Source organism: Leeia speluncae (assembly GCF_020564625.1).
GTDB lineage: Bacteria > Pseudomonadota > Gammaproteobacteria > Burkholderiales > Leeiaceae > Leeia > Leeia speluncae.
The window spans coordinates 1-57,671 of record NZ_JAJBZT010000013.1 but is presented as its reverse complement, the minus strand read 5'-3'; the positions used below and the strand labels follow the sequence as shown (position 1 = coordinate 57,671).

Below are 57,671 nucleotides of genomic sequence, written 5' to 3'. Positions count from 1 at the left end.
CCAATCTAAAGATTGGTGACACCCGTTTAGTGAGTCAGGAAGTAGAAGGCGATTTAGGATTTTATACCGAACAAGGTTTTGTACACCTGGCTGACTTGGCCTTAGACATGGCTTTTGAACGTAGAAAAGAATTATGCTGCCCTCACCTATCTAAAATAGGTGGTGGTTTTGAGACCGCCAAAGGGCTAACAGCGAATACCGCGCTTTCCCCATTACCTGACACGCGCGGAGCTGATCTAGAAAATATGGAAGGCGCGGCATTTTTCCATGTTTGCTTAAAAGAAAATCAACCATTCATTGAAATCCGTACCATTTCTAACGAAGTAAAGCTTGGTCACGGCGATTGGGATATGGAAGGCGCTATTCGTCAACTAACTACACAACTACATGCTTTAATTGATCAATTACAAGCTAAAGTAGATTCTTAGGGATAGCCTATAATGAAGTATATCGGTTATGCTTCAAATAAAAATGACCAACCAGTCATCGACTTCAAAAGGTAACAGAGATGATTTATTTACTGAACACGATGCCAAACTATTGCCCAAACTGCGGCAAGCACCACAATCAGGTTTGGATGGATGAAAATCGTCGGGATTTTTATCGTAGTGTGTCGATGGGATGTACCTGCGGAGCTTTATTTCAATTCACTCCAACCGCGGATATTTTAGAATTGTCTCAGCTTCACGGAGACTTGCACCGGTATGTTGAAAAGCAGGAGAGCAAAGAGTAATTTGGCTAGAGACATCTAAATACGCTAAAAGAACGCTTTTAGAATAATTTCCCACTATCCCATATTAGTTTCATCCCGGTCAGAATCAAGAATATATACGAGAGTTGATAGAACAACTTTTCATTGATTCGATGATGCAGCCAAATACCCAAGTAGACCCCAAGTGGCGCAAACGGCGCGAGAACAAGCGCCGTACTTAGGTTACTCATATCCAATTGACCAAGCCAAGCGTAGGGAATCAGTTTGATATAATTGACGGAGGAAAAGAAAAAGGTCATCGTGGCAACGAGCATTGTCCTATTCATTTGTTTAGGGAACAAATAAATCATCAGCGGCGGGCCGCCTGCATGTGCCACAAAGCTAGTCAGGCCAGACAGCCCAGACCACCAACCAGCCCTAAGCCATTCTGGCATCCAACTTTTATCAGAAATTGCCATACCGGACATTCGGTGAATGGCAAATAAAATCGACATAATCCCAAGCAGCAACTCTAACCAATGCCCATCTAGATGACTAAACAGCATGGTTCCGACAGCAATGCCGACAATTGCGCCAGGCATTAATTGAAGCAGCAGTTTTTTATCAAATGACTTTCGATATGACCACCAGCCAAATAAATCGGCGGTGCATAAAATGGGTAGCATAATGGCGGCGGCCTGAGAAACCGGCATGACTAACGCCATTAATGGGATGCTGACCATGCTCAGCCCCCCTGCAAATCCCCCTTTTGAAATACCGGTGATTAACACCGCTGGAATCGCAATCCAATAAAATAGGGGATCTTGCGGGATCATCAATTTAGATGGCCTTGACCAAAATACGTGAGTCGCCGATTTCTACCAATTGGCCATCGCGGATCTTTGCTGTTTTGCGTAGCTCTACTTGGCCATCTACTTTTACACGACCTTCACCCACCCAAAGTTTTCCTTGGCCACCAGAGTCTGCTAATCCGCACAACTTCAATAAATTGCACAGTTCAACAAACTCACGATCTAAATCAAATTGAATTTCTTGCATAACACGTTCTTTCAAGCACGTAATAAAGCGACATTATAATGTCGGAACGAGGACTTCGGCTCGCTTTTCCATACTCTCTAAACCTAGCATAAGCATTTGCATAGTCTGACGCGCACTTTCTGCGGTAACCGGGTTAGGTTTACCTTCACAAATAGCATCCCTAATACCCGCGTAGTAAGCAGGATAGTTGCCATCAATCAATGGGCAAACGGTTTCTTGTGCGGTTTCACCATCAGGATAGGTAGTCAGTTTGCCTGTTGAACTTGCCCTCCCCCAATCACAGCGGTTACCCGGTGTTTGCCCAGCTTTTAAGTCATCTTCCTGCGGGTCTAGACCAAAGCACTGAAAACTACCTTTGGTTCCGTGCAGCTGAAAACGTGGAGGTTCCTGGCCTACTAATGCACTGGCATGCAACGAAACTCTTTTATCAGCGTAACGAAGAATGGCATGGCAGTAATCGGTTGCCTGTGCATTGTCTCTTGCTTGCATCGCATCTACATAAATACCGATTGGCATGCCAAACAATTGAATCGTTTGATCAACCAAGTGAGGCCCTAAGTCATACCACAGCCCTGCACCAGGGGCATTTTTTTCACGCCAGCGATCGCGCACCAATGGGCGAAATCGATCAAAATGAGATTCAAAATGAGTTAACCGACCAACTAATCCACGCTTTAACATTGCCGCCACGGTGAGAAAGTCACCATCCCAGCGGCGGTTATGGAAGACGGATAGTAACAAGCCCTTTTCTTTGGCCAATGCAATTAATTCATCGGCCTCTTCTAGCGTTACCGTAAATGGCTTATCTACCACCACATGTTTGCCTGCCAGCAATGCTTGTTTTACCAAAGGGTGGTGTGTCTCATTTGGCGTGGGAATCACAACCAAATCAATTTCAGTTAATGCCATTAATTCAGATGGCGTCGCCACCACATTCACATTGGGATAATCGGCCAACACTTTTGATGCATCACTCGAAGACACAGTCGTCAGCTGCAGACCTTCTGTGCTAACAATCAAGGGCGCATGAAATACTTTACTAGCAAAGCCATAGCCAACTAAACCAACACGCAAGGTTTTCACTTGTTGAGGCATTTTGATCACCTAAATAGGGAGAGACGTTTCGAACGGGAATAGCCTTTGAGAATGCTATCTTCGTGCATAGGGGGAACACATAGTGTACCCTCAATTAGGGCCAGTGTCAGACTCAGTAAAACCTCAGCAAAGGAAAAATCATATGCAAAACGAGTCGATGAGTTGGCTTATTTCAAACAAAGAAGACCCCAACTCCATACGCATGATTAGCCAAGGCGTGACAGAGTATGGTCGCCAGTTTTCAACCGATGGAAACGCGGAACCATTAAATATCAGCCTTTTTCTGGACTCCATACTCATTGCAGGAGCAATAGCTAGAACCGAATATCAACGGCTATTTGTTTCTTATTTATGGGTAGATACTGATTGGAGAGGTACGGGATTAGGCAAACAAATTCTTGAAAGATTGGAAGAAGAAGCAAAACTCCGTGGATGTAAAGATGCGCTCATCGAAACCCTACTTGACCCAATCGCAAATTTTTATGAGAAACAAGGCTATCGACCATGGGTAACCATTCCAAACTATGTTGGTAACTTTACTCGACACATTTTGTTAAAGCATTTGTAATCACTTCGAATTGTCATTTACTGGTCCAGATTAAATAACATTGTCATGTATTCTACCTAGTTGATACACTCGCACAGTTTATTAAAACCTGACCGTTCAACTTCATTAATATGATCTCCACCGCTTCACGACAGCTTCAGAAATTAGATCAATATCTGACGAGCCTGCCAGACAACCCCAACTTGACCGGAATGCGTCGATTTTGCTTCGAATTTTTATTCTTTGGAATAAAAGAAGCTAGGTCATGCCTGTTTGCTGGGCTATTTTTTGCAACGATATTTTTAATGCCAAGGTCAGGTATTTTCGGCATCCCCAGATACGATGCATTATTAATTGTCACCCTAGCCATTCAAGTTTGGATGCTCTATTTCAAATTAGAAACATGGGATGAAGTGAAAGCGATTTCGGTATTTCACCTCATCGGTTTCGCTTTAGAAGTGTTTAAAACCTCAAGCGGCATTAAAGCGTGGGGATACCCTGATTTTGCCTATACGAAGCTGTTTGGCGTCCCGCTGTTTTCTGGCTTCATGTACGCAGCGGTGGGCAGTTATGTCATCCAAGCTTGGCGAATTTTAGATGTCAAAATTAACCATCACCCACCCTATTGGATGGCATGGATCATTGCGATACTCATTTACGCGAATTTTTTTACACACCACTTTATCGGTGACTATAGAGGCTATATAGCCGCTTGTGCTATTGGCCTTTATGCGCGCGCCCAAGTCAAGTTTAAGCCCATGGATAGAGAACGTAGCATGCCACTCTTGCTTTCGTTTGTTTTAATTGGCTTTTTTATTTGGTTAGCAGAAAACATTAGTACGCTCTTTGGGGTTTGGAAGTACCCCAATCAGTTAGGTGCGTGGTCATCTGTCCATATTGGGAAGTGGAGCTCATGGACACTATTAGTCATCATGACTCTCACCATCGTCACCAACTTAAAACACATTAAAGCGAAAATATATATTCCCCACTAACACATCTCATGAGGCGCAAGCAGCCTACTTATGACTTTTTAGCCTTCATCATCTGTTGAAAGAATTTTACTAATTGGTAATCCCCTGCATAAGCCGTGTTTAATCGAATATAACCATCGCCACTATTTGTCATAGAAAAAAGGGTACCACTTGCCAACAATATGCCTGCTTGTTGTGCTTGCTTAGCCCAGGCATCACTACTTTCCCCTTCTGGCAACTTCACCCAAAGAAACATGCCATCCGCTTGACCAGAGACAACCGTCAACGGGGTTTGCTGAAGCGCGCCGAGCGCACGCACTCTTGCCCTATCCAAACGGCTTTTTAGTTGCTGTAAATGCTTTCTAAATCGACCACTTACCAAGCACTCAGCAACCAACGCTTCATTTAGCGCTGAACCGGTCAATACAGTTAACATTTTTTGCATTTGCAGATCAGGCAAAAATCTTAATGGCGGCACCACATAACCTACTCGCATACCAGGGTTTAACACCTTAGTAAAACTCCCTACATGAAACACTCGTTGGAACTCATCTAACTGAGCAAGCAACACAGAAGTATGATTGGCCAAATCACCATAGACATTATCTTCAATGACATAAAAATCAAACTGATTCGCCAAAGAAAGTAATTTGTGACTTTTAGATAGAGAGGTATTTCCGCCACTTGGATTATGTAAAAGCGTCTGGGTAAACATGGCGGCGGGTTGATGTTCAATGGCTAATTGTTGCAAGGCATCAAGATCTGGCCCATCGACCAATCGCGGCACAGGAATACAACGATGCCCAAGTTGTTCTAATTGGCGCCTCACCACAAAATAGCCAGGGTCATCTATCAAGATCTTAGCGTTAGGCGGAAGAATACAGCGCGCAATAATTTCAAAAGCGTGTGTAGCGCCATGCGTCACCAAAAATTGAGATGGTGGCACATTCACACCCCACTGAGAGAGGCGAATAGACAGTTGCTCTCTTAAAAAAACACTCCCTTGCACAGGGGCGGCTAAAGTCCCTTCCGCCCCGGGCTTTAATAATCGTTTCACGGCGGCTGGATTAATCACACCTTCAAACCAGTCCGCCGGTAAAAAACCAGAACTAGCAGGCAATATAGGTTCTTCTGTAGCAAGCACCTGATGGGCAAACCCTTCGGCGCTCATCAAAGAAGGCGCAGCGACTTCAATGCCGGGCTCTTTTAAAATGGCATGCTGACGCGCCACAAAGTTGCCCTTGCCCGCCTTAGATTCCACTAACCCCTTTGCCACTAAGCGCTCGTAGGCGGTTACCACCGTAAACTGGCTCACCTCATTACTTGAGGCAAGTTGCCGAACAGAAGGCAAGCGACTCCCTTCTGGTAATTTTCCAGCTTTGATTCTTTGCGCCAACTGATCAACGATCTGATCCGCTAAAGTTCGATCGGATGTTCTATCAATTAAAATCATCTATTCACCACCTACCAAACAGTTGATACAATATAGTGATGTACAAACATAGCCATTTCAAACTGTTATGTTTTACCCAACATAACAGTTTGAAAAAATTAATCAATACTGCACCGGTACAGCACAACTGGATTCCGGTATCTTAGACAGTATTAAAACCAGAAAGACATCGTCAATGAAGACACTCACACTTTCCATCGCTGCAAACCGGACCCGTAGCTCAGACGTAAGAGAGTTGCTCAAATACGCGCAATTACCTGGCATGATTTCATTAGCCGGTGGTTTGCCAGATCCTGCACTGTTTGATGTAGCCGGTATTGATGCCGCTACTGCTGAAGTATTTGCAAACGAAGCCCGTTCTGCACTTCAGTACGGTCAAACTGATGGTCAAGTGAGCCTTCGTGAAGCCGTCACTGGTTTAATGAAGCAACGAGGTGCAAATGTTGCACCAGAAAACGTATTAATTACGAGTGGATCACAACAAGCATTAGACCTTGTTGCCCGTTCCATTTTAAATGAAGGTGACTTCGTTGCCGTTGAGCGTCCTAGTTACTTAGCTGCGCTACAGATTTTTCATCTACTAGGCGCCGAAACCGTTTCAATCCCTGTTGATGGTGATGGTGCAGTTGTGGATGCACTTTTAAGCCTTCCAGCAGACAAACCAAAGCCAAAGTTACTTTATTTAGTAAGTAACTTTGCGAACCCATCAGGCGCAACGTTAACGCTAGCGCGCAGAGAAAAACTAGTTCGCTGGGCCGTTGAAAACGAAGTGTTCGTGCTGGAAGATGATCCATACGGTGCATTGCGTTACCGTGGTAGCCCAGAAGTGCCATTAGTGGCATTGGCCGAAAAAGTACCCGGCGCACTAGAATGGGTAGGTTACCTATCTTCTTTCTCTAAAATTATGGCTCCTGGCTTACGAATTGGCTGGGCAGTTCTACCCGCCGTTTTACATGATGCTTGCGTTCGCATTAAACAAGCGCTTGATTTGCATACATCGACATTTAACCAAGCCATTGCCGCCCGCTATCTTGCTTCTGGTCGTCTAGAATCGCATCTAGACACCGTTTGTAAAGTATACGGCGAACGTGCAGAAGCATTAGCGTCAGCCTTAACAGAAGCTTTTGGTGACAAATTACGCTTTAACCGTCCAGATGGTGGCATGTTCCTATGGGGCCGTTTTGAAGACGGTACGAATGCACGTGAGCTGCTATACATTGCTCGCGAAAAAGGCATGATCTTCGTGCCTGGCGATGTATTCTACCCAGATACACCGGATACATCGGCAATTCGCTTTAGCTTTGTTACCGTGGATAATGCTGGCTTGTTAGAAGGCGTGAAGCGTCTAAAAGCGGCATACGATGAAATGAAGCAAAGTTAAGCGCTAGCTATACTTCGTAATATCATCAATAGATGGCGAAATAAGCCTATTCACATCTAAAAATCAGAGGGTGAGGATTTTCTCACCTTCTGATACACTGCTTTTCTTTCGCAGATTTTGGTTTTTCCTCTACGCTTTATGAAAAATACCGCCACGCTTCTTATCAGCAGCCCTGACCGTAAAGGTTTAGTCGCCGCCATTGCTGACTTTCTGTACAAACACAACGCAAACATTCTTCATGCCGATCAACATCAAGATGCGACAGAAGGCATTTTCTTGATGCGTGTCGAGTGGGATTTAGCAGATTTCACATTAAGCTTGGCCGACTTTCCCGCCGCATTTGATAAGGCGATGGCTGACTTTGATATGAACTGGCAATTAGTGGACGGCAGAAAACGCACGAGAATGGCGATTTTTGTGTCGAAATTTGATCATTGCCTTGTTGACTTGCTTTATCGCCATAAACAAGGTGAACTGCAATGTGACATTCCATTGATCATTAGTAACCATGAAGACACCAGAGAGATTGCTGATTTCTACGGCATTCCTTATCATGTGGTTTCTGTTACCGCAGAAAATAAAGTAGAAGCAGAAGCCGAGCAATTCCGCTTATTGGCCGAATACAATATTAATCTGATTGTGTTGGCGCGATACATGCAGGTATTGTCGAGTGAATTCTGTAAACAGTATCCGCAACAAATTATCAATATTCACCATAGTTTCTTGCCAGCCTTTCATGGCGCAAGACCATACCACCGTGCATTTGAGCGCGGTGTTAAACTAATTGGTGCAACTGGTCATTATGTGACAGAGATTCTGGACGATGGACCGATCATCGAACAAAATGTGACCCGGATCTCACATAGAGATTCGATTGATGATTTGTTACAAAAAGGAAGAGACCTAGAACGTGTGGTGTTATCTAGCGCGGTGCGCTGGCATATTGATCATCGCGTTTTAGTATATAAAAATAAAACGGTGGTATTCGACTGAACGCAATACTTAATCGACTAGTCGATGATGCATGGATGGTCATCTCGGGGCGAATCAAAGCCCCGTTTAAAATTGCCTTCCGCACATGGGAACTGTCACTCATACTATTACTAGTTGGCTGCCTGACAGCCGAACCGGGTGACTATTTTAAAGCCGACCTCGCGACTCGCTTTGCTTTCTTTGGTTGTCATTATTTAGTGGCCACCGCTGTCTTTGCTTGGACAACCGCTAGATTATTTCAACTATCTGGCTACCCTATTCCGTTTATTCTTTGTTATTGCTTTTTAACGTTACTTGCCATTCCAGAAGTGCTGTTACCCGTATTTGATGCAATTAGTACGCCGCTTGCCTCTGGTGTCAGTTTATTCTGGTTCGCATTCTCTTTATATGCTTTTAGCCGAGCGATTCGCCGGCTGATTCCCATCCCCAAAAGAAGACTTGTGCTTATCATTGCATTTGGTTTTCTGTTTAGCATTATCATCAATGTGTTGGCACTTCAGATCGCGGCAAGCAATCACTGGGTTGATCCAACCAGTATCTTTCGCACCTAAACACATTCCAATAGCATACCACTAGCGTTCACTGATACAATCTTGCCATCAACTATCAACTGAGATTGGCAATGAAAAAAATCGTCCTTGCAGCATGCTTAGTCCCCGCTTTTAGTTGGGGGGCAGATTTAACGACGACCGAAGCGTTTAACGCTGCATGTAAAGACACCCCGCCTCAACTGAGCAAGATCAAAGATAATACGGGTCGCCAACTATTTACCATTTGCCAAGATTTAAAAACCGTTCAACAAGTCGGCAAATGGGCAAAATCAACAGAATCTAAATACCAGCAAGCATCTGACAAAGACTACAAAACCATTGAAAAAGAAGTACACAATGAGATTGTCTATGTGCGTGATCAACTTAAACAAGCTCGGATGGCGCTTGAAAAAATCAATTTGAAGCCAAATGAAGGATTACGTGTTAAGCCATCGACTTGGCAAACAGATATTGATGGCGATGGCAAAATTGAAACCTGGGAACAATATTTCTTTGCTGTCCCACAAAGAGGACATCGCCCATTTGCCATTCACCCACCAGAAAATGATCCTGAATACTATTCGCGCGAATACAATTTAGACGCGCAATTCAAAATTGATCAGAGTGATATTTTGTGGACACTTGCTTATCATCATTTTGCAGAAGGTCTGTTAGAACTACTAAGCGCTTACCGTGTAGATCCATCGAAACAAGACTTTAGCCAGATGATTTATCTAACCGATAAAGCAGCCGTTAAACGCGCACATGTGGCAATTGGCAAAGGGTTTACCACTTCGCTTGCGATGTCTCAAAGCGTTTTAGCGGAAACAGATGATGATGATGAATGGATTGCAAATCCTTCACAAAAGAGCACGGTTTTCCCAATTCCGCTTGAGGCAGAAGATTTTGCCACTTGGCAGACGCTACTAAAAGAGGTGATTCCAGCATGGAAGGGCGATACGCTGCTTGTACCAGAGCGAGTAGATAGTGGCGCCTTGGCAGACCTAAGTGAGCTATGCCCGAAAGACCAAGGTTTGAATATTGAGAAATACTTTAGTAACCCACACAAGTATCCGGTTGAAGCTTTTATGACCTATCAAAAGGAAAATAGGCTACACCTGCCTAGTGGTTGCGAGAAAGTCACCAGCAAAAAGCCAAAATCCGGCTTATTTGACTTCTTACGCACCTACTCGAATAAACAAGATAGCAGCGCAACACCTGGCGCAAACTTTATTCGTCATCTCTATTGGGTAAATTAAATCCGGAGATTGATACCTAGCATTCGAAAGGCCATCTTCACCGATGGCCTTTTTTCTTTGAAATAGAGAAAGAGACTATGCAAACAGAATGGATATTGTCAGTTACAATAAGCACTTAGCTCGCTTCAAACGCTTGCCAACCTAATTTAGATAACTCTTCAGAAGTCAACACACATGCTGATCGCACTTTCGCAGTTCAATCCGATTGTCGGTAACATTGAATATAACCAGAAGAAAATGCTGCACGATATTAGTGAGGCGAAGAAAGCTGGTGCTAGATTAATTGTTTTCCCTGAACTAGCTGTATGTGGCTACCCACCTGAAGATTTATTATTAAGACCTTCTTTTTACCAAGACTGCTTAAATAGTTTGAATGAACTGGCAAAAGCCAGTGAGGGCATCGCCTTAGTCATCGGACACCCGGAAGAAGAGAATAATGAGCGATTCAACGCAGTGACCGTCTTTGACCAACAAACAGCCATTGCCCATTACCGTAAACTAAGCTTACCAAACAACGAAGTATTTGATGAGTACCGTTATTTCTCCCCAGGCGGAGAAGCATGCGTATTTACTATCGATGGCACCGCTTTTGGCGTGAATATTTGTGAGGATATTTGGCACCCAGAAGCGGCAGATCGCGCAAAACTTGCCGGTGCTGAAGTATTACTAGTTCCGAATGCTAGCCCGTATCACAAAGACAAAGAACAAGAACGAGTAGAAATTGCTAAAGAACGTGTCAAAGAAACCGGCTTAGCCTTGCTGTACTGTAACTGGGTAGGCGGGCAGGATGAGCTGGTGTTTGATGGGGGCTCTTTTGCGTTGAATACGGAGGGCGAATTAATCGCTCACTCACCGTTGTTTGAAGAACATTTATTATTCATTGAATGCGCGGGTAATCAGATTCAGTCCGAGACAAAAGCCTCTTGGCCAAGTACCGATGCAGCGCTATACCAAGCCTTAGTTCTTGGCGTGCGCGACTATATTCAAAAAAACCGCTTCCCAGGCGTGCTCTTAGGCTTGTCTGGAGGGGTAGATTCTGGCTTGACACTCGCAGTGGCAATTGATGCGCTTGGCGCAGATAAAGTCCACGCAGTGATGATGCCAAGTAAGTACACAGCAGATATTAGCGTAATTGACTCTAGAGAAATGATTGAGCGCGTAAAGTGTCAATATTCAGAGCTTGATATTTGGCCGATGTATGAACAGTTTGTTAGTACATTATCTCCCGAGTTTGAAGGACGAGCACTAGACACGACAGAAGAAAATATTCAGGCTCGCGTTCGTGGCACCTTACTGATGGCGCTGTCTAATAAAACAGGGAAACTAGTACTGACGACGGGTAATAAGTCCGAAATGACGACAGGATATTGCACACTGTATGGCGATATGGCCGGTGGCTTTGCTGTGTTAAAAGACGTCAGCAAGATGACGGTCTACCGCCTGTGTGAATATAGAAACCAAACGACCATCGATGGATTAGCCAACCCGATTCCTGAACGAATTATTACTAGACCACCGTCTGCCGAGCTACGCCCTGATCAGAAAGATCAGGATAGTTTGCCACCATATGAAGTACTAGATGCCATCATGGAAGCCTATGTAGAACGCAACCAAAGCATGGCAGATATTATCGCCAGCGGTTATCAAGAAGCAGATGTGGTTCGCGTGGTGAAGTTACTTAAAATTAATGAATACAAGCGCCGCCAAGCGCCAGTCGGCATTCGTATTACGCCACGGGGTTTTGGTAAAGATTGGCGCTACCCAATTACCAATGGTTATTTCGCCTAATGGCAACCCGTTGTTTAGATTAATGTTGTTATAGAGTTTGAAAACATGCTGGTTTTAGGAATTGAAAGCTCATGCGATGAAACAGGTATCGCTCTTTATGATACAGAGAAGGGGCTATTGTCCCACCATTTGCATAGCCAAATAGCCATGCATGCCGAATATGGTGGCGTAGTACCTGAACTTGCCTCAAGAGACCATATCAGAAGAGTGTTACCGTTAACAGAAGCATGCTTAAAAGATGCTAACCAAACACTAGCGGATATTGATGCCATTGCCTACACAGAAGGTCCTGGTTTGGCAGGTGCTTTATTAGTAGGAGCTAGTATTGCGAATGCTTTGGGCTTTGCCCTGGGTAAGCCTGTGATTCCGGTGCATCATTTAGAAGGCCACCTACTGTCTCCTTTACTAGCCACCCCAAGGCCAGAATTTCCATTTGTTGCGTTGCTAGTTTCTGGTGGTCACTCGCAACTGATGGCAGTAAGAGGGGTTGGCAAATATGAGTTATTAGGTGAAACGGTAGATGATGCTGCTGGCGAAGCCTTTGATAAAACAGCAAAATTGTTAGGCCTTCCCTACCCTGGCGGCCCTGCGCTATCTAAGCTTGCAGAACAAGGCGACCCAAAACGTTTTACGCTACCGCGTCCAATGCTACATTCAGGCGACCTAGATTTTAGTTTCTCTGGTTTAAAAACTGCCGTGCTGACTTTAGTAAAGCAGCAAGCCGAACTAACAGAGCAAACCAAAGCAGATATTGCACGCGCGTTTCAAGAAGCAATTGTTGAAGTGTTGGTAAAGAAATCAGTCGCCGCATTAAAACAAACGGGGATGAAACAGATTGTTGTCGCTGGTGGTGTAGGCGCAAACAAGCAACTTAGAAACCAGCTAGATGAAGCCGCTGCCAAGCGTAAATTGAGTGTTTTTTATCCTCCACTCGCCTTCTGTACGGACAACGGAGCGATGATTGCTTTTGCCGGTGCGCAGCGTCTTCAGTTTGCCAATCACGACTATCGATTTATGATTAAGCCAAGATGGGATTTATCCTCTTTACCCGCTGCGTAATTTGCTTATTTTCATTTCAACATTAGTCATTTTCGTTCAGAATGAAACGCTCAGTAAGCTAAATAAGTCCAAACAAATTTAGCAAAAGCCACCGAAAAAAACGCTCATTTTTAGTGCTTGCTAGGCACTAAAAATGAGCGTTTTTTTCGTATTGCCTAGTCATATCTCTTCGTTTTTAGAGCTTACCCAACCAATCAATGTGGCAGATATACCACATAGACAATCCGGCTACAGACCGCAATAATTCAGCAACAAAGACATTGTCATAATCGAATTATGACAATGACAACCACCCAAGTTTTTGAATAATATAGCTTTTCGGGTAAAATGACTTTTTTAACAAGTATGACTACACATGACGTTCAAATATAAAGCTTCACTTGCCGCACTACTGGCCAGCATCATTTTGCCAGCAAGTGCCGACATCTATGCTTTTGTAGATGAAACTGGCGTAGCCCACTACAGCAACGAGCAATTAGACGATCGCTATACACTTTTTAAGCGTGAAAATGCACCAACGCTAAGTGATAGTGAGCCGCTTTCTGTTCAGCAAAAAGTGACTCCAAAAACCAATTTTGTGCCTAACGCACCAGGTGTTGAAAAACGCCGTAAACAATTTGCCAAGATTGTTCAAAAGGTAGCGAAAGAAACAAAAATTAGCCCATCCTTACTAGATGCAATTATTACTGCAGAATCGGGCTACCAACCTAATGCCGTTTCACCACGTGGCGCATTGGGAATGATGCAACTAATGCCTGTTACAGCAGCCAGATATGGTGTAACAGATCCATTAAATGCAGAACAAAACATTCGCGGAGGCGCAAAATACATGCGTGACCTCTTAAAAATGTTTAACCAGAACTTAGAACTTGCAGTCGCGGCCTATAATGCAGGCGAAGGCTCTGTGATCCGCGCAGGCTATGCAGTTCCTAAATTCAAAGAAACTCAAAATTATGTGCCGAAAGTCATTGGAAATATGAACCGCACACAATTTACCAGCATGAAAGACAAACTGGGCCAACGTTTAAAGGTAACTCTGTTACCGATTGGCATGCAGTTGGTCGACAAGGTGAAGCAATTTTAATTTGTAAATTTCTTCACTGCTGGTCAACAAAAACGGGCTTCGGCCCGTTTTTGTTTTTACAAGAGGGAAAATTTGCAAACTACTTGAAAAATTTTCCGTGTAAAATACTTTTTTAAGTTGCCAATTGCATAAATGATGAAGCTGAAATCTTACCTATTCTCTATCGCGTTGTTAGCAGGCGTTTCACTAACAGCGCATGCAGAAGGACCGAACCCGCTACCATTTGATTCTGCAGGTTATAGTGACACGCCTTCTAAACAAGTAAACGCAGCGCCATCTACGCCAACCCCTGCTGCTGCAAAAGAAGATCCGAAAAAGTCTGTTCGCGCAAAAGATGACGAAGACGACGATGATGGAGATGCTACCAAGCAAATTAAAAAATGCGAGAAAGTAGCGCCTAAAAAAGTAAAAGGGAAAAAAGCTGGCCCTGCAAAAACGGTTTGTAAAACGGTTACTGTAAAAGAAAAACCGTCTAAGTCTTCAAAGTCTCATGCGGTTGAAGGTAAAAGGGGCAAAAAAGAAGCTGAGGATGAACCAAAAGCCAGCTGCAAAAAAGGCAAAAAATGTAAGTCATCGAATGAAGAGAAACCATCGTCAACAAAGAAAAAAGCAACCAAAAAGCCAGTGAAGAAAAAGTAGATCCATCGTCACTCGTTAGAATTGAAGTAGCCCTCCCTGAGAGGGCTATTTTTATATTAGCCCCACTCTACCCTCTATGACCTTCCGCTAATTGATTCTGCCCACCTTAAAATCACTTATAAAGGGGCTGATATTTTTTAATTCAGTAGGCAAAATACGATTACTCAAAAAATAGCATAAAAAAAGCCGGTCAAGAGACCGGCTTTTTTTATGCTAGCGCGAGAAGGGGTAACTTACTTGGTACCCAATTCTTTTGCTAGATAGATCCAAGTTTCGACCACGGTATCAGGGTTCAGAGATACGGTTTCGATACCTTGTTCAACCAGCCATTTTGCAAAGTCTGGATGATCTGAAGGGCCTTGGCCACAAATACCAATGTATTTGTTATGTTTGCGGCAAGCGGCGATCGCCATTGAAAGCATTGCTTTCACCGCTTCGTTACGCTCGTCAAACAGGCTAGCAATTGGACCACCAGAGTCACGGTCAAGCGCCAATGTTAGCTGAGTCATATCGTTAGAACCGATAGAGAAACCATCGAAATATTCTAAGAATTGTTCAGCCAAGATTGCGTTAGCAGGGATTTCGCACATCATAATGAGACGTAAACCATTTTTGCCACGCTCAAGACCATTTTCTTTTAGTAGCTCAACTACTTTACGTGCTTCGTCCAAGGTGCGAACAAACGGGATCATTACTTCCACGTTGGTTAGACCCATTTCGTCACGAACACGTTTTAGTGCACGGCATTCTAGATCGAAACAGTCACGGAAATCAGTAGACACATAACGAGACGCGCCACGGAAACCGATCATTGGGTTTTCTTCATGCGGTTCGTAGTTCGTGCCACCAATCAAGTTCGCGTATTCGTTTGACTTGAAGTCAGACATGCGAACAATCACTTTCTTCGGTGCAAATGCGGCACCAATACTTGCGATACCTTCGACTAGTTTTTCAACGTAGAAATCAACTGCAGATGGGTAACCCGCAATACGCTCTTCAACTTGTGCCTTCAAATCCCATGGAAGATTTGGGTAAGCCAATAGCGCTTTTGGATGCACACCAATCATACGGTTAATAATGAATTCTAGACGCGCTAGACCAACACCTTCGTTAGGCAATTGACTGAAGTCAAATGCTAGCTCTGGGTTACCAACGTTCATCATTAGTTTTACAGGTGCAGGTGGCATGCTATCTAATGCTAGATCGATGATCTCGATATCTAGCAAACCTTGGTAGATATTACCTGTATCACCTTCAGCGCAAGAAACCGTTACTTCTTGGCCTTCGCTTAGTAGATCAGTAGCGTCACCGCAACCTACTACCGCAGGAATACCTAACTCACGAGCGATAATCGCTGCGTGACATGTACGTCCACCACGGTTGGTCACAATTGCTGCAGCACGTTTCATCACTGGCTCCCAATCTGGGTCAGTCATGTCCGTTACTAGTACGTCACCTTCTTTTACGCGTTCCATTTCAGAAGCGTCTTTAATTAGGCGAACCACCCCTTTACCTACTTTTTGACCAATCGCACGCCCCGAAGCAACTACTTCAGAACGGTTGTTCAAACGGTAGCGACGTAGGGTTTCTACGCGACCTTCTTGAGATTTTACAGTTTCTGGACGAGCCTGCAGGATGTACAGTTTGCCATCAAAACCATCTTTACCCCACTCGATATCCATCGGGCGGCCGTAGTGCTTCTCGATAATCATCGCGAAACGAGATAGTTCGATTACATCTTCGTCAGAAATAGAGAACTTGCGGCGATCTGCCAACGGTACATCTACCGTGCGCACTGAGCGACCAGTTTCTGCCTTGTCAGCAAATTCCATTTTAATTAGTTTAGAACCGATGTTACGGCGTAAAATCGCTGGGCGATTTGGTTCTAGGTTTGGTTTGTACACGTAGAATTCATCAGGGTTTACTGCGCCCTGAACAACGGTTTCACCCAAACCATAAGAAGCGGTCAGGAATACCGCATTCTGGAAGCCAGATTCGGTGTCTAGTGTAAACATCACACCGGCTGCGCCTGTGTCTGAGCGAACCATACGCTGGATACCGGCAGACAAAGCAACTTCTGCGTGAGCAAAGCCTTTGTGTACACGATAAGAAATCGCGCGGTCGTTATACAACGACGCAAACACGTGTTTGATGGCAATCAGTACATTCTCGATACCTGAAATATTCAAGTAACTTTCTTGCTGACCAGCGAAAGAGGCATCAGGCAAGTCTTCGGCAGTAGCTGATGAACGGACAGCAACAGAAATCGTCGCGCCAGAGTCTGCTTCCATTTTTGCGTATGCTTTGCGGATTTCATTTTCCAACTCAGCAGGCAATGGAGCATCGATAACCCATTGACGGATTTCTGCACCCACTTTTACAAGTGTTGCAACGTCATCTACATTTAGCTTATCCAAAGCTTGATTGATACGATCTGTTAGACCGCTATCGCTCAAAAACTGACGGAATGCAGCAGCTGTGGTCGCAAAACCACCTGGTACACGTACACCTGCACCAGCCAACTGACTGATCATTTCACCCAAAGAGGCATTCTTACCGCCAACCTCTTCTACGTCTGTCATACGTAGATGCTCGAACCAAACTACATTTTGCGACATCGTCGATTTCCCGTTAATAACGATTAAAAACCGGCTTAAATACCCTTGTTAGTATTCTCGGAAACATGCTGCCATCCTCGCATAGCTTCCCTTTATTGCAAGGGTATTTCATGAATGAGCGCATTCTACCGTGTTTCGTTTTATTCGGAATACTAATCCATAAAAATATGCATAAATATCACAAAAAGTTTTTTTACTACTTACAAATCGGCATAAAAAAGTAGTTTAACTATATAAATCATAAAAAGTATTCACGAGTCGTATGTATTTGATACATTGAGAAAATATTGGGGTGCTTAGCACACGAATTAGTCGTTATAATTTCTTTTCAATTTCCCCTATTGAGATATCAAAACATGTCGAGTCAACGCAAAGTCTTTTTCGTTTCGGATCGTACCGGTATTACGGCTGAAGTATTAGGTCATAGCCTTTTGACGCAATTCGAAGGGATTGCCTTTAAAAGAACCACATTACCTTTTATTGATTCAGTAGAAAAAGCACAAGCAGTGGCTCAGCAGTTGGCGGATTTTTGCTTAGAAAGCGAAACACGTCCGATCGTTTTTTCTACGATGGTCGATGGCGCAATTCGTAACGCGCTACGCCAACGTAACAACGCATTGCATTTGGACTTTTTTGAAAAGTTTATTGATCCATTGGAACAAGAGCTTGGCATGATGTCTTCTCATACCATGGGCAAAAGCCATGCAATTGATGACAATGATGAATATAAAACGCGAATCGACGCGGTAAACTTCACGATGAATAGTGATGATGGCGCATCGACCAAACATTATGATGAAGCGGATGTGATTTTGGTTGGCGTATCACGTTCTGGCAAAACGCCTACGTGCTTGTATTTAGCGCTTCATTACGGGATTAAAGCGGCCAACTACCCATTAGTGCCAGAAGATTTTGATTCTGAAAAATTACCAAACCGCTTGCAGCCATACCGCCAAAAGCTATTTGGCCTCACCATTCACCCTGAACGTTTACAACAGATTCGCCGTGAACGGAAACCAGACAGCCGTTACGCTGCATTAGATAACTGCAAATTTGAGTTGGCGGAGGCGGAGTCATTAATGCGTCGTGAACGCATTCCGTTCTTAGACACGACACACAAATCTGTCGAAGAACTGGCTAGTACAATCATTCACTCTGCAGGTCTCACTCGTCGCTTATTCTAAGCTGTGCGTTTATGTTATAGAAGGCCATCAGCCTTCTATAACATACGATTCTCTCTGCCTAAGTTCAAAAATAAGCTACATTTCAGCCGACCTTTGGCCCAAAAGGCTTATCACCTAAAATCGTTGCACGATGCACAATGCGACGATGGGGAAGATAATCGTCCACAGCGATGTGCTGCGTTATCCGGTTATCCCAAAATACGACATCATCTTTCTGCCAACGCCATCTCACCGTAAAACGTGCATGGCTAATATGTTGGTACAAAAAGGCCAAAATCGCTTTTCCTTCCGCTTCGGGTAATTCAACAATTCTTGTGGTGAAATCTTCATTCACAAAAATCGCTTTCTTTCCTGACACAGGATGAACACGAATCACTGGCTGAATCACGGGTGGGTTTGCCTTTTTTCCAGCCTCCCATTGCGCGGCTTTTTCTGGCGTGATTGCGTAACGGTACTCTGGAAAACCTTGCGTTAAATCATGAACAGCAGTTAGTCCTTCTAAATAAGCCTTCATTGGTGCAGATAGCGCATCGTAAGCAGCAGTTGCACTTGCCCACACCGTATCGCCACCGATGGGGGGCAATAGTTTGGCGGATAAAATAGCGCCAAGTGGCGGACGCTCGATGCACGACACATCACTGTGCCAATGTATTGCATCGGGCGGGTTATCGCCATGTGTGTCCAAAATCATGATTTCAGGTTGCTCTGCCACCTTTGGGTACAATGGATGCACATGTAAATCACCAAAATTTGCAGCAAACTCTTTTTGTTGTTTATCCGTGAGTGGTTGTTTTCGGAAAAATAGGATTTGGTGCTCAACTAATAATTCCGAAATTTCTTGCTTTAATAAATTGGATAATGGCTCAGCTAGATTAAGGCCGGATACTTCTGCGCCTAATGCAGGGGTCAATCGCTCAACAGTTAAGGTTGTCATTTTTAATCTTCCTTCTTATTATTTATTGTTGTTATCCGTTCAACAGATAGCCGTCTTGATTACACTTCGTTTTGCCAAGGGGTCAGCTTTCTTTGCAAGTAACGCAACCCAACTTCCAATAACAGTGCAATAGCAGCAATAATCAGGATTCCGGCAATCACCACATCTGTTACCAAGAATTTTGAAGCCGCGTGCACCATAAAACCCAATCCTTCGGTTGCTGCAATCAATTCTGCAGCAACTAAAGTAGACCACCCAGCCCCTAACGCAATGCGTAACCCAGTCAGTACATCGGGAAGCGCACTGGGGAAAACAACATAACGAAGCACCTGCCATTTGCTCGCCCCTAATGCAAGTGCGGCTTGCGCTCTAGAAGCCGAGACCCGACCGACACCATTCGCCGTTGCGATCGCTAAAGGGGCAAAAATGGCAAAGTAAATCAGCAATACTTTAGATAACTCACCAATACCAAACCAAATCACCATCAGTGGCAAATAGGCTAACGGAGGAATGGGTCGGTAAAATTCAATAACAGGGTCTAAAATTCCCTTACCAATGCGACTTGAGCCCATCCAGATTCCCGCAGGAATCGCGGTGGCAACAGCCAGCAAGAAAGCAGAACCGATACGAAAGCTACTCGCCCAAAGATGAGACCAAAGTGAAACATCCATAAAGCCGTTTTGCGCTAAATCGGCCAATCGTTTCACAACCGTGATAGGAGTTGGCAATAACATTTCTGGTAACCATTGCAGATAGCTCGTCAATGACCATGCCAAAATAACAAAGCCAATAGTAAGCAAACTCAACGCAACTCGACTTGTCAGAGCGGCCGAGAGACGATTCGCCCAAGAGATTCTTGTTACCGTTTGCGGAAGCGTTCGCTCTACCGCATACAGTGTTGGGTCTTCTAATAGAATAGTCATTGCACAGCCTCCGTTTGCGACACAATCTGATCTAACACCACCGCTTTTGCAGCAGCAAAGGTAGGATCTTGTTTAATACTTCTCGCCGACTCCCCTTCTGCATACCGCCTTGCAAAGTTGTACTCAAATCGCTCAACAATGCGCCCCGGCCTAGGGGAAAACACCAGCAATTCGGTAGACATTAAAACGGCCTCTTCCACACTGTGAGTAATCAGGAAAACGCCTTTTCTTGTCTGTTTCCAGACATCTAAAATAAGCGTTTGCATTTGCTCTCTCGTTAAGGCATCTAACGCACCTAAAGGCTCATCCATTAATAACCAATCAGGATTAGCGGCTAAGGCACGTGCTAAGCCCACTCGCTGCCGCATACCACCGGATATTTCACTCACACGATGATGTTCAAAGCCAGTTAAACCCACTTGGCTTAGCACCTGTTTTGCGACGGCTTCTTTTTCTTGCTTACTAACGCCTTGTAGCGTCAAACCAAACGCCACATTTTCTAATACAGAAAACCATGGAAATAATGCATCATCTTGAAACACCACCCCTCGATCGGCACCTGGCCCTGTCACGACTTGACCTGCCTTGGTGACTTGTCCAAGCGTTGGCGTCTGGAATCCTGCCAGTAAAGAAAGTAAGGTGCTTTTTCCGCAGCCTGATGCTCCTAGTGCAACAACAAAGTCACCTTGATTGATCGTTACAGAAACATTGTCTAGCGCGTGTACCACACCACGAGAGGATGGGTAATGTTTAGAAACGGCATTGGCGACGAGGGCTTTTGACATGTAATTCACCTTACTTTCTACCTCGGTGCAATTGCACAGAGGGCGGGATGACTCTTATTTCAACTTGCTGGCTTTTTGAACGAATTGAGGATCAATCACCGCCTGATAGCTAGCCAAGGTTTGATCGATTTTCTTTTGCTCTTTCAGGAAGGTAGCCGTGGCGGTAAGCGCTTTCACTGATCCGCCCCCCAATACAGCAGGACTTAGTTGCTCTACTGCATTTGGATATTTATTACCCGCCAGTAGGCTAGGGATATCTGCAGGGGTAGCACCACTTAAGTCAGAAATTTTCTTCACGACATCAGAAGACGCTGTCCACTTACTCGCATTTTTCTGATATTCAGCGTTCACATCGGTAGTGACTTTTGCAAACTTCACTAAAAAATCAGGATGCTTTGAAGCAAAGTCTTTTTGCGCAACCCAACTATCGAAGGTTGGATGCCCCCATTTACCTACTTCTGCTGAATCGGTTAATACCTTGCCTGATTGTTTAATTTTTCCAAGTGCAGGGTCCCATGTGTAAGCACCATCGATGTCGCCACGTAACCAGGCCGCGGCAATTTCTGGCGGAGCTAAATTCACCACTTTTACTTTTGATGGATCTATATTCCAGTGTTTTAGCGCGGAAAGCAGGCTGTAATGCGCGGTAGAAACAAAAGGCGTTGCGAGTGTTTTACCGATTAAATCTTTAGGAGATTTAATATTTGCACCATTGCGAACAACTAACGCTTCAGAGCCGCCAGTTAGCGCATTCACAACAAATGCCTTAATCGGCAACCCTCTACTAGTAGATGCTGCTAGTGGGCTAGAGCCAATGTTGCCAATTTGCACGTCACCAGAAGCAATGGCGGCGACAATATCTGCACCACTGTCGAATCGTTTCCAGTTAATTTTCCAACCTGTTGCTTTTTCATAACGGCCCTCCACCTGCGCCAACTTGGCAGGATCAGCACCATATTGATAACCAATGGTGACTTCTTCTGCTAGAGCAACATTGATTGAAGCAACACCTGCAGTAGCCAAAGCTAATTTGATTAAATTGATTCTTAATGATGTTTTCATTTGATGCTCCCTGAAGTTCTGCTTGTCTGAATTTGTATTCGATGGAGCCATCATAAAGCAATCACTAAATTTCTTTTAATTATATTTATCTATTTTTTAATTCCATATTAATCTATAAATTAACCAACACTTTCGATCAACATTGAAGAAACATCTTGGTGAATAGCCTGCCTTTCAGCACTTTTTATCAATATCGACAGATGAAACCGCTCTGCCAATTGTTGAATTCTTGCCAATACATCTGTCCGTGCCAAAATGAAGTTTGCATTTAGCTTTAACAAGTCAGGTAACGATTCTCCAGAATCCAGCCACGCCAAACTACGGTCATCTACATGACTACTCACTACAAAACCTCGCGCACGATAATTATTAACGACCTTATTTGCTAGCGCGGCATTTGCCGCCAAGCTAAGCGGCAACTCAATTACAAACTGCCTTGGCGATAACTGCAAGAATTGCAACAGCCTCTCAAATACCTGACCATGGTCTTTTACGACAATTGAAGGCAACCGAGGATGAACAGATAAATGCAATGGCAAGTGCGCGAATGGAGATGCATGATGGTTGAGTGTATGAATAATTCGGCTAAGCCGATCTAGACGAACAAGCGCTTCGTCAGATTTTGCTAACGTAAATAAAGTAGCGGCATCAATAGGCGTGCCGTCAAATAAATTCACTTGTAACCTAGCGGATACGGCGACACTGTTGGCATGCGTATGGGTAGTAATGGATTCAAAGACACTGCCAATTTCACACTTGAAGAAACTCCCTTTTACTCGCCCTTCGCGGTCGATAAACAAAGGTTGCTCAGCAAAATAATGGTTGTGGATAGAATCAATATAACCTTGTAATCGTAGAGTTGACGTCATGACGCCCCCCATTTAATCAATGTGAACAATAAATCATTCTATCAACATATAAAATAGTTTTTTAATAACCTTTTGAAATATAGAAATTCAAATAATTTTCTACCCTGACTTCATCGATTACAAACGGCGCATTTCCAACACGCAACGCGAGAACGAATCAACAAAATACCTTCCCAAGGTGAACAGGTCATTCAGCAAATATTCAGTTGACTAGGCATAAGATGCACTCCAACACCACGAAAAACGTGGCAACCCGACAGGAGAAACATCATGCGTAAATTACTAGCTTTGGTTATCGCAATGGGCGCAGTGGCACAGGCAAGTGCAGATGGCTATACCGACTATGCAAAAGTAAAAAATGTAGAGCCACAATACGAACAAGTAAAAACTGATCGCCAAGTGTGCTGGAATGAAACCGTTAACGTAAAAGATAAGCGTGATCGTGGCGGCAATACCGCAGGCCTTATCTTAGGCGGTGTGACTGGTGCGGTGGTTGGGCATCAATTTGGTAAAGGGCACGGCAAAGATGCCATGACTGCAATTGGCGCGGTCACCGGCGCAATGGTGGGACGTCAGTGGGGCAATAATGATGACCGCGACGATACATATCACACGGAACAAGTGCAGCGTTGCCGCAGCGAACCAGAATGGACACAACGCGTAACCGGTTACAGAGTCACTTATGAATACGCAGGAAAACGTTACACCACATTCAGTACCTCTGACCCAGGCCGTGAAATTAAGGTGAATGTTGCGGTCAATCCAATCTTGTAAGCATGAAAATGCAAACAAGTTACTTATTGATCAAGGACATCTAAGCCGCCACAGGTTACAATATTGGCATAATCTTAGGTGTCTTCGTTAGCAAGGAACTGAAATGCGCCCCCGTATATTAACTCTATGCTTGTGTCTCGGCCTATGGATGCCTATGAGCGCCATGGCCGATCTCAGCCGAGATGATGCTGCGCGCATTGCCCAACAACAAACTGGTGGCAAAGTGATTTCAGTAGACAACCGCAGTGGCGGTTATCGTGTAAAAGTACTTAAAGATAATGGTGAAATTGTTATCTTACAGTTAGGAAATGACTCCCCACCTTCTGCTAGAGGGCAAAATTACGATCAGCCACCACCTTCGCTGGATCAACGAAGAAATCGCCCAAATGAAGAAGGGCGAGGAAATAATGGAAACAATAACCGTCGCCCCTTCCCTTTTAAGGATGGCTTTTAATGCGAATCTTGATTGTAGAAGATGAACCAATTTTAAATGCGCGCCTAAGAGACTGGTTGCTTGGAGAGGGCTATCGCGTTGAATGTGCTCATGATGGTGAGCAAGGGTTATATCTTGCTAAAGAATCAGGGTTTGATGCGGCAGTAATTGATTTAGGCCTCCCTAAATTACCCGGGATTGACATCATTCGCACACTGCGCCAAGAAGGCAACAATATGCCCATCTTGGTGCTAACTGCGCGTGATCGCTGGCAAGACAAAGTCGAAGGCTTAGAAGCCGGCGCAGATGATTACTTAACCAAACCATTTGAACCACCAGAAATGCTCGCTCGCATTAAGGCTTTATTGCGCCGAGCAACGGGCAGCCCATCACTCGATATGGTGTTTGGCGCACTAAAGCTAGACCTATCAGGTCAAAAAGTGAGTGTTTCTGACCAAGAGTTAGACTTAACCGCTTTTGAATATCGCCTGATTGAATACTTAGTTCGCCATCGGGACAGAGTAGTAACAAAGCAAGAATTAAATAATTACTTATATCCAGTGAATGACGATCCCGATAGTAATGTGATTGAAGTATTAATTGGTCGGTTGCGTAAAAAACTCGACCCTCAAGGGGACTTACAACCTATTGAAACATTAAGAGGCAGAGGGTATCGCTTTGCGCTTTCCCAAGCTTAATTGGCTTAAATTAAAACTACCTACTTCGATTCGCTGGCGGATGACGCTAGCGAATCTTTTGCTTTTAAGCGTCTTCATTGTCATTACAGCAACAGGGCTTGAAAGTGCGTTTACGCAGCAAGCAGAAAGCACCCGCCAAGAACGCTTGCAAGCAGTGTCCTATTTACTGATGGCGGATACGGAAGTAGACAGCGAAGGAAAGATTCATCTGCCTAGTCAACTCACCGAATCCAACCTTATGTCTCCCGCATCTGGGTTGTACGCACAAATTTTAAGTACAAACAGTATTTGGCAATCCCCTTCTTCTGCTGGTCAACCAGTTGCTTTTGTCTCTAGCTTACCAAAAGGCCAGCGCTATTTCACCGCAGTAGAAGAAGCCGGCCACCGTTACTTCTCATTTGCACTTGGGGTGATATGGCCAACCGATAAAGGGCCAGTTCCGCTCACCTTTAGTATTAGTGAAGATGCCAAACCATTTGATTTACAAATGCAGCAATTTCGAAAAACGCTGTGGCGCTGGTTAGCTGCCTGCGCGGCACTGCTGTTAATACTGCAGATTCTCTTTCTACGCTTTGGCTTATCGCCATTGAAAAAATTGGCCGCTGGGTTAACTGCCATTGAAAAAGGCAATAGCGAAAAGTTAGAAGGGCAATATCCTCGTGAGATACAACCTTTAACAGATAACTTAAACGCACTAATCGAAAGCGAGCGCGCAAGGCAGCAACGATATGAACGAGCCTTGGGTGATTTGGCTCATAGCCTAAAAACGCCGATTGCCGTTATTCGAAGTACACCTCCACAATCCGACACATTCGTACCAACCGTGCAAGAACAAACGAGTCGAATTGAATCGCTAATTGGTTACCAATTACAACGTGCGGCAACAAGAGGGGCCAACACCTTTAGCAAACAAACGCCTCTCTCACCAATTGTTCAACGCTTAGTGTTGACGTTAACAAAGATTCATCGAGATAAGCAGATTGCTTTTAGAAATGATATCCCTCCCGCTTTGCTCACCAGACTAAGCGAAGGAGATGCGATGGAGTTGTTTGGTAATTTACTCGATAACGCGGGCAAATGGGCAAACAGCCAAGTTCGAATTTCTGCTGTACTCCAGAGAAAACGCTATTTAATTGCCGTCGAAGATGATGGACCTGGCGTTTCTAACCCAGATGCAGCACTCAAGCGTGGTGTCCGTTTAGATGAACATGTTCCCGGCCATGGGATTGGTTTATCTATTGTGGAAGATATTGTCTCCAACTATAACGGCGACATCCGCATCGAGCGCTCATCCACTTTGGGTGGCGCTGCATTCATTGTTTCTTTTCCCATCTAATCTACGTTGCTAACTCTGTTGTTAACACACTAAAGATTGACAGTTTTTCAAATTTTTATAATGAGAATGAATTGCATTTGTATTTTCATTTGTCGTAAAATGCGAATCGTTGTTATTTAGATCTGGAAAACTAATGCTTGTTCCGTTTTTGATTATGCTACGCGAAGGCATGGAAGCTGCACTGATTGTTAGCATTATTGCTAGTTATCTAAAACAGTCTGGCCAAGGACGTTGGATGCATGCAATTGTGATTGGCGTTGTTTTAGCCATCATCGCAAGCTTAGGGCTTGGTTTTGGACTTACTTCAATGGAAGCAGAGTTCCCACAAAAGGAACAAGAATTATTTGAAGCGGCTGTGGCACTAATTGCAGTCGTCATTCTGACATCGATGGTTTTCTGGATGCGCAAAGCAGCAAGAAGCATCAAGCAACAATTACATGATTCGATTCAATCTGCGCTAGACAATAGCCAAAATAAAGTATGGGCATTGATTGGCATGGCTTTTTTTGCTGTCGCCCGTGAAGGCCTAGAGTCTGTCTTTTTCTTAATGGCGGCATTTCAACAAGACGTGGGTTGGCAAGCTCCGGTTGGTGCGGTGTTAGGGGTGGTGGTTTCTATTGCACTTGGTGTAGGGCTTTACTACGGTGGCATCCGCCTAGATTTACGTCGTTTTTTCCGCTGGACGGGCATTTTCATTTTGTTTGTTGCAGCAGGTCTTTTCTCCGGTGCGATTCGTGCTTTACACGAAGCGGGCATTTGGAACCACTTACAAACTATTGCATTTGATCTTACCCAAACCCTGCCGGAAGGTAGCCCTGTTGGCGTGGTGTTAGGTGGTATCTTTGGTTATCACGATGCACCTGCCATCGGAGAAGTATTGGCTTGGTTTATCTATTTGATTCCTGCCGTTTTCTTGTTCTTAGCGGGCAGCAAACCTGCATCCGCCGCTAGACAAGCCGTTTAGAAAGCCCTCGATGCTTCGCTTGACCTGTACTGAATTCACCCATTTCAATAACATTTGATTGACGAGAGATTCGCGTTTATGAAAAACGGTTTTCCACTAAAAGAAACCATGGCTGTTGCACTAATGGCCGGTCTATTACTTGGTTGTAAAAAAGAAGAAGCAGAAACCACGGCATCAACGTCTGCCACCGTTGCAGCAAAACCAGCTGAACATGAAATTGTTATTAACGATACAGGTTGTACGCCTGGTGACTTCTCTGTTAGCGCAGGCAAAAATACCTTTAAGATCGTGAACAAGAGCCAACGCGCTGTAGAGTGGGAAATCTTAAAAGGCGTGTTGGTAGTGGAAGAGCGCGAAAATATTGCGCCTGGATTTACCTCTAAACTGACGGCAGACTTGGTGGCTGGTGACTATGAAATCACTTGCGGCTTACTAAGTAATCCGAAAGGTAAACTAACAGTTAGCGGCCAATCCTCTGGCGTATCCAACGAGAAACAAGCCGCTATCTTGAAACTAGAAGGTCCTGTAAAAGAGTACAAAGCCTATGCAGTTGCAGAAGTAGCTGCACTAGTGAGCGATGTAGAAAAGTTTGCGGCCACCATCAAAGCGGGCAAACTAAAAGAGGCCCAAGCGTTGTTTGCGCCAAGCCGTATCCACTATGAGCGTATTGAACCGATTGCAGAATTATTTAGTGATTTAGATGGCTCGATGGATGCACGTGTAGATGACTTCAAAGGTAAAGAGCAAGATCCTGAGTTTACCGGTTTCCATCGTATTGAATACGTTCTATTCCATGAGAAAACTACCGATGGTCTAGCGCCATTTGCTGACAAATTGGTAGAAGATGCCAAGGCATTGCAAACGCGTATGAATGAACTTGCCTTCCCGCCAAATAAAGTGGTTGGTGGCGCCGCAGCACTGATTGAAGAAGTCGCAAATGGTAAAATCAGCGGTGAAGAAGATCGCTATAGTGGTACTGATCTAAGCGACTTTAACGCGAACGTAGAAGGATCGAAAAAGATTGTTGATATTCTTCGCCCAATGCTAGAAAGCGCAGATGCTGCATTGCTGAAGAAAGTCGATGAAAACTTTAAGCTAATCGATAGTTTGCTAGGTAAATACAAAGAAGGTAACGGTTATGCGCACTACAGCAAGCTAACCGAACAAGACCGTAATGCGCTAAAAGCACCGATTACGACACTAGCGGAAGAGCTATCTAAATTACGCGGATTATTAGGTATTAACTAAATCTAGCGAAACGACGTAACCTTGTTCTTTATTGCGACAAAGACCAACCGGCAAACATGCCGGTTGTGTCATTTAGGACTCCAAAATGAAACCCACTGGCACTGAATCAAACTCGGACTTAAACAATGATCAAACAGAACTAAGCTCTCCTTCGCGCCGAACATGGCTAAAAGGTGCTAGTTTAGGTGGCGCAGTGGCACTTGGTGGCCTAGGGACAGTCGCGGTCCTTCAGCAAACCGGAAAACTCCCCAAACCCGGCCAATCGGCTATGGGTGATACAACCAAAGAAAACCAACCATTTTATGGAGAGCATCAGGCAGGGATTATTACCCCGCAGCCAGCTGCCGCTTTAGTTGTCGTGTTTGATGTGTTAGCGAAAGATAAGCACGAGCTAACTAGACTATTCAAGTTACTGACTACACGCATTAGTTTTCTAACAAAGGGCGGTAAGGTGCCGGATGTAGACCCCAAACTTCCACCACTAGATAGCGGTGTGTTAGGGCCAGAGGTCTTCCCGGATAATTTGACGGTGACGATTTCTGTCGGCGCGAGCTTATTTGATCAGCGCTTTGGTTTAGCCGATAAAAAACCAGCACATTTGATCGAAATGGTTCGATTCCCGAATGACCAGCTAAATCTTGATGAATGCCATGGCGACTTATCTATTCAGATTTGTTCGAACACGGCAGAAACCAACATTCATGCGCTTCGAGACATCATTAAGCATACGCCCGACTTGCTAGCGGTAAAGTGGAAGATCGACGGATTCTTACCGCCACACACCTTGGCAAAAATGGGAGAAGAAAGCGTCATTAATTTGCTTGGTTTTAAAGATGGCACTGCCAATCCAAATGCACAAGACAATAAACTAATGGATGAATTAGTCTGGGTGGGTACGCAATCTGGCGAGCCGGCTTGGACGGTAGGTGGTAGTTATCAGGTAGTACGGATTATCCGTAACCTTGTTGAGCAATGGGATAGAACCCCTCTGCAAGAGCAAGAGAAAATTTTTGGCCGCCATAAACATAGTGGCGCACCGCTTGGAAAGAAAAATGAACACGATGATCCAGACTACGCATCAGATAGCGATGGTAGCCGGATTGATTTTAAATCGCACATTCGCCTAGCCAATCCAAGAACCGCCGAAACGCGTAAAAACCTAATTTTACGCAGAGGGTTTAACTACTCTCGTGGCATCAGTAAATCTGGCCAACTAGATATGGGACTACTGTTTGTTTGCTATCAAGCCAACTTAACCAATGGCTTCCTGACCGTGCAAGCACGTTTAAACGGTGAGCCATTAGAAGAATATATCCGCCCTGTTGGCGGTGGTTACTTCTTCTCGCTACCTGGTGTCAAAGATGAAAAAGAATTCTTAGGACAAGCCCTGCTCGCCTAAGCTGCACTTTCAATGGGGTAATTGGCGTATAATTACCCCATCCTTTAGTGCAATAAAGAATCGATTATGTCTCGTAGCGAACAAGCGTATTTAGATATCCTGCGCCATGTATTAGATACTGGTGTGACAAAAACAGATAGAACCGGTACGGGTACTATTTCTATTTTTGGACATCAGAGCCGATACGATTTAAGCGAAGGTTTTCCGCTACTGACCACCAAAAAAGTTCACCTTAAATCGATTATTCATGAGCTAATCTGGTTTCTTAAGGGCGATACTAATATCGCCTATTTGAAAGAACATGGTGTCACTATCTGGGATGAGTGGGCAAAAGAAGATGGTAGCCTTGGCCCGGTTTATGGTTACCAATGGCGCAATTGGCCAACACCGGATGGGCAGCATGTTGATCAGATTCAGCAAGTCTTAGATCAACTAAAAAAATCGCCAGATTCTCGCCGCATTATTGTTTCTGCTTGGAACCCTGGCCAAATTGAACAAATGGCCCTACCTCCCTGCCATGCTTTCTTTCAGTTTTATGTGGCAGAAGGCAAATTATCTTGCCAGTTATACCAGCGAAGTGCGGATTTATTCTTAGGTGTTCCGTTTAATATTGCTTCTTATGCACTTCTCACCATGATGATGGCGCAAGTATGTGGATTGCAACCCGGTGAATTTATTCACACACTAGGTGATGCACACATTTATCTGAACCACTTAGATCAGGTAAAAGAGCAATTGGCCCGTGCACCACGCGCCTTACCACAAATGAAGTTAAATCCAGCGGTTTCAGATTTATTCGACTTTACGTTTGAAGACTTTACGCTGGAAAATTATGACCCGCATCCAGCGATTAAAGCACCAGTCGCAGTGTAATCACCACAAGTAATAGGCATACAAAATGACCACCAACTAGGTGGTCTTTTTTTTGTGCTTTAAAGCGTGAGGTATTTTTGAAGTGCATATTCCAATCAAATATTACTGCACAACACTGTACAAAACAGCACAAAACGGTAAAATACAGCAACACTTCAGACTTTTTGACGATGAACCAGCCGCTTGCCATAGAACGCCAACAACAGATCCTTGATTCACTAGAGAAACAAGGACGGGTGATCGCACAGCAATTAGCACAACGCTTTGGTGTCTCTATTGATACCATTCGGCGCGACCTAACCGACCTAGCCACGCAGAACTTATTGGTCAAAGTGCATGGCGGCGCCGTTAAAAAGACAGCGCCGTCACTACCTCGCGAAACGAGAGAGCATTTACATAAAGCAGCAAAAACCGAAATTGGTAAATTATGCGCGGCACTCATCAAACCAGGCCAAACAGTCTTTTTTGATAACAGCACAACCGTGCTAGAAATTGTCCGCCATATTCCTCAAACGCTGATGTTTACAGGTATTACCCATAGTCTGCCAACTGCAGTAGCACTAGCAAGTTTACCGAATGCCAATACCATTATGATTGGTGGGCAAATTAATCAAAAAGAGATGATGTGTGCAGATACGGAAACCATTGCACGCATCACTAACTTTCGGCCAGATATCGGGTTTTTAGGCATCTGCGCAATTCATGTGGATGCAGGCATTACAACTGACACCTACGAAGATATGTTAATTAAACAAGCTATTGTGAACCAGTCTCAGTTGGTTGTCGCTCCGGTTAGCCCAGATAAATTTAACCAGTCCTCTCCCTATTTGGTTTGCCCAGTGAGTGCGATTGATATCTTAGCCTTAGATAAATTACCCGATGAAAGTGCGATGGAAGGCTTCATCCCTTCAGGTGTTCAATTACTGACACCAGCGAAAGAGTACATCGCATGAAGCATCTCACTTACGCCAAGTGGTTTCTATTTAGCTTATTTGCAGGCAATGGCCTCTTATTTGGCTACTGGGCGGTACATATTCCTTTAATTCAAAAACGATTTTCGGTAGATGCCGCCCAGTTAGGCTTACTTTTACTCCTGATAGCAGGTGGTTCTGCTCTTACCATGCTCACATCAGGCAAAACCTTAAGCTGGTTTGGAAGTAAGAAACTGTTACTCATCGGCGCAACAGGACTATTTGCCTTACTACCTGTCATGATGTGGACGACTCACTTAGCGATTCTCATTGTGGCAATGGGCACATTTGGTATCGCCAATGGCTTAATGGATGTCGCCATGAACGAACAAGCCATTCGTTTAGAAGAAGCGGTGATTCAGAAGCAAGGCAAACCGATTTTATCTGGGCTTCATGGTGCATTTAGCCTAGGAGGGTTAACCGGAGCCTCCTCTGGTTATCTCTCATTAAAAGAAGGGAGTGATGGTCTACTACTTGCTGCTAGCTTGTGCATATTTGGACTAATTTTTCTCTGGGTAGGAGAACGTCACTTACTTGCAGCGAGACAAGAAAGCCACGAAGAAAAAGGCTCTTGGCGGATCAGCAAAAAACTAGTACTTGTGGCTGGCATGGCATTTTTAGTCTTACTCAGTGAAGGAGCCATTGCGGATTGGAGTGCTGTTTACTTAGAAAAAGCGATCGGCGTGACGCCAAGCCGTGCGGCACTCGGTTATGCCATCTTTTCGCTTGCGATGGCCGTTGGACGATTTGGTGGAGACTATGTTCGAGCAAGAGCTGCGGCTCATGACATTTTGACGTTTTGCGGCATTATCGCCACAGTAGGCATGTCGATGGTGCTCTGGAAGGCAAACGAACCCATCACGCTGATTGGATTTGGATTACTGGGATTAGGTTTTTCTAATATTGTGCCCATTTTATTTGGTGCGTCGAACGATCTACCAGACACTTCACCTGCCATGGGATTATCCATCATCGTAAGCTGTGGATATTTAGGCTTCCTAAGTGGACCGGTCGTGATCGGCTTCTTGATTCAACATGCAGGCCTCACCCCTGCTCTTAGTCTCATTGCCGTGTGTTCTGCCGTAGTTGCCATTTGTGCCAGCATCGCCTTAGCCAACAAAGATTATTAAACTTCAGCCCCCTACCATTCACTTTGCGCTCTGCCGGAAACTAACATGCCAACGTTTAAAGACAAATCTTTCTCAGCCTTTTTATTTGATATGGATGGGACATTGCTCAGTTCGCTACCTGCGGTTGAGCGGGCTTGGCGCACTTGGGCAAATCGCCATGGCATTGATGCGGATCAGTTACTGACTACGCTTCATGGCGTAAGAGCAGAAGACACGATTCGCCGCTTCTTTTCTGATGAAGCAGCGGTTCAGCAAGAAGCAAAATGGATTTTAGATTTTGAGTGTGAAGATACGGATGGAGTAACGGCGATACCCGGTATTCATGCCTTATTAGATCAACTCGCTCCAACAGAATGGGCGATTGTCACCTCAGCCCCCAAAGCATTAGCACTTACCCGGCTAAAAGCCGCTGGCATACCCGTCCCGCCGCACTTATATACGGCCGAGGATGTGAGCAAAGGAAAGCCGCACCCGGAGGGCTTTATGAAAGCAGCCGAGCAACTTGGCGTGGCGATTGAGGATTGTTTAGTGTTCGAAGACTCCCCAGCCGGGGTTGCGGCAGCCAGAGCGGCCGGCGCTAGCGTCGTGATTATCGGTGGGCACGTTGAAGCAAACGAGCAAGACTTTGAAATTCAGGATTACCTATAAAACATAGGGAAGCCTTGCTTCCCTATGTTTTTGTTTGCTTCACCGGCCTAGACCGCCAACACAAATTGGGCGCGATGTTTACTTGCCTCAATTTGCCTTGCATTAGGTTCATCTGTATTTTCTACCCATGCTGCAGCAGCTTCCGGAGATCGACCAAACTGAATGTGTCGATTAATTAACCGAGTCAGCCGAAGCGCCTGATCTACTTCCACGTACCAAGTATCATCCAGCAAACCTGTCACCTGTTGCCAAAACCCTAATTCCAAAAGCAGGTAATTTCCTTCGATAATGATTAGCCGTTTGTCAGACAATACAGGAATGGCATTCGCAATTGGCTCTTCGATTTCTCTTCGAAATTCAGGTGCATAGACAATTTCATCAGATTGTTGATGGCGGATTCGACTAAGTAAGCTCACAAAACCAGCACTATCAAAGGTATCTTGCGCCCCTTTGCGATCAGCTCTACCCAACCTAGCCAATTCAACATTCGCCAAGTGGTAGCCATCCATCGGCACAACGACACTCAATTCCAAATAATGTTGGTGAATCCACTCGGCAATGGTCGATTTCCCCGCGCCAGGTGGCGCTGCAATACCTAGTAGCACTCTTTCTTGTTTTGCTAATAAAGCATCAATCCTTGCAATAGCACTTTCTGGTAATGACATAAGCTGTTATTCCGCGCTATTTTGATGATCTGATGTTGGCTGATTAGGCTTAGTCAGGCTTGCAGCTGGGGTTGCTGCTTTCTTCTTTAGAGAACTAAGCAAAGGCATTAAGGCGGCGGTTTGTTCATCCGTCTTTTGTAAGTCCAAGACCACTAAGTTGCCATGTTTACCAATTTCACGTAGCGCATCAATACGGTTGGTTTCTAACAAAATAGAAATTGCTTCATGTGGAGGAACGCCAGAAAACTCTAATAGAGATTCTTTTAGCCCTTCTGCAAGCAGTTTTCTTGAGTCCGCCAACCCTTTAGCACGTTGGCGCTGAGCTTCCGCTTCTGCTTCCGCTTGCTTCACGGTACGAATCATCGCTGCTTCTGCTTCTTGCTGTGCGGCTTCTTTTTCACGTGTTGCGGCAACGACACGATTAAACGAGGATTGCACTTCCAAAGAAACCGTTGGCTGGTCGATCAACACGCCTTCTAGTAAATAACCAAACTCCGACAGCTTAGTCGTTAGCATATGTCTAACTTCACCTACAATCTTCTCACGATCTTTAAACATATCTTCTAGCGTCATAGAAGCGGCAACAGAACGGACGGTATTTAGCACCCATGCCCTTACCTGCTCGTGCGGCTCTTGCAGCTTGTAGAAAGCATCTGCAGCACGTTCTGGCTCTACTTGAATCATCAGATTAACCGGTAGCGCAACAAACATGTTATCCAGCGTTTTTACTTCAACGGTTGCAGGGACGGACTCAATTTTTAAAGATAACTTGCCAGCAATTTGCTGAAACGGGATGAAAATCCAGTTAAGGCCAGGCGCCAAGGTACGTGAGTAGCGGCCTAGTGTCTGAACAATAGATACCGTTTGCTGTTCAACAATACGAATACCAGAAATGATCACAAATAAGATGATGCCCAATAGCCCAATTACGATTGGATTCATGTGTTCTATTCTCCACGTTTATTATGTATGCCAATATACTATTAATCTAATGAAGTAGCCACTGATCGTATGCAGAGGCTCTTTGCAAAAAAACTTCATCTCGCATTTGGCTAATGTGTTTCCATAAACACTGTTTGGCTTCTGGGTATTTCTGGGCAAATGGCAGACTAAATGGCAAAAAGTAGTCTTTCTCAGCAATTGGAGGACTCAGTGCCACAATACTTTTATCTGAACCCAGATAGGCTTCCACCAGCGCAGATTGCGCGGCAAAAGCAGCGATTCGATTCGCTCTTAACTTAGCGATATTGGATTTGAAATCTGGCGCGGTTTCGAAGTTGATCTTTAACTTTTCTAAGTCTTGAATAACCGACCAACCATAAATGGCACCAACCGGTAAGTTAGTATTGCTTAGTTTCTTCCCATCCCATTGAATAGGACGCTTTGCATCCACATAGAAGCAGTACGTCAATGTCGTCAATCTAGCCTTGCCATCCACTTTGTTATCAATCATCGGGAAGGCTGCGTACTCTGCGCGCTCAGGGCTGTAAGATAGTTGAATTACCGCATCAATTTCGCCTGATTTGATTTCTTGAAGTAAACGCTGAGAAGGTAAACGTTTTAATTTGATATCTACCTTACAGGCTTTAGCTGCTTGGCGGACTAACTCGACAGAAAGACCAGGTCTATCTGGAAACTCATCCCCTTCGCCCATGATAAAAGGCGGCAGTGGTAGATTATTTACCCCTACTTGGACGACTACAGACTGAGCAATCGCAGCGGCACTTGCAACGCTAGAAAGAACACCCACTCCATAGTATTTCATACAAATACCTTATTGTTTATTTTAATAAACGATGAGCATACCTATTCTATATGACATGATTTTTTAACAATTGCAAAAATTTCATATCAATAACTTATTCTGGCCAGTTTAGTAATTCTGGTTGATGCCACTCATTCATCAACAGTGAATGAAGTACTGGATAAGAAAATTTGTCACCCACATTGGGAATGGCTTGATACCGGTAACTCACCCCATTCAAGGCAAAAGCTAATTGATATGCATGCAAATAACCACGATCAGCAGACTCTCCGCTATATCGACCATCTCCAAGAATAGGACACCCTAAACTTTTCATTGCGACACGAATTTGATGGGTTTTACCTGTATAGGGTTTTAATAAAAACGCACGAATACCAGGGGCAATAGACGCGCTAAAAAAGCGTGTTAGGGCTGGATTAAGTTTAGAACGTAGTAATTTCCAACTACCATTTCGTCCTTTTTCCATATCTCCAGCGATGAGTCCCTGCTTTTTACTTGGCTTAAAGGAAGAGAGTGCAATATAAAATTTTTGTACCTTTTTGGATTGCCATGCTTCCCCAAGTTCACTAGCAACTGCTGCTGACTTTCCAAATACCATTACTCCACTCGTTAGATTATCTAAGCGGTGAATTTGAAAAAGTGACGATAGACCAGTTTGAGAGCGAATTAAATCAATTAACCCTGGTTGATTATCTTCCTGATGCATAGGGATGCCTGGCATTTTATTCACCACAATAAAATCTGGTTCATCAGCGATCACATAAAAGCCGTTAAAGGACACGTTTGACTCGCAAATACTAAAAAGTTGACTGTATTTTAGAGTAGAACAGCAGGGTTGTTGGTGCCTATCTGAAAAAAACAAAGGCCGCTAACCAGCGGCCTTTGTTTTTGGCGTTTACTAAGTCAGATAAATTACAGACCTAGTGATTTTTTCACAGCTGAAAGACCTTCTTTGCCGTCAAAGGTAGTCACGCCAGCTAGCCATTTGTCTAGCACTGCTGGGTTTTTCTTCAAGTATTCTTTTGCTGCAACTTCTGGCTTCACTTTGTTCATGATTGGACCCATGACCATGTTTTCCATGCCAGTGGTGAACTGAAGGTTGTTCACAAATTTACCAACGTTCGGGCAACGTGTTTCATAGTCAGTTGCTAAAACAGTAAATACTTTTGCTTCACCAAAGTTTGGTCCAAATACATCATCACCACCAGATAGGTAAGTCATGCGCATTTTCACGTTCATTGGATGTGGTTCCCAACCTAGGAACACAATGAATTTCTTATTGCGAACAGCACGCTCAGCTTCAGCCAACATACCTGCTTCACTTGATTCAATTAGTTTGAAATCTTTCAAACCAAATTGATTCTTTTGAATCATGTCTTGAATTAGCTTGTTGCCGTCGTTACCTGGCTCAATACCAAAGATTTTGCCGTCTAATTCTTTCTTGAATTTTTGGATGTCAGCAAAGCTTTTTAGACCCGCAGCAGCTACATACTCTGGCACAGCCAAGGTATATTTAGCTCCAACCAAGTTTGGCTTTTCCAAAACTTTTAGTTGTTTTGCTTTAACAAACGATTCGATCATTGGTGTCATACTTGGATTCCAGTAACCCAAGAAAACATCAATTTGTTTAGATTTCATACCAGCAAATGTAATAGGCACTGACGCGATGGTTGTGCTTGGTTTATAACCTAAGCCTTCCAACACAACAGAGGCCATACCAGTGGTAGCAGCAATATCGGTCCAACCTACATCGGCAAAGCGAACTTTCTGACATGCAGCAGAATCGCCAGCAAATGCAAATTGGCTTACTCCAGCCATGACTAGTGCGGCCAACAGTTTACGTGACTTCAGCATTACTGAATCTCCTTGAATAAGCCTACAAAAACAGAGAAATTTCTAAAAAATATTCCCCGTACTCTCTCCAAATAAACCTGATTTTTTATTCGAATTCCTTAAGATAGAAAGACGATATTGGTTTAATGAAAGATTGACAGGCATTGAACAGGCGAAATTATATATTTCCGACACATACATGCTCATATGCGGCCATATAAATCCACACAATTCCACAACTACTTAAACTCACAAGGTAGACATTACCACTGGAAGGGCTTCTTTACCATCAAAGGTAGTTACCCCATTTAACCAGTTCTTCAGAACAGCAGGGTTCTTTTTCAGCCATTCCATTGCCGCTTGTGGCGCTTTCACTTTATTCATGATGCTACCCATCACGCGGTTTTCCATATCTAAGGTGAATTGCAAATTGCTAACAAATTTACCAACATTTGGACAACGCGTTAAATAATCGTTAGCTAATACGGTATAAACCTTTGCCTCACCATAGTTTGGGCCGAAATAGGCATCACCACCTTTTAAATAAGTCAATTTGAAATCCACGTTCATTGGGTGTGGCTCCCAAGCTAAGAAGGCGATAAATTTCTTTTGCTCAACGGCTTTTTTCACCGCCATGAGCATGCCTTTCTCACCCCATTCCGTCACCATAAAGTCTTTTAGGCCAAATTTGTTTTTCTGAATCATATCGTTCAGATAATTATTGCCTTCATTACCCGGCTCAATCCCATACATGGTATAGCCAAGCTCAACCTTGAATTTACCTAAATCTTCAAAACTTCTTAACCCTGCATCTGCTGCATAGCTTGGAACAGCCAATGTATATTTGGCGCCAACCAAATTAGGTTTAGCGAGCATTTTGACATCGCCTGATTTGACATAGGGTGTAACTTGGCCAGTTTGAGCAGGCGCCCAGTAACCTAAATAAACATCGATTTGTTTATTTTTCAGCCCTTTGAGTGTATCTGGCACCGATTGAATGGCAGAGCTTGGGTTATAGCCAATTGACTTTAAGACATAAGACGCTAGCGCGGTGGTGGCCGCAATATCCGTCCAACCCACTTCGCCAAATTTCACATTTTGGCATTGCGCGGGATCTTGTGCGGATGCATGAAAAGACGTCGCTAAAATACCTACACTTGCTGCGACTGAAAACCATCTACGTACTGCTGTTTCCATCGGTGCTCCCCCTCCTGAAGACAAACCAAATGTATAAACGAAATGCAATAGATCAATTGGTAATTCAACTTCGTATCGGCTAACGTCTTATCCGAAATGCATATTGTATTCAATCCAAAAAAAGAGGCAGTTTGATTGAAACATAACTGCCTGTCGTAGATTTACAATTGCTTTACATAATACTGACGTGTTGCATATCAGGATGCCGCTCTCTACTTGGCGGATAACCAAATACACCACGATACGATTTACTAAAATGTGAAGATGATTGGAAGCCACAGGCGACAGTTACTTCCATGACAGACATATTGGTCTGTAATAACAATTCTCTTGCCCGACGTAAACGTAGGTCTAAGTAATATTGAGCAGGTGTCGTACCTAAATAACGCTTAAATAATCGCTCTAGGTGACGTAATGACAACCCTAGATCATCCGCTAATTGATCTAGCGAAATCGGATTTTCAATATTATTTTCCATTGCCAATGCCGCTTCTAATAGCGACTCATGGCCCGCACCAATTCTGGCCACGAGTGGAATGTGCTGACGATCTTTTTCATCACGGATACGGTCCATAATAAACTGTTCAGACACGTCTGCAGCTAAGCTTTTTCCGCCTTTAAAGCGGATCATATTGATCATGAGATCTAGCGGCGCAGTGCCGCCACTACAGGTAAAGCGATCACGATCAATCACAAATAATTCGCCAGAAAAATCAATCGCGGGGAATTCTTCACGAATCGCAGATAGGTTTTCCCAGTGAATAGAACAACGGTAGTTGTTTAACACACCCGCTTTAGCAAGGGCAAAAGTACCAGTACAAAGTGCGCCTAAAGCGACACCTGCTTGATGATATTTGCGAATCACAGAAATAACCTGATCATTGACGGCGTCACGTACATTGGTACCTGCACAGACAAATAAAATATCAGGTTTAGGAATTTCTTCAGGTCTGACGGTTGGTGCAATAGATAGGCCATTACTAGCCAAGACAGGTTCATCAGTGAGCGTGATGATTGACCAGCGGTATAAGCGCTTGCGACTTAATTGATTGGCCATACGTAGCGGTTCAACGGCATTGGTAAATGCAATCATTGAAAAACTTGGCAGTACCAAAAAACCAATATGGGAAAGTTGAGAAATATCTTGTGAAACCATAAAACAATCCCCTGTCATTCATCTCGCTGAAAACCAGCATTTAAGCCACTTTACAAATTTTTAAACAATTTAACCGCATCTGCAGTTTGTATTTGCTAAAGCAAGTAGCGTAATACGCCTTGGTAGTCATTATTAGTCAAATATTGATTATAAACGACTAATCTAAACTAGGCTGAATTCCTAGCTTACCTGAATTTGTACGTATACACACCAGTACAATTTGGCTAATTCATTAAATTTTAATAATTTAAATACCTAAAGAAGGCGATCTAAATACTAAAAATACAAAAGGCAGGAAATAGAACAAACCACACTGTCTATTTCCTGCCTTTGCAGGTTGCTGCAACCAGCTTAATTACTGTTGCTTGCTACTCTTAGAAGTACCAAAACTCTCGGTAATACGGTCAAGAATGATCGCTAGCAATACCACTGCTAGACCACTCTCATAACCTAGACCCACGTCAAGACGTTGGATTGATGCAAGAACATCGTTACCTAGACCACCAGCCCCCACCATCGAAGCGATAATCACCATCGATAACGCCATCATGATTGTCTGGTTAACACCAGTCATAATGGCTGGCAACGCCGTTGGCAATTGCACTTTGAAGAGTAACTGTCTTGCAGTACAGCCGAAAGCGTGACCTGCTTCAACAAGTTCTTTGTTCACTTGGCGAATACCCAAGTTAGTTAGACGAACTGCAGGTGGCATCGCAAATACGACAGTTGCCAAAATACCAGGTACGCGCCCCAAACCAAAGAACATCGCGGCTGGAATCAAGTACACGAATGCAGGCATGGTTTGCGAGAAGTCCAAAATTGGACGAACAATTTGGTTAACCCGATTGCTTTTCGCACACCAAATGCCCAAAGGAACACCGAGCATCAGCGAGATCACTGTAGATGAGAGAGTCAACGCCAGAGTTACGATGGTTTGTTCCCAGAAGCCAGTCGTAAAGATTAGCAAGAATGACAACAGGACAAACAAAGCAAACTTCCAGCTCAAACGCCAGAAACCCACACCAACAAACAGCAAGGTCATTGCCCACATCGGCAATAATAGTAGCAAATGCTCAACGCCTTCGGCGAATACATCCACAATCTTGCCGATGGTATCGAAACCACCAGAGTAATTGTCTAGCAAGTACTTAACAAGCTCGTTAACCCAATCACCTAGCGGTAGATAGCTGTGCGGATTTGCCAGGAAATTATGTAGAAAATCAGACATGTAGACCTCGCTGGGAAATTCTGGTCAGAACACTGTAAGAAGACAATACGCCGACGTAGTGACCGTTATCATCCATTACTGGCAGCGGTGTGCGCTGACCAAGTAATCTTGGCAATACATTTTGTAGTACAGAACGATGGCTGATTGGATCAACTGTAATTAGATTATCAATTGAAACAGATTGGCCTACCGAAGCTTTCGCACGTTCTGTTGGCAACAAGCCTAGGAAGTGATTGTCTTTCGACAAGCAAACACACCATGCGTAATCGTTTAGTGCGTTTTCGCTAATGGTTTCGCCTTGTTTCAAGACTGGAATAGCATGCGTATCTAGCATGTCTTTTGCCATCAAGTAACGAGACGTATCCACGCTCTTGAAGAATTCACGTACGTAATCTTCAGCCGGATTTTCTACGATTTCTTGCGGTGTACCTACTTGAACTAAGCGGCCACCTTCCATAATGGCAATGCGAGTACCAATTCTTAGCGCTTCTTCCAAATCGTGAGAAACGAAGAAAATAGTACGGCGATGTTCGCGTTGTAATTTCAACAGAACATCTTGCATCTCAGAGCGTTTTAGCGGATCTAGCGCAGAGAACGCTTCATCCATCAGCATTAGAGATGGGTTTACCGCTAGCGCACGAGCTAAGCCCACACGCTGCTGCATACCACCAGATAATTGGTGTGGATATTTCTGAGCAAAAGCAGCAAGACCTACTTGCTCTAGAACGGTCATGGCTTGCATTTCGCGTTGTGCTTTAGGCACACCAGCGACTTCTAAACCAAACGCAGCATTCGCAACGACGGTACGGTGTGGCATCAAAGCAAAGCTCTGGAACACCATACTCATGTCTTTACGACGCAAGTCGATTAGTTTTTGTGGGGGCAGCTTAGCAACATCCTCACCATCGATGATGATTTTGCCATCTGTTGGTTCAACCAAGCGGTTAATCAAACGAATTAATGTTGATTTGCCTGAACCAGACAAACCCATCAATACGAAGATTTCACCTTCATCCACGTCGAAAGAAACGTTATTGACGCCTACGACTTGGCCTGTTTTTTCAAAAATCTCTTCTTTTCGTTTACCTTGCTTAAGCAGGTTAACCGCGTCCATTGGTTGCGGTCCGAAAACCTTGTAGAGATTCTCTACCCTAATCTTACTCTGCTGCATCTCCCCTCCTCGGAATCTGACAAGCCCGGGTGATTTACCCGGCCAGACAAACTCTGCCTGTGAGCCCACCACAAATTACAGAAAAAAAACCAAAACCCTTGACAAACCTCGCGCTTCAAACAACTGACGGAGATCTGTTTTGATATTCGTCAAGTGACACGATATAAGCGTCAGAGCCCTTAAAGCAACTGCAGAACGACAACAAATTTAACCAAGGCGACATTGTGGGTATTTGTTTACAACTGCCAGTCATTTAGACTCTAACCACCTTGAAAACCGCATAAATACTCATATGCACGATAATGCACAGAATACTCGCCGCACATTTTTATCTGCTTGGCTTGATCTGACTTGCTGCAATACAGCATTTATCGAGATCAAAAAAAAGCAGCTACTGAATCCCTTCCACCAGTAGCTGCCATTCCCCCCAACAAAACGGTACTTACACCGATATGGGCCGATTGTTAGCGATCCAGCACCACATCAGTTTTTGGGATGCTGCAACATGGCAGAATCCATCCCTGATCAATTTCACGCTGGCGAATACCACCGCCATGCTTCATATCCACTTCACCTGACACTAATTTAGTCTTACATGTGCCACAAAGACCTTGTGAGCAAGAAGATGGGAAACGCATGCCCGCTTCTTTCGCTGCCGCCAATAGTGTTTTTGGCGGTTGGCAACTAACCACTAGATCAGATTTAGTAAATGAAAGCTTAAAGCCATCACTTGAACTATCCGCATCCCCTGCAGGAACATCAGCAGTCTCTTCTGAAGCCGCATTTAGCGTTTCGAAAGAGAAGCTTTCCTCATGATAATGCGTCATGTCAAAGCCAAGGCTTTGCAATACATTTTTTACCGCGGTCATATAAGGTGCAGGACCACAACAGAACACTTCACGCTCTTTATAATCAGGCGCAATGAGTTCTAGCATAGGCGCACTTAGATAACCTAAGTAACCTGCATAGTCTTCATCTACACCAGGGCGTTCGCAAATGACCGCATGGCGAAAGCCTGGCTGATGCCTAGACATTGCTTGTAATTCACGTGCAAAGATCACGTCACTTGGTGATCTTGCGCTATGAAGAAAAACGATGTCACGGTTACTACTCATGTCAACATGCGCACGGCTCATGGACATTAGTGGAGTAACCCCACTACCCGCAGATAGATACAGATACTTCGGTGCATTTGGGGCCAAAGAGAACGAGCTAAACTCGCCAGATGGGCCTAGTACACTCACGTCATCACCAACTTTAAGGTTGTCATGCAACCAGTTGGACACCACCCCGCCAGGCACACGTTTGACGGTAATCGAAACGGTATCTGGACGAGTTGGCGTACTAGAGAGGGTGTAACAACGGTTCACTGTTTCGCCATTAATATTCAGTTCCAGCGTTAAGAACTGCCCAGGATGATACGCGAAACGCCTTGGCTCGATGCTACGGAACACAAAGGTTTTCACATCATGGGTTTCCTGGCGGATGCCGACACATTTAACTGTATCGTCTACTCCAGGTTGCCAAGCACTGGGGGCGGCTTGGCTAAAATCAGGCAAAGTCAGTGTAGTTGTCATTTTTAGTCACCGATCAGTGTTTTCATACGATTGATATACCAGTTAGAGAATTTCTCTACTAGTGTCTCTGTGTAAGGAGAGTAAGGACCAGGTTGATACTCTGGGCTTTTCGATCCTTTGTGTGATTCTTCCACCAAGAAACGGTCTTGTGAGTTAGTTGCGTTCCACACAGCCGTTAAGTTTTCTACTGTGTAATCCACACCTTCTACCGCATCTTTGTTAACCAACCATTTAGTGCGAACCAATGTTTTATCCGCGCTCAACGGAATCACACTGAAGGTCACAATGTGGTCAGCCATGAAGTGGTGCCAGCTGTTTGGTTGTGTCCAGAAAGACAAGCCACCAATCGCTGCATCGCCAAAGTCAGCGAGCAATTTCTTACATGCTGATTCAGTGCTTAGCGTTTGTGATTGACCTTCTTTATCTAGTGGCATACGCATAGTACGGAAACCACTGATTTTGGTATCTAGGCAATCCACTTCTGCAGAAGGTAAGCCACACGCTTCCCATTTTGCATGGCGCTCTTTTACCATTTCTTCGTATTGCTTCATGCCTTCATCGGTTTCTGCACTTGGTGCAAAACCGTAGCTGTAAGCATATAGCGAAATGGTTAATTCTGGATGGTTACCGGTACAGTGGTAGCACTCACGGTTGTTTTCCATCGTTAATTTCCAGTTGCCCTCTTCGATAATATCGATTTGAGCAGCAATTTTGGTATTAGCGATTTGGTGTGGTGCAATGTACGGGGTCATTGTATCCACTAGTTCTTGGAAATCTTCTGGTGGGTTATCTGCTAAGCAGATGAACAACAGACCCGCCACATTTTTCAAATGAACTGGCTTCAAACGATGCTTAGAAGGATCAAAGTCTTCACCCATGTGCTCGGCGAAAAGTAGCTTACCTTCTAAGTTGTAAGTCCACTGGTGGTAAGGACAGACCAAGTTACCGGTGCTGCCTTTGTCGTGTGTACAGACACGAGAACCACGGTGACGACAAACGTTGTGGAATGCACGCACTTCGCCGTCATCATCACGAATAATCAAGATTGGCTGATTGCCAATCTGTACAGTCATGTAGTCACCAGCTTCAGGCACATCAGGCTCAACACCAACATACATCCAGTGTTTGCCGAAAATGTGTTTCATGTCGGCATCAAACACTTCCTGGCTGTTGTAGAAAGGAGCCTCTAGGCTATAACCAACCTTGCGGCGATCCAGCAGCTCACGGATATTAACAGGTGCCTGACTCATTTATGCTCTCTCCTAAACGGTGCAACAAATCAAAAATCTATGAGGCGATGTTCGCGCAGGTAGTCGAGGACAACTTGCGCTTTTGCGACAGCATCCCCAGTTTTCACGACCTGTCCGCCAGATTTTCCATCATCACTAGCGATTGCACCCAACATACGAGCGTGGCCGCTCTGTTTTAACTTCGCTTTCAGCATTAGCGGACGACGTGTAGCCGCCTCGTATTGCCAATAAGAGCTCACTTTGCCGGTGCTGCCAATACGGCTACGTAGTAGACGACCTTGTCTTGCTTTCGCAAACGCATATTGCACATTAATTGGTGCACGTGGGTGAACTGCAATAATAGCTGGCAGGCTAACCTCTACCTCACGGCGAAGGCCTTTCGGCATAAACTGCGTCACACGAACCAAGCGACCAACTAACTTAACCGTTAGCGCATCAGGCACCAACGGCACGCCTAATTGCGCAGATAACTGATAAGGAAGCAAACCACTCGCCTCTCCACCATCGGCCCTACCGCCAAGCAAGATCAATTCTTGACCAGAAAGCGCTGGCTGCAATGTATCGACAATATCGCAACCTTCATCGCCTAGCACTTCAATTTCACTAGCACCTAAACCTAAGTACCCATCTAAAGAAGCATCGCTAGGCGCACCCGCTGTTAATACCTTTAGTGAGGTGCTAATCGTCTGCGCTACACCTAGCGCCGCCACATCGGCCTGAGCCGGTCTAGGACGCCCACTGACGGGGTGGTAACCAGGTGTCACTAATACAGCAACTTTTACGTGGTTAGACATGCCAATTACTCCTTACCAGCGACTTTTTTGGCGTCGTTCACCAATTCCAGCATGGCTTTCATGAAGGAAGAACTATCTTCAATCACGGTCAAACTTGCCCGCTTCACAATTGGAGCGCTTTCATCGATATTCACTGCAATTACATGGCGGCAATCTTTAATACCTTGTAAATGCTGAACCGCACCAGAAATACCAATGGCCATATACATGCTTGATTGAACAGTTTTACCGGTTGCCCCTACTTGCTTCGCACGTGGGAAGCGACCATCATCCACCGCCACGCGAGAGGCACCAGTTGCCGCACCCATAGCATCTGCCAGTGCTTTGAAGGTAGACATGTCTTTCATGCCGTTACCGCCAGAGACAATCGCATCAGCTTCTTCTAGCGCAACATTTTCTGGCGCACTAGCAGAAATACCCAAGTCACGAACACGTTCAGATACGCTATTGACAGTCGGGCTCTCAACGACTTCGCCTTTACCCACCCATGGCAATTTGGTATCTACTGCGTTCTTCGCTAACATCACAACATCTGTCAGTTTAGCAACCGCAAAGCGATTACCCGGGATCCAACGACGCACTTCTGTTTGGTTAATTTCAACCACATCGGTTGCGATGGTTTTACGATGAATCGCAGCAAAGCGACGTCCAATTTCTGCATCAGCACCGGTATCAGGCAAATACATTCTGACTGGGTGAATCTCGCCCCATAATTGGCGCAATGCTTCTACCGTTGTTTCTGGTGAGTAGCGAGTCACATCTAATGATGGGTAAGTGATGATCTTGTCTGCACCAAGGACAGAAAGGTCATCATTACAAGTACCCATAATCGCTACGACCACAGCGGTCTCTGCATTCGCCAGTAACGCTGCAGCAGCAATGGCTTGTTTGCCATGCTCGTCTAACGCGCCACGATCGCTATGCACTACCACCAATACGGTCGCTGTTGTTTCTTTATTTGTTCTCAGTGCCACGCGTGATTCATCGTGATGAGAAACTTGCATTGGGTCTCTCATCCCAGTTTCAGCACCAAGAATGATCCGCTTGAGACCGCTTGGGCCAATCACATAAGGACGGCGTGGATCAATGCGCGGTATGTTTTGCATGTCATGCATGATCATCTCCCCTTAATCTGCCAAGCGTTCTGCGACAAGTTCTGCCAACTCGACCACGTCCGGACGGTCACCCACCACACCTTCCAGCATGGCTGTACAGTTTGGACATGCAACGGCTACTTTTGCTGCGCCAGTCGATTTCACATCTTGCATACGCATGTCAGAGATACGAGCTTCACCAGGGATATCGGTAAATGCAGAACCACCACCCCATCCGCAGCAACGCGCCTTCATGCCAGAACGTTCCATTTCCACTACTTTGATGCCAATGCCTTTCAACACATTACGTGGCGCATCGGTTTCGCCGTTGTAGCGACCTAAGTAACATGGATCATGGTACGTAAAGTCTGGCATTGCAGTGGCAGATGCCTTCAGACGTAGACGGTCATCCTTCATTAAAGATTGAATCACTTGGCTGTGGTGATGCACTTCAAACTCACCACCAAATGCTGGGTATTCATTCTTTAAACAATGGAATACGTGTGGATCTGGCGTCACAATGCGTTTGAATTTCAAGTTCTTCAGTAAGGCAATGTTTTCTTTTGCCAAACGTTGGAAACCAGCTTCATCACCCAAGCGTCTTGCTAAATCGCCACAATCTTTTTCAGCAGATCCCAATACAGCGAATTGCACACCCGCATGCTTCAACACTTTAACCAAGGCACGAAGCGCACGTTGGTAGCGCATGTCAAATGCACCCTCACCAGCAACAAGTAACCAATCGGTTTGCTGGCCAGGTTGTAGCACTGGCACATCTAGGTCGATTGACCAGTTGTAACGCACTTCTACAGGATAACCACCAACGGTATCTGTCGTACGCAGGTTTTCTAGCGCCTCAGCACCTTTGTTTGGCACATCACCAGTCGTTAGCGTAATGTTGCGACGAATGTTAACAATGGTATCCACATGCTCAATCAGCATCGGGCACTCTTGCACACAAGCACGGCAAGTCGTACAAGACCAGATCGTATCGGCATCGACCAATTGGCCAATAATTGGCTGATCAGGTGCACCGCTATGTTGACCGACTGGCTTACCTGGATATGGGCTACCTGCAAACGAAGCGTCTGAGCCACCCACCATACCAACCACCATGTCTTGAATCAGTTTTTTCGGATTCAGTGGCTGACCAGCAGCAAACGCAGGGCAATTAGCCTCACACTTACCACATTGCACACACGCATCGAAAGACAACAAACGATTCCAAGTAATGTCAGAAGGCTTCGCTACACCAAACTCCCCTTTTTCAAGGTTCAATGGTTTTAAGTCAGTAGAACGCTTACCGTCAAAACGGTCTTGGCGAGGGTGGAAAGCTAAGTGCAACAAACCAGCAATGGCGTGCTTCATTGGGCCGCCTGCGCCAATACCACGCGCAAACTCAATCGCCCCTAGTAACACACCCACCATCGCCAACGCAGCAATCACGTATACAGATGCTGTTGCATGCGTAATCATCAATACCGCTGTACCTAATGAAAAAGCAATTAGGCTAACAGGTAGACGGCTCCATGCCCCTTTCGATAAACGAGAAGGTGCATTGCGGCGACGTTGCCATACTGCAATCGAACCAGCAAGCATGACTAGTGCAAAGAAAAGAATCACGTAGTCGAGCCAGGTTTGATACAGCATCAAACCGTAATTCAACGCAACTAGACCCAACACAGCAACCGCCCCCCCGGCAGTCGCTACGTGGACTCTAGCAATATATGGCTCGCGAGCCACCACGTGATGTAAATCGACAAAATATCTTTTTGGCACGGTTAGTAGCGACACCCAAGAGAATGCCGCTTCTTGCCCTTGGCGCCAGTAGGCCGAACGCTTAGCCAAGCCAAGCGCCAGCACTACCATGGTCAGCCAGAACAGCCCTGTCAAAATATGAGCAAAAGAGACCATATTAGAAGTCCTTCACTAGCCTCAGCGCGTCGTAGATCGCACCGTGGACATTGTGCATAGAGATACAATCACCCACACGGAACAATAGGAACTTACCGTTACCTAACTGCTCTTGCAGAGATGGCTGTGGCTTAGAAGCGAACAAGGCATGAACATCCGTCTGACCTTTATTGACAGACGAATCTTTCATTTCCCAGTACAGTTCATCATTCGGTGTAATACCGTTTTCAATGATGACCTGATCCACTGCGCGCTCTTCTAATGCCTCTGTATACTCATTACGAAGCACAGCAATTTTCTTACCGTCTTCTTCATACACTTTGTCTAACCAGTAGTTAGGTGTAGGAATGATGCCGTTTGCGTACATACGGCGATAGAAGATTGGGAAGGTGGTACCACCGGTGTCATCACCCACTTTGACGTCAGGTGTAACGATTTCAACCTTGCTACCGCGGTTAGCAATAAAGTCTGCCGTACCGAAACCAGCGTGTGTACTCATTGAGTCATACACAAGAACGTTTTCTGCAGGCGCCACTTTGCCTGACAGAATATCCCAGCTAGTCACAGCCAAACCTTCAGCAACACCCCAGCCTGGCACTTGCTCAGAGAATGGACGTCCACCAGTAGCTAGCACAACGATATCTGGCTGTTCAGCCATAATCATTTCTTTAGTCGCAGCCACGCCGAAACGACGATCCACACCTAAGCGCTTCGTTTCTAGATCGAACCAGCGAACAATACCGGCCATCTGTTCACGTTGAGGTGCTTTAGCTGCCAAATTAATCTGGCCACCAACCTGATCGCTTTTCTCGAACAACACCACATCGTGACCACGCTCACGTGCAACACGAGCAGCCTCAAGGCCAGATGGGCCTGCACCAACCACTACCACTTTGCGTTTTTGAGGTGCTTTTTCAAACTGATGTGGCATGGTTGCTTCACGGCTAGTAGCCGCGTTTTGAATACACAATACGTCTTGACCATGGTACTGACGGTCAATACAGTAGTTTGCACCCACACACTGTTTGATCTGATCTTCACGGCCATCACGAATTTTGGTGACCAAGTATGGGTCCGCAATATGCGCACGGGTCATCCCCACCATATCCACCCAACCATTTGCCAAGATACGCTCAGCTTGGTTAGGGTCACGAATACTTTGCGCATGCATTACAGGCACTTTAGACACTGTTTTGATGCCGTGAGCCAAATGCACAAATGGCTCTGGTGGCAATGCCATTGGTGGCATACAGTTAGCTAAGGTGTTGTGCGTATCAGCACCTGAACCCACAACAGAGATATAGTCGATCAGGCCGGTTTCAGACATCGCTTGTGCGATTTCTTTTAGCATTTCGTGTGACAAACCATCTTCATGGAATTCATCACCACACATACGTAAGCCAACGCAGAAGTCTGCGCCAACCTCTTCACGTACCGCTTTCAGTACTTCCAAGCCAAAACGCATGCGGTTTTCTAAGCTACCACCCCATTCGTCATTACGGAAGTTGGTACGCGGGCTCCAGAATTGATCGATCAAATGCTGGTGAGCTGCAGATACTTCGATACCATCCATACCTGCGGCTTTTACACGGCGAGCAGCCTGTGCAAAATCGGCAATAATGCGATGAATTTCTTCTGTTTCAATGGTCTTTGCGTTACCGCGGTGCACCGGTTCACGGATGCCAGATGGGCTAACTAGGTGAGGCCAGTGTTCACCATAGTAGCTAGAGCGGCGGCCCATGTGAGTTGCCTGAATCATGATCTTTGCGCCGTGGCGGTGCATTGCTTCCGCCAAACGATTCAGTGGATCAATAATTTTATCTGTCGATAAGTTCACAGACTTCCACCAGCTCTGCGGGCTATCGATAGACACAGGGCTAGAACCACCACAAATGGCTAGACCCAAACCACCTTTCGCTTTTTCTTCGTAATAACGAATATAGCGATCACCAGGTAAGCCACCTGGTTCTGCGTATACTTCGGCGTGAGCTGTACTCACAACACGGTTACGAATCGTTAATTTATTGAGTGTGATCGGTGCAAAAAGATTTGGATAACGCATGACCTACCTCATTACTTCGGCTGAACAGTAAATACGCAGTAGTCAAAACCTTCTGCTGCACATTGGGTTTCGGCACTCACCGTTTTGTAAGATTGACCAGTGTGCTCACCCACCCAGTCCATCGCACCTGCAAACCAACCTGCAAACATATAACAGGCTTTTTCTGGCACCTTAGGAATACCAGCTGTGCCTTGCGCTAATACAAATGCAGAATGGTCCAAGCGAATTTGCGCATCGCCAGTTTCAGCATTTGCGCTAATAAAAGAGAATAGACCCCAACCGCGTTGAGATAGACGTAACAAATAATGCTCAAATACAGCCATGCCTTCTAGGCCATGTGTTTTTGCTTCGCTTTCACACCAGAAATAAGCAGAGCGATAACCAGCATCGTATAAAATCTGTGCGTATTCATCTTGTCCCATCACGGTTTCTACTGCGCGATGGTTATTGACGAAAAAGTGACGTGGCACGTAGAGCATTGGCAAACCGTTCGTGGACCAAACGCCTGTTTCTGAATCTACATCAATTGGTAATTGTGGCTGCATGACTTGCTCTCCTGGCTGTCGCAAACAAATTCAAATCACAAAAAGAAACTTTGTTAGATGCGTGCCATGTTGCCGGACAAGTCGAAGTCACTATACCGCTTTGGCGACAGATTTTTGCCGCTTGACGACCATTCTTCATTTTTGACGACAAGGAGAAGCAAAGAGAAATAGGGAAAAATGTATACAGTATGAAAAATTTATCGAGGGTTTGACCAAAAACCATCCCTCCACCCTTCTCATAACAAGCATTAACGTAATAATAGGGACTTACCCCCAACTCCAATTTAATTGATGGAGATTTTGCGTTGTTAATTAAATCTTTCAGAGATTGCCTGAACAAATGCGTACCGTACACAATACTGACACTGGGTTTAGCCGCAATATTTGCAGCTATCTCCATGGTGATTATTGATTCTACATCTATTACCGCTTATATCCCATTAATGGCATTAGGTGCCTTTTTATCTTTTTATGGCGTCCATTTATTAGATAAAAAAATGCGGGATTCGATTGGCTCTATTATAGATGCCTTTACGAACGTTCACCCAAGGCTATCTCCTGCCATTTTAGAAACTAACTTATTAGCGCAAGACGAATTAGAAAAACTAAATAAGATTATTTTGGGTTTACAACAATCTAACAATCAATATCAGTTGGTATTTGGTGCAACACCCGATTGCATTTTATTAGTCAATAAATCATTAGAAATTGTGTTAGCCAATGATGCTGCCGCCGATATCCTTGGCTATCAGCCAGAAGAATTACAAGGTCAGTCCGTTGATTTATTTCTACCAGAAAAAATGCATGCTAGTCATCGCCACTTAGCGCAGCAATTCATGAACAACCCCATCGCCAAAGGAATGGGCCATCGACCCATCCTGGAAGTCATCGCTAAAGACGGTCATTTAGTTGCAGTTGAAATTTCACTGAATCCACTACCAGCACCTAACAATGACAAAATTGCGGTAGTGATTCGCGATGCAAGACAGCGTTCTGAATATCAAAACCGTATTCAACACTTATTGCATTACGACACATTGACTGAACTCCCAAATCGGCGACTTTTTGAAGATCGGCTTAACCAAGCCATTTCCAGAGCAGACAAGCATCAGCAACAAGTCAACTTAGTGATTATAGGGTTGGATGGTTTCAAAACCATCAACGATGTACTTGGCCATGAAGTCGGCGATCAAGTACTATCTACTATTGCCGCTCGTTTAACCGACCATCTTGAATCACATCGCACTGTTGCTAGAATTGGTGGCGACGAATTTGCCATTGTATCTGAAGACCCTAACTCGCCTCATGTGATGCCAGTGCTACTAGAACGTATTACTGCCGCCGTTGTAAAACCGATCCGTGAAGCAGGACAAACCCTCAAGTTGACTGCTTCACTAGGTATTGCCACTTACCCTATCGATGCAGACAATGGTAGAGATCTACTAAAAAATGCAGACATTGCACTAATGCAGGCTAAGCAAGCAGGACGTGGAAAATTCAACTTTTACAACTCAGAAATTAGCCCTGAAATAAAAGACAAATTAGAAATTGATAATCAACTTAGACACGCATTAGCCAAGTCCGAATGCAAAGTACACTATCAACCTATTGTTGAATTGGAATCTCAAAAAATTGTTGCCGCTGAAGCATTGCTCCGTTGGAACAACAGTAAACTTGGCCAAGTCCCTCCCGATCGCTTTATTCCTGTTGCTGAAAATAATGGTCTTATCCGAGATTTAGACCAGTGGACACGGCGCATGGCATTTAGTCATGCGCAATTCTGGGCACAAGATGGTAAGGCAATAGCTGTTTCTGTGAACGTATCAGCGGTTGACTTTGAACAAACGTCTTTAGCACACGATATCATTCAGATCATTAAAAATAGTGAATTAGACCCATCCATGGTCTCGCTTGAAATTACAGAGAGCATGCTAATGAAAGACCCCGAGCATGCATCAGACGCGTTACAACTGCTTAGAAATAGTGGCATCAAAGTGGCGATTGATGATTTTGGCACCGGCTACTCTTGCCTCGCGCACTTACAGACTTTTCCAGTCAACCGACTAAAAATTGATCGTGCTTTTGTTAGCAATATGCTGAAGGATGCCAATGCGAAGAAGATCATTGCCGCCATTATTTCTTTGGCGCATACGCTAGACATGGAAGTAGTAGCGGAAGGCATTGAAACTGAACCCCAACGACAAGAGTTAATCAATATGGGCTGTAAATTAGGTCAAGGCTACTTATTTTATGCGCCAATGCCTGCAGATCAATTCACAGAGTTGATTGCCAAACAACAACAAGATGCGGACATAGATACTGCTATGCATTAAATAAAAATGCACTCAATAAATGGGTAAACAGGCTCATTATAATTAGGTGCAATACAAACAATATCAATTACCAATAAAAAAACCGCTAGTTTTCACTAGCGGTTTTTTCATGAATTTGGCTAGCCATTAAATCACTAGCACAGATTCAATTATTTCAACCACTCACCAACACGTGCTTGGTGATCTTTCACCCATTTTTCAGCAGCAGGTGCTGGCTTTTCACCGTTCTCAACAGCCAACATCACACCACCAATTTCTGGGCCTTTCCACTGGAATTTCTTCAAGAATGCAACCACATCAGGTGCTTTCTTTTCTAGTGATGGGTTGATCACGCTATCAACGTGTTCATCATCACCATATACTTTTTTCGGATCTTCCAAGAATTTTAGCTTGAACTTAGCAAACATGTAGTGAGGAATCCACCCCGTCACCGCAACAGCTTTTTGAGCAGCTACAGAACGGCTCAATTCAGCCATCATACCTGGGCCAGAACTAGGCATTAGTTTTAGGCTTAAGTTGTATGATTTGATTGCTTGCTCGGTAGTTTTCATCACACCAGCACCGGCATCAATACCAACAATACGGTTACCGAATGCATCTTTTTGTGTTTCTAGATCAGCGATCGTTTTTGCTGTAACGTAAGCAGGTACGATCAAACCAATTTTTGCGCCATCGTAGTTTGTACCAACAACAGTCACTTTGTCTTTGTACTGTTTGTAGTAAGCTTCGTGGGTAACTGGCAACCATGCAGACAAGGTAGCATCTAAATCACCTTTAGCTACACCACCCCACATAATACCAGCAGCAACTGGTACTAGTTTCACTGGGTAACCTAGTTTGGTTTGAATGATGTTTGCAGCTACGTTAGTGGTTGCAACACTATCTGCCCAACCTTCAACATAACCGATTTTGATTTCTGGTTTGTCTGCTGCGAAAGCAGCGTTAGCACCTAAAACAGCCAACGCAACTGTAGTCAAACCCAACAACCTACGCATTTTGTTCATCCTGACTCACTCCTGATTAAAGATTACAAAGCTTGGTTACAACTAATTAAAAGATAGCGTCTACGCGCCTTTTTAGTCTGGGGACAGCAATTAAATCAAAACAACCCTTAACAACAATTTAGTGACAATTTGCAGAAATTACAAGCGTATTGACCACTTTTTATTACATATTCAGTTCTTATTCATCAATTGAACCGAACGTGCAAAAAAATCGCCCCCAGGGAGGGGGCGAAAAGCAAGGGATGAATTAACTTCCCCAGACATCCTTGAAAGTACGAAGCCAGTTTTCGCCAAGTACCTTCTGAATTTTGCGTTCGTTCCAGCCAGCGCGTTTCATCGCTTCCGCTAGGTTAGGCGTTTCACCAATAGTCTCAATCCCTTCTGGGTTTTTGATGCGACCAAAACTAGTCAAACGACGGTAGCGGCCTTTATCGTGAGTCAACCAGTCAAAGAAGCCTTTGTCGTAGCCTTGTGTAAAGTCAGTACCAAAGCCAACACAGTCTTCACCAACAATATTGATGATGTAGTCCATTGCCTCTACATAATCATCAACGGTTGCTTCAATGCCGCGTTTTAAGAAAGGAGGGAACATGGTGACACCAATAAAACCACCATGATCAGCAATGAATTTCAGTTCTTCATCGCTCTTATTGCGTGGGTGCTCTTTCAAACCGAGAGGTGCACAGTGTGAATAACACACTGGCTTTTTAGATTCTAGAATCGCTTCTTCAGACGTTTTGCTTCCAACGTGAGATAGGTCAACCATCATGCCTAAGCGGTTCATTTCAGCGATCACTTCGCGGCCAAAACCAGATAGACCACCGTCACGCTCGTAACAGCCTGTACCAACTAAGTTCTGTGTGTTGTAGCAAAGCTGAACAACACGTACACCCATATCCCAGAATGCTTCGATATAACCAATGTTATCTTCGAAGGCATGTGCATTTTGGAAGCCTAGAATCACGCCAGTTTTGTTGTTGGCTTTAGATTCTAAGATGTCATCAGTGCTACGTACCAAGGTTAATAGGTCAGCATTTTCAGCGACCATTTTTTTCATCTTAGCGATATTATCGACAGTGCCTTGAAAACCTTCCCAAACAGATACAGTACAGTTTGCAGCGGTCAGGCCACCTTTACGCATGTCTTCAAAGACATCACGGCCCCATTTAGCAATGATTAGACCATCAATAACAATACTGCTTTCAAACACGTTAGACATGCATTTATCTCCTGAACAGTACCGTCTCTGCCTAGCTTTTGTGACGGCTGTATTTCGTGAAAACGTTGACGTTAATGTCAGGGAAAACGCACTTAGCTACCATCGTTCTAACGACATGAAAAACAGTTATTACGACGTATACATTGGAAAACGACGACAAAGTGCAGCGACTTCATCGCGGACACGTCTTTCCGTGTCTGTGTGACCTCGGGAATCAATTTGTAGACCTGCCAAGACTGCAAGCACTAATTCGCCGATACGTTGAAATTCTCTTACCCCAAATCCACGGCTAGTCCCCATCGGGGTGCCTAAACGGATACCAGAGGCGATTTTTGGCGGGGCGGTATCAAATGGGATACCATTTTTATTGCAAGTAATACCGACGCGCTCAAGGGCAACTTCCGCTTCATTGCCCCACAAGCCTTTCGGTCGTAAATCAACTAGTAGCAGGTGGTTATCTGTTCCCTTTGTGACTAAATCGACTCCACCCTCTTGTAGCACTTCCCCCATTGCGCGTGCATTTTCTAATACTGCTTCTGCATATGCCTTAAAGGCTGGCGTCGCAGCTTCTGCAAACGCCACGGCCTTACCTGCAATCACATGCATCATCGGCCCGCCTTGAATCCCAGGGAAGACGGCAGCATTAATTTGACGCGCAATTTCTTCTTCGTTAGAAAGAATAAAGCCGCCCCTTGGCCCTCTCAAGGTTTGATGCGAGGCTGAGGTGACAATATGCGCATGAGGCAGCGGGCTTTCGTGCAATCCAGCAGCTACTAACCCAGCAATATGCGCCATATCGACCATTAGATAGGCGCCGACCGCATCGGCAATCTCTCTAAACTTCGCCCAATCAATTTTTCTAGGGTACGCAGAGGAGCCTGCAATGATTAACCGTGGGCGATGCTCAAAAGCAAGCTTAGCAACTTCTTCGTAATCAATTTCGCACGTATCGGTTCGTACACCGTAATGCACCGCATGAAACCATTTTCCAGAAAGCGTCACCCTTGCACCATGGGTCAAGTGCCCACCAGCATTAAGCGACATGCCAAGCACCGTATCACCCGGCTGCAACAAGGCGAGCATGACAGCACTATTTGCCTGAGCGCCCGAATGAGGTTGTACATTCGCAAATTGGCTACCAAATAATGCATTGGCACGAGCAATCGCGATTTCTTCTAATTCATCGGCAAAACGACAACCCGCGTAATAACGCTTACCGGGATACCCCTCAGCATACTTATTGGCGACGATCGACGATTGAGCCTCTATAACGGCTTGCGAAACTAAATTTTCAGATGCAATTAAACCAATTTGATCTAATTGCCGAGAAGACTCTTGAGATAACAGAGAGGCAATCAGGGGATCTGCATCAGTTAAAGATCGCTGAAAAAAAAATTGCGTATCGTTGGCTGACACAGGCTTCCCCGATTGTATTTGCACCACTATTCCTACTTTGATGAACT

The 57,671-nt window shown here is 44.7% G+C and carries 54 protein-coding genes (1 of these 54 running past the window's edge); 25 read left to right on the top strand and 29 right to left on the bottom strand.

Going from position 1 to position 57,671, the window contains the following annotated elements:
• Both LIN78_RS16860 and LIN78_RS16855 read left to right on the top strand, forming a co-directional pair.
• Positions 1 to 428, top strand: the 3' portion of a protein-coding gene (locus tag LIN78_RS16860; RefSeq protein ID WP_227182050.1) for a phosphorylase family protein. It extends 181 nt beyond the left edge of the window; the window shows 428 of its 609 coding nt (coding positions 182–609); the start codon falls outside the window, past its left edge; the stop codon is at positions 426 to 428.
• An 80-nt stretch (positions 429 to 508) separates the two neighbouring features.
• Entirely contained in the window at positions 509 to 733 is a 225-nt protein-coding gene (locus tag LIN78_RS16855) for a hypothetical protein (protein WP_227182049.1), read from the top strand.
• 38 nt (positions 734 to 771) lie between these two features.
• On the opposite strand, the gene LIN78_RS16850 is transcribed toward LIN78_RS16855, so the two are convergent.
• The 3 genes from LIN78_RS16850 to LIN78_RS16840 are packed head-to-tail and all read right to left on the bottom strand — an operon-like array spanning position 772 to position 2,845.
• Positions 772 to 1,527, bottom strand: coding sequence for a sulfite exporter TauE/SafE family protein (locus LIN78_RS16850; RefSeq protein WP_227182048.1), 756 nt, complete (start codon positions 1,525 to 1,527; stop codon positions 772 to 774).
• 4 nt (positions 1,528 to 1,531) lie between these two features.
• The gene (locus LIN78_RS16845) at positions 1,532 to 1,750 is read right to left on the bottom strand and encodes an RNA-binding S4 domain-containing protein (protein ID WP_227182047.1); all 219 of its coding nucleotides are present in this window, start codon (positions 1,748 to 1,750) and stop codon (positions 1,532 to 1,534) included.
• 33 nt (positions 1,751 to 1,783) lie between these two features.
• On the bottom strand, positions 1,784 to 2,845 hold the full coding sequence (locus LIN78_RS16840; RefSeq protein WP_227182046.1) for an oxidoreductase: 1,062 nt from the start codon (positions 2,843 to 2,845) through the stop codon (positions 1,784 to 1,786).
• Positions 2,846 to 2,987: 142 nt separating this feature from the next.
• Between LIN78_RS16840 and LIN78_RS16835 the strand changes: the two genes are divergently transcribed.
• Together LIN78_RS16835 and LIN78_RS16830 are read left to right on the top strand one after the other, a co-directional pair.
• Positions 2,988 to 3,413: a GNAT family N-acetyltransferase gene (locus LIN78_RS16835; protein WP_227182045.1), complete on the top strand. Its 426-nt coding sequence runs from the start codon at positions 2,988 to 2,990 to the stop codon at positions 3,411 to 3,413.
• Positions 3,414 to 3,523: 110 nt separating this feature from the next.
• Positions 3,524 to 4,387, top strand: coding sequence for a DUF817 domain-containing protein (locus LIN78_RS16830; RefSeq protein ID WP_227182044.1), 864 nt, complete (start codon positions 3,524 to 3,526; stop codon positions 4,385 to 4,387).
• 28 nt (positions 4,388 to 4,415) lie between these two features.
• Here LIN78_RS16830 and LIN78_RS16825 read toward each other — a convergent pair whose 3' ends face one another.
• A complete protein-coding gene (locus LIN78_RS16825) occupies positions 4,416 to 5,819 on the bottom strand; it encodes an aminotransferase-like domain-containing protein (RefSeq protein WP_227182043.1) in 1,404 nt (467 codons plus the stop codon).
• Positions 5,820 to 5,994: 175 nt separating this feature from the next.
• Between LIN78_RS16825 and LIN78_RS16820 the strand changes: the two genes are divergently transcribed.
• The 8 genes from LIN78_RS16820 to LIN78_RS16785 all read left to right on the top strand — a co-directional run bounded on the left by LIN78_RS16820 (position 5,995) and on the right by LIN78_RS16785 (position 14,552).
• Positions 5,995 to 7,200: an aminotransferase-like domain-containing protein gene (locus tag LIN78_RS16820; protein ID WP_227182042.1), complete on the top strand. Its 1,206-nt coding sequence runs from the start codon at positions 5,995 to 5,997 to the stop codon at positions 7,198 to 7,200.
• Between the two features lie 138 nt (positions 7,201 to 7,338).
• Complete coding sequence (gene purU / locus LIN78_RS16815) at positions 7,339 to 8,193, top strand: formyltetrahydrofolate deformylase (RefSeq protein WP_227182041.1); 855 nt, start codon at positions 7,339 to 7,341, stop codon at positions 8,191 to 8,193.
• Positions 8,194 to 8,228: 35 nt separating this feature from the next.
• Complete coding sequence (locus tag LIN78_RS16810; protein ID WP_227182040.1) at positions 8,229 to 8,744, top strand: hypothetical protein; 516 nt, start codon at positions 8,229 to 8,231, stop codon at positions 8,742 to 8,744.
• 71 nt (positions 8,745 to 8,815) lie between these two features.
• Positions 8,816 to 9,982, top strand: coding sequence for a hypothetical protein (locus LIN78_RS16805; RefSeq protein WP_227182039.1), 1,167 nt, complete (start codon positions 8,816 to 8,818; stop codon positions 9,980 to 9,982).
• Between the two features lie 174 nt (positions 9,983 to 10,156).
• Complete coding sequence (locus LIN78_RS16800; RefSeq protein WP_227182038.1) at positions 10,157 to 11,770, top strand: NAD+ synthase; 1,614 nt, start codon at positions 10,157 to 10,159, stop codon at positions 11,768 to 11,770.
• A 45-nt stretch (positions 11,771 to 11,815) separates the two neighbouring features.
• Positions 11,816 to 12,829, top strand: a complete 1,014-nt coding sequence (gene tsaD / locus LIN78_RS16795) for a tRNA (adenosine(37)-N6)-threonylcarbamoyltransferase complex transferase subunit TsaD (protein ID WP_227182037.1) — start codon at positions 11,816 to 11,818, stop codon at positions 12,827 to 12,829.
• A 355-nt stretch (positions 12,830 to 13,184) separates the two neighbouring features.
• Entirely contained in the window at positions 13,185 to 13,913 is a 729-nt protein-coding gene (locus LIN78_RS16790) for a lytic transglycosylase domain-containing protein (protein WP_227182036.1), read from the top strand.
• Positions 13,914 to 14,045: 132 nt separating this feature from the next.
• Entirely contained in the window at positions 14,046 to 14,552 is a 507-nt protein-coding gene (locus LIN78_RS16785) for a hypothetical protein (protein WP_227182035.1), read from the top strand.
• Between the two features lie 233 nt (positions 14,553 to 14,785).
• Here LIN78_RS16785 and ppsA read toward each other — a convergent pair whose 3' ends face one another.
• Positions 14,786 to 17,170: a phosphoenolpyruvate synthase gene (gene ppsA, locus LIN78_RS16780; protein WP_227182034.1), complete on the bottom strand. Its 2,385-nt coding sequence runs from the start codon at positions 17,168 to 17,170 to the stop codon at positions 14,786 to 14,788.
• A 356-nt stretch (positions 17,171 to 17,526) separates the two neighbouring features.
• Here ppsA and ppsR point away from each other — a divergent pair, with 356 nt between their 5' ends.
• The gene (ppsR, locus tag LIN78_RS16775; protein ID WP_227182033.1) at positions 17,527 to 18,354 is read left to right on the top strand and encodes a posphoenolpyruvate synthetase regulatory kinase/phosphorylase PpsR; all 828 of its coding nucleotides are present in this window, start codon (positions 17,527 to 17,529) and stop codon (positions 18,352 to 18,354) included.
• 82 nt (positions 18,355 to 18,436) lie between these two features.
• On the opposite strand, the gene tauD is transcribed toward ppsR, so the two are convergent.
• From tauD to LIN78_RS16750, 5 genes are all read right to left on the bottom strand, one after another.
• Complete coding sequence (tauD, locus tag LIN78_RS16770; RefSeq protein WP_227182032.1) at positions 18,437 to 19,288, bottom strand: taurine dioxygenase; 852 nt, start codon at positions 19,286 to 19,288, stop codon at positions 18,437 to 18,439.
• 59 nt (positions 19,289 to 19,347) lie between these two features.
• Complete coding sequence (locus LIN78_RS16765) at positions 19,348 to 20,211, bottom strand: ABC transporter permease subunit (RefSeq protein WP_227182031.1); 864 nt, start codon at positions 20,209 to 20,211, stop codon at positions 19,348 to 19,350.
• A complete protein-coding gene (locus tag LIN78_RS16760) occupies positions 20,208 to 20,996 on the bottom strand; it encodes a taurine ABC transporter ATP-binding protein (RefSeq protein ID WP_227182030.1) in 789 nt (262 codons plus the stop codon). Before LIN78_RS16760 ends, LIN78_RS16765 begins: the two co-directional genes overlap by 4 nt.
• A 54-nt stretch (positions 20,997 to 21,050) precedes the next feature.
• A complete protein-coding gene (gene tauA, locus LIN78_RS16755; RefSeq protein ID WP_227182029.1) occupies positions 21,051 to 22,058 on the bottom strand; it encodes a taurine ABC transporter substrate-binding protein in 1,008 nt (335 codons plus the stop codon).
• Between the two features lie 119 nt (positions 22,059 to 22,177).
• Entirely contained in the window at positions 22,178 to 22,927 is a 750-nt protein-coding gene (locus tag LIN78_RS16750) for an EAL domain-containing protein (RefSeq protein WP_227182028.1), read from the bottom strand.
• A 270-nt stretch (positions 22,928 to 23,197) separates the two neighbouring features.
• Here LIN78_RS16750 and LIN78_RS16745 point away from each other — a divergent pair, with 270 nt between their 5' ends.
• The 11 genes from LIN78_RS16745 (at position 23,198) to LIN78_RS16695 (ending at position 33,401) form a co-directional block, all read left to right on the top strand.
• The gene (locus tag LIN78_RS16745; protein WP_227182027.1) at positions 23,198 to 23,701 is read left to right on the top strand and encodes a glycine zipper 2TM domain-containing protein; all 504 of its coding nucleotides are present in this window, start codon (positions 23,198 to 23,200) and stop codon (positions 23,699 to 23,701) included.
• 154 nt (positions 23,702 to 23,855) lie between these two features.
• Entirely contained in the window at positions 23,856 to 24,155 is a 300-nt protein-coding gene (locus tag LIN78_RS16740; RefSeq protein WP_227182026.1) for a PepSY domain-containing protein, read from the top strand.
• The gene (locus tag LIN78_RS16735; RefSeq protein ID WP_227182025.1) at positions 24,155 to 24,832 is read left to right on the top strand and encodes a response regulator transcription factor; all 678 of its coding nucleotides are present in this window, start codon (positions 24,155 to 24,157) and stop codon (positions 24,830 to 24,832) included. Before LIN78_RS16740 ends, LIN78_RS16735 begins: the two co-directional genes overlap by 1 nt.
• A complete protein-coding gene (locus LIN78_RS16730; protein ID WP_227182024.1) occupies positions 24,813 to 26,168 on the top strand; it encodes an ATP-binding protein in 1,356 nt (451 codons plus the stop codon). The genes LIN78_RS16735 and LIN78_RS16730 overlap by 20 nt, the downstream gene beginning before the upstream one ends.
• Before the next feature lie 133 nt (positions 26,169 to 26,301).
• Positions 26,302 to 27,132: an iron uptake transporter permease EfeU gene (gene efeU, locus LIN78_RS16725; RefSeq protein ID WP_227182023.1), complete on the top strand. Its 831-nt coding sequence runs from the start codon at positions 26,302 to 26,304 to the stop codon at positions 27,130 to 27,132.
• Positions 27,133 to 27,210: 78 nt separating this feature from the next.
• Complete coding sequence (efeO, locus tag LIN78_RS16720; RefSeq protein ID WP_227182022.1) at positions 27,211 to 28,380, top strand: iron uptake system protein EfeO; 1,170 nt, start codon at positions 27,211 to 27,213, stop codon at positions 28,378 to 28,380.
• An 85-nt stretch (positions 28,381 to 28,465) separates the two neighbouring features.
• A complete protein-coding gene (gene efeB / locus LIN78_RS16715; RefSeq protein WP_227182021.1) occupies positions 28,466 to 29,779 on the top strand; it encodes an iron uptake transporter deferrochelatase/peroxidase subunit in 1,314 nt (437 codons plus the stop codon).
• A gap of 66 nt (positions 29,780 to 29,845) precedes the next feature.
• Positions 29,846 to 30,652, top strand: coding sequence for a thymidylate synthase (locus tag LIN78_RS16710; RefSeq protein WP_227182020.1), 807 nt, complete (start codon positions 29,846 to 29,848; stop codon positions 30,650 to 30,652).
• Positions 30,653 to 30,822: 170 nt separating this feature from the next.
• Positions 30,823 to 31,605 carry a DeoR/GlpR family DNA-binding transcription regulator gene (locus LIN78_RS16705; RefSeq protein ID WP_227182019.1) on the top strand — a complete coding sequence of 261 codons (783 nt, stop codon included), beginning with the start codon at positions 30,823 to 30,825 and terminating at the stop codon, positions 31,603 to 31,605.
• Positions 31,602 to 32,753, top strand: coding sequence for an MFS transporter (locus LIN78_RS16700; RefSeq protein ID WP_227182018.1), 1,152 nt, complete (start codon positions 31,602 to 31,604; stop codon positions 32,751 to 32,753). Before LIN78_RS16705 ends, LIN78_RS16700 begins: the two co-directional genes overlap by 4 nt.
• A gap of 45 nt (positions 32,754 to 32,798) precedes the next feature.
• On the top strand, positions 32,799 to 33,401 hold the full coding sequence (locus LIN78_RS16695; RefSeq protein ID WP_227182017.1) for an HAD-IA family hydrolase: 603 nt from the start codon (positions 32,799 to 32,801) through the stop codon (positions 33,399 to 33,401).
• Positions 33,402 to 33,448: 47 nt separating this feature from the next.
• Here the strand turns inward: LIN78_RS16695 and LIN78_RS16690 are convergent, their stop codons facing one another.
• The 16 genes from LIN78_RS16690 to LIN78_RS16615 form a co-directional block, all read right to left on the bottom strand.
• Positions 33,449 to 34,066: a nucleoside/nucleotide kinase family protein gene (locus tag LIN78_RS16690; protein ID WP_227182016.1), complete on the bottom strand. Its 618-nt coding sequence runs from the start codon at positions 34,064 to 34,066 to the stop codon at positions 33,449 to 33,451.
• Between the two features lie 6 nt (positions 34,067 to 34,072).
• Positions 34,073 to 35,008 carry an SPFH domain-containing protein gene (locus tag LIN78_RS16685; RefSeq protein WP_227182015.1) on the bottom strand — a complete coding sequence of 312 codons (936 nt, stop codon included), beginning with the start codon at positions 35,006 to 35,008 and terminating at the stop codon, positions 34,073 to 34,075.
• A 46-nt stretch (positions 35,009 to 35,054) separates the two neighbouring features.
• The gene (locus LIN78_RS16680; RefSeq protein ID WP_227182014.1) at positions 35,055 to 35,831 is read right to left on the bottom strand and encodes a substrate-binding periplasmic protein; all 777 of its coding nucleotides are present in this window, start codon (positions 35,829 to 35,831) and stop codon (positions 35,055 to 35,057) included.
• A 94-nt stretch (positions 35,832 to 35,925) separates the two neighbouring features.
• Positions 35,926 to 36,612, bottom strand: coding sequence for a TIGR01621 family pseudouridine synthase (locus LIN78_RS16675; RefSeq protein ID WP_227182013.1), 687 nt, complete (start codon positions 36,610 to 36,612; stop codon positions 35,926 to 35,928).
• 131 nt (positions 36,613 to 36,743) lie between these two features.
• Positions 36,744 to 37,685, bottom strand: coding sequence for a choline ABC transporter substrate-binding protein (locus LIN78_RS16670; RefSeq protein ID WP_227182012.1), 942 nt, complete (start codon positions 37,683 to 37,685; stop codon positions 36,744 to 36,746).
• A gap of 228 nt (positions 37,686 to 37,913) precedes the next feature.
• Entirely contained in the window at positions 37,914 to 38,861 is a 948-nt protein-coding gene (choX, locus tag LIN78_RS16665; protein ID WP_227182011.1) for a choline ABC transporter substrate-binding protein, read from the bottom strand.
• A gap of 172 nt (positions 38,862 to 39,033) precedes the next feature.
• Positions 39,034 to 40,017, bottom strand: a complete 984-nt coding sequence (locus LIN78_RS16660; RefSeq protein WP_227182010.1) for a GlxA family transcriptional regulator — start codon at positions 40,015 to 40,017, stop codon at positions 39,034 to 39,036.
• A 355-nt stretch (positions 40,018 to 40,372) separates the two neighbouring features.
• Positions 40,373 to 41,245 carry an ABC transporter permease gene (locus LIN78_RS16655; RefSeq protein ID WP_227182009.1) on the bottom strand — a complete coding sequence of 291 codons (873 nt, stop codon included), beginning with the start codon at positions 41,243 to 41,245 and terminating at the stop codon, positions 40,373 to 40,375.
• Positions 41,238 to 42,416 (bottom strand): quaternary amine ABC transporter ATP-binding protein, encoded by a 1,179-nt coding sequence (locus LIN78_RS16650; RefSeq protein ID WP_227182008.1) that lies wholly within the window; start codon positions 42,414 to 42,416, stop codon positions 41,238 to 41,240. The genes LIN78_RS16655 and LIN78_RS16650 overlap by 8 nt, the downstream gene beginning before the upstream one ends.
• Positions 42,417 to 42,880: 464 nt before the next feature.
• Positions 42,881 to 43,993: an FAD-binding oxidoreductase gene (locus LIN78_RS16645; protein WP_227182007.1), complete on the bottom strand. Its 1,113-nt coding sequence runs from the start codon at positions 43,991 to 43,993 to the stop codon at positions 42,881 to 42,883.
• 2 nt (positions 43,994 to 43,995) lie between these two features.
• The gene (locus LIN78_RS16640) at positions 43,996 to 45,243 is read right to left on the bottom strand and encodes an aromatic ring-hydroxylating oxygenase subunit alpha (protein ID WP_227182006.1); all 1,248 of its coding nucleotides are present in this window, start codon (positions 45,241 to 45,243) and stop codon (positions 43,996 to 43,998) included.
• A gap of 29 nt (positions 45,244 to 45,272) precedes the next feature.
• Positions 45,273 to 46,037 carry an adenine nucleotide alpha hydrolase family protein gene (locus LIN78_RS16635; protein ID WP_227182005.1) on the bottom strand — a complete coding sequence of 255 codons (765 nt, stop codon included), beginning with the start codon at positions 46,035 to 46,037 and terminating at the stop codon, positions 45,273 to 45,275.
• 5 nt (positions 46,038 to 46,042) lie between these two features.
• Positions 46,043 to 47,152: an electron transfer flavoprotein subunit alpha/FixB family protein gene (locus tag LIN78_RS16630; RefSeq protein WP_227182004.1), complete on the bottom strand. Its 1,110-nt coding sequence runs from the start codon at positions 47,150 to 47,152 to the stop codon at positions 46,043 to 46,045.
• A 12-nt stretch (positions 47,153 to 47,164) separates the two neighbouring features.
• A complete protein-coding gene (locus LIN78_RS16625; protein ID WP_227182003.1) occupies positions 47,165 to 49,045 on the bottom strand; it encodes a (Fe-S)-binding protein in 1,881 nt (626 codons plus the stop codon).
• A 1-nt stretch (position 49,046) separates the two neighbouring features.
• Positions 49,047 to 51,107, bottom strand: coding sequence for an NADH:flavin oxidoreductase (locus LIN78_RS16620; protein WP_227182002.1), 2,061 nt, complete (start codon positions 51,105 to 51,107; stop codon positions 49,047 to 49,049).
• Positions 51,108 to 51,118: 11 nt separating this feature from the next.
• Positions 51,119 to 51,652 (bottom strand): DUF5943 domain-containing protein, encoded by a 534-nt coding sequence (locus LIN78_RS16615; RefSeq protein ID WP_227182001.1) that lies wholly within the window; start codon positions 51,650 to 51,652, stop codon positions 51,119 to 51,121.
• A gap of 398 nt (positions 51,653 to 52,050) precedes the next feature.
• Here LIN78_RS16615 and LIN78_RS16610 point away from each other — a divergent pair, with 398 nt between their 5' ends.
• A complete protein-coding gene (locus LIN78_RS16610) occupies positions 52,051 to 53,985 on the top strand; it encodes an EAL domain-containing protein (protein ID WP_227182000.1) in 1,935 nt (644 codons plus the stop codon).
• A 149-nt stretch (positions 53,986 to 54,134) separates the two neighbouring features.
• Here LIN78_RS16610 and LIN78_RS16605 read toward each other — a convergent pair whose 3' ends face one another.
• From LIN78_RS16605 to glyA, 3 genes are all read right to left on the bottom strand, one after another.
• Positions 54,135 to 54,980, bottom strand: a complete 846-nt coding sequence (locus LIN78_RS16605; protein ID WP_227181999.1) for a glycine betaine ABC transporter substrate-binding protein — start codon at positions 54,978 to 54,980, stop codon at positions 54,135 to 54,137.
• 256 nt (positions 54,981 to 55,236) lie between these two features.
• A complete protein-coding gene (locus LIN78_RS16600; RefSeq protein ID WP_227181998.1) occupies positions 55,237 to 56,208 on the bottom strand; it encodes a dipeptidase in 972 nt (323 codons plus the stop codon).
• 129 nt (positions 56,209 to 56,337) lie between these two features.
• Positions 56,338 to 57,624, bottom strand: coding sequence for a serine hydroxymethyltransferase (gene glyA / locus LIN78_RS16595; RefSeq protein WP_227182063.1), 1,287 nt, complete (start codon positions 57,622 to 57,624; stop codon positions 56,338 to 56,340).
• Positions 57,625 to 57,671 lie beyond the last annotated feature (47 nt).

Bases quoted from the DNA above. Each gene is read 5' to 3' on its own strand.
- LIN78_RS16615 (WP_227182001.1), bottom strand. From the start codon at position 51,652: ATGCAGCCACAATTACCAATTGATGTAGATTCAGAAACAGGCGTTTGG.
- tsaD (WP_227182037.1), top strand. From the start codon at position 11,816: ATGCTGGTTTTAGGAATTGAAAGCTCATGCGATGAAACAGGTATCGCT.
- LIN78_RS16765 (WP_227182031.1), bottom strand. From the start codon at position 20,211: ATGACTATTCTATTAGAAGACCCAACACTGTATGCGGTAGAGCGAACG.
- LIN78_RS16685 (WP_227182015.1), bottom strand. From the start codon at position 35,008: ATGAATCCAATCGTAATTGGGCTATTGGGCATCATCTTATTTGTGATC.
- efeU (WP_227182023.1), top strand. From the start codon at position 26,302: ATGCTTGTTCCGTTTTTGATTATGCTACGCGAAGGCATGGAAGCTGCA.
- LIN78_RS16655 (WP_227182009.1), bottom strand. From the start codon at position 41,245: ATGTCTGATTTTCTACATAATTTCCTGGCAAATCCGCACAGCTATCTA.
- LIN78_RS16750 (WP_227182028.1), bottom strand. From the start codon at position 22,927: ATGACGTCAACTCTACGATTACAAGGTTATATTGATTCTATCCACAAC.
- LIN78_RS16705 (WP_227182019.1), top strand. From the start codon at position 30,823: ATGAACCAGCCGCTTGCCATAGAACGCCAACAACAGATCCTTGATTCA.
- LIN78_RS16645 (WP_227182007.1), bottom strand. From the start codon at position 43,993: ATGACAACTACACTGACTTTGCCTGATTTTAGCCAAGCCGCCCCCAGT.
- LIN78_RS16850 (WP_227182048.1), bottom strand. From the start codon at position 1,527: ATGATCCCGCAAGATCCCCTATTTTATTGGATTGCGATTCCAGCGGTG.
- LIN78_RS16650 (WP_227182008.1), bottom strand. From the start codon at position 42,416: ATGCAGCAGAGTAAGATTAGGGTAGAGAATCTCTACAAGGTTTTCGGA.
- LIN78_RS16600 (WP_227181998.1), bottom strand. From the start codon at position 56,208: ATGTCTAACGTGTTTGAAAGCAGTATTGTTATTGATGGTCTAATCATT.
- LIN78_RS16620 (WP_227182002.1), bottom strand. From the start codon at position 51,107: ATGCGTTATCCAAATCTTTTTGCACCGATCACACTCAATAAATTAACG.
- tauA (WP_227182029.1), bottom strand. From the start codon at position 22,058: ATGAAAACATCATTAAGAATCAATTTAATCAAATTAGCTTTGGCTACT.
- LIN78_RS16630 (WP_227182004.1), bottom strand. From the start codon at position 47,152: ATGCATGACATGCAAAACATACCGCGCATTGATCCACGCCGTCCTTAT.
- LIN78_RS16670 (WP_227182012.1), bottom strand. From the start codon at position 37,685: ATGCTGAAGTCACGTAAACTGTTGGCCGCACTAGTCATGGCTGGAGTA.
- choX (WP_227182011.1), bottom strand. From the start codon at position 38,861: ATGGAAACAGCAGTACGTAGATGGTTTTCAGTCGCAGCAAGTGTAGGT.
- LIN78_RS16790 (WP_227182036.1), top strand. From the start codon at position 13,185: ATGACGTTCAAATATAAAGCTTCACTTGCCGCACTACTGGCCAGCATC.
- LIN78_RS16640 (WP_227182006.1), bottom strand. From the start codon at position 45,243: ATGAGTCAGGCACCTGTTAATATCCGTGAGCTGCTGGATCGCCGCAAG.
- ppsR (WP_227182033.1), top strand. From the start codon at position 17,527: ATGTCGAGTCAACGCAAAGTCTTTTTCGTTTCGGATCGTACCGGTATT.
- LIN78_RS16840 (WP_227182046.1), bottom strand. From the start codon at position 2,845: ATGCCTCAACAAGTGAAAACCTTGCGTGTTGGTTTAGTTGGCTATGGC.
- LIN78_RS16610 (WP_227182000.1), top strand. From the start codon at position 52,051: ATGGTGATTATTGATTCTACATCTATTACCGCTTATATCCCATTAATG.
- LIN78_RS16740 (WP_227182026.1), top strand. From the start codon at position 23,856: ATGAGCGCCATGGCCGATCTCAGCCGAGATGATGCTGCGCGCATTGCC.
- purU (WP_227182041.1), top strand. From the start codon at position 7,339: ATGAAAAATACCGCCACGCTTCTTATCAGCAGCCCTGACCGTAAAGGT.
- LIN78_RS16810 (WP_227182040.1), top strand. From the start codon at position 8,229: ATGGTCATCTCGGGGCGAATCAAAGCCCCGTTTAAAATTGCCTTCCGC.
- LIN78_RS16605 (WP_227181999.1), bottom strand. From the start codon at position 54,980: ATGCGTAGGTTGTTGGGTTTGACTACAGTTGCGTTGGCTGTTTTAGGT.
- LIN78_RS16820 (WP_227182042.1), top strand. From the start codon at position 5,995: ATGAAGACACTCACACTTTCCATCGCTGCAAACCGGACCCGTAGCTCA.
- LIN78_RS16805 (WP_227182039.1), top strand. From the start codon at position 8,816: ATGAAAAAAATCGTCCTTGCAGCATGCTTAGTCCCCGCTTTTAGTTGG.
- LIN78_RS16700 (WP_227182018.1), top strand. From the start codon at position 31,602: ATGAAGCATCTCACTTACGCCAAGTGGTTTCTATTTAGCTTATTTGCA.
- LIN78_RS16835 (WP_227182045.1), top strand. From the start codon at position 2,988: ATGCAAAACGAGTCGATGAGTTGGCTTATTTCAAACAAAGAAGACCCC.
- LIN78_RS16690 (WP_227182016.1), bottom strand. From the start codon at position 34,066: ATGTCATTACCAGAAAGTGCTATTGCAAGGATTGATGCTTTATTAGCA.
- LIN78_RS16845 (WP_227182047.1), bottom strand. From the start codon at position 1,750: ATGCAAGAAATTCAATTTGATTTAGATCGTGAGTTTGTTGAACTGTGC.
- LIN78_RS16830 (WP_227182044.1), top strand. From the start codon at position 3,524: ATGATCTCCACCGCTTCACGACAGCTTCAGAAATTAGATCAATATCTG.
- LIN78_RS16825 (WP_227182043.1), bottom strand. From the start codon at position 5,819: ATGATTTTAATTGATAGAACATCCGATCGAACTTTAGCGGATCAGATC.
- efeO (WP_227182022.1), top strand. From the start codon at position 27,211: ATGAAAAACGGTTTTCCACTAAAAGAAACCATGGCTGTTGCACTAATG.
- LIN78_RS16800 (WP_227182038.1), top strand. From the start codon at position 10,157: ATGCTGATCGCACTTTCGCAGTTCAATCCGATTGTCGGTAACATTGAA.
- LIN78_RS16760 (WP_227182030.1), bottom strand. From the start codon at position 20,996: ATGTCAAAAGCCCTCGTCGCCAATGCCGTTTCTAAACATTACCCATCC.
- LIN78_RS16745 (WP_227182027.1), top strand. From the start codon at position 23,198: ATGCGTAAATTACTAGCTTTGGTTATCGCAATGGGCGCAGTGGCACAG.
- LIN78_RS16695 (WP_227182017.1), top strand. From the start codon at position 32,799: ATGCCAACGTTTAAAGACAAATCTTTCTCAGCCTTTTTATTTGATATG.
- efeB (WP_227182021.1), top strand. From the start codon at position 28,466: ATGAAACCCACTGGCACTGAATCAAACTCGGACTTAAACAATGATCAA.
- LIN78_RS16625 (WP_227182003.1), bottom strand. From the start codon at position 49,045: ATGGTCTCTTTTGCTCATATTTTGACAGGGCTGTTCTGGCTGACCATG.
- LIN78_RS16735 (WP_227182025.1), top strand. From the start codon at position 24,155: ATGCGAATCTTGATTGTAGAAGATGAACCAATTTTAAATGCGCGCCTA.
- LIN78_RS16710 (WP_227182020.1), top strand. From the start codon at position 29,846: ATGTCTCGTAGCGAACAAGCGTATTTAGATATCCTGCGCCATGTATTA.
- LIN78_RS16785 (WP_227182035.1), top strand. From the start codon at position 14,046: ATGATGAAGCTGAAATCTTACCTATTCTCTATCGCGTTGTTAGCAGGC.
- ppsA (WP_227182034.1), bottom strand. From the start codon at position 17,170: ATGTCGCAAAATGTAGTTTGGTTCGAGCATCTACGTATGACAGACGTA.
- LIN78_RS16680 (WP_227182014.1), bottom strand. From the start codon at position 35,831: ATGAAATACTATGGAGTGGGTGTTCTTTCTAGCGTTGCAAGTGCCGCT.
- LIN78_RS16660 (WP_227182010.1), bottom strand. From the start codon at position 40,017: ATGGTTTCACAAGATATTTCTCAACTTTCCCATATTGGTTTTTTGGTA.
- tauD (WP_227182032.1), bottom strand. From the start codon at position 19,288: ATGACAACCTTAACTGTTGAGCGATTGACCCCTGCATTAGGCGCAGAA.
- LIN78_RS16635 (WP_227182005.1), bottom strand. From the start codon at position 46,037: ATGTCTAACCACGTAAAAGTTGCTGTATTAGTGACACCTGGTTACCAC.
- LIN78_RS16855 (WP_227182049.1), top strand. From the start codon at position 509: ATGATTTATTTACTGAACACGATGCCAAACTATTGCCCAAACTGCGGC.